At 65.3% G+C, this 56,761-nt stretch carries 51 protein-coding genes and 1 tRNA gene (1 of these 52 cut by a window edge); 16 read left to right on the top strand and 36 right to left on the bottom strand.

All coding sequences use genetic code 11. The annotated features are described in order from the left end of the window. The 6 genes from FDW81_RS15065 to dinB form a co-directional block, all read right to left on the bottom strand. Nucleotides 1-1,342: the 5' portion of a penicillin-binding protein 2 gene (locus tag FDW81_RS15065; protein ID WP_138135034.1), read on the bottom strand. It extends 455 nt beyond the left edge of the window; 1,342 of the gene's 1,797 nt are visible here — the first part of the coding sequence; it begins with the start codon at nt 1,340-1,342; the stop codon falls past the left edge of the window. Nucleotides 1,343-1,389: 47 nt separating this feature from the next. After that, nucleotides 1,390-2,124, bottom strand: coding sequence for a hypothetical protein (locus FDW81_RS15060; RefSeq protein ID WP_138135033.1), 735 nt, complete (start codon nt 2,122-2,124; stop codon nt 1,390-1,392). Then, nucleotides 2,121-3,113 (bottom strand): 16S rRNA (cytosine(1402)-N(4))-methyltransferase RsmH, encoded by a 993-nt coding sequence (gene rsmH, locus FDW81_RS15055; protein ID WP_138135032.1) that lies wholly within the window; start codon nt 3,111-3,113, stop codon nt 2,121-2,123. The genes FDW81_RS15060 and rsmH overlap by 4 nt, the downstream gene beginning before the upstream one ends. A gap of 167 nt (nt 3,114-3,280) precedes the next feature. Next, nucleotides 3,281-3,709 (bottom strand): division/cell wall cluster transcriptional repressor MraZ, encoded by a 429-nt coding sequence (gene mraZ, locus FDW81_RS15050; protein ID WP_009358613.1) that lies wholly within the window; start codon nt 3,707-3,709, stop codon nt 3,281-3,283. Nucleotides 3,710-4,097: 388 nt separating this feature from the next. Further along, the gene (locus FDW81_RS15045; RefSeq protein WP_138135031.1) at nt 4,098-4,472 is read right to left on the bottom strand and encodes a DUF3040 domain-containing protein; all 375 of its coding nucleotides are present in this window, start codon (nt 4,470-4,472) and stop codon (nt 4,098-4,100) included. A gap of 275 nt (nt 4,473-4,747) precedes the next feature. Further along, nucleotides 4,748-5,908: a DNA polymerase IV gene (gene dinB, locus FDW81_RS15040; RefSeq protein WP_138135069.1), complete on the bottom strand. Its 1,161-nt coding sequence runs from the start codon at nt 5,906-5,908 to the stop codon at nt 4,748-4,750. Nucleotides 5,909-6,048: 140 nt separating this feature from the next. On the opposite strand from dinB, the gene FDW81_RS15035 reads away from it, so the two are divergent. Both FDW81_RS15035 and FDW81_RS15030 read left to right on the top strand, forming a co-directional pair. Then, nucleotides 6,049-6,582: a hypothetical protein gene (locus FDW81_RS15035; protein WP_138135030.1), complete on the top strand. Its 534-nt coding sequence runs from the start codon at nt 6,049-6,051 to the stop codon at nt 6,580-6,582. Continuing rightward, nucleotides 6,579-7,673, top strand: a complete 1,095-nt coding sequence (locus FDW81_RS15030; RefSeq protein WP_138135029.1) for a polyprenyl synthetase family protein — start codon at nt 6,579-6,581, stop codon at nt 7,671-7,673. Before FDW81_RS15035 ends, FDW81_RS15030 begins: the two co-directional genes overlap by 4 nt. Nucleotides 7,674-7,725: 52 nt before the next feature. Here FDW81_RS15030 and FDW81_RS15025 read toward each other — a convergent pair whose 3' ends face one another. Beyond that, nucleotides 7,726-8,079 carry an Rv2175c family DNA-binding protein gene (locus FDW81_RS15025; protein ID WP_171027235.1) on the bottom strand — a complete coding sequence of 118 codons (354 nt, stop codon included), beginning with the start codon at nt 8,077-8,079 and terminating at the stop codon, nt 7,726-7,728. 242 nt (nt 8,080-8,321) lie between these two features. Here FDW81_RS15025 and FDW81_RS15020 point away from each other — a divergent pair, with 242 nt between their 5' ends. Next, a complete protein-coding gene (locus tag FDW81_RS15020; protein ID WP_138135028.1) occupies nt 8,322-9,692 on the top strand; it encodes a lytic transglycosylase domain-containing protein in 1,371 nt (456 codons plus the stop codon). 91 nt (nt 9,693-9,783) lie between these two features. Then, nucleotides 9,784-11,970 carry a Stk1 family PASTA domain-containing Ser/Thr kinase gene (locus FDW81_RS15015; protein WP_138135027.1) on the top strand — a complete coding sequence of 729 codons (2,187 nt, stop codon included), beginning with the start codon at nt 9,784-9,786 and terminating at the stop codon, nt 11,968-11,970. A 48-nt stretch (nt 11,971-12,018) separates the two neighbouring features. Here the strand turns inward: FDW81_RS15015 and FDW81_RS15010 are convergent, their stop codons facing one another. Then, a complete protein-coding gene (locus FDW81_RS15010) occupies nt 12,019-13,413 on the bottom strand; it encodes a class II 3-deoxy-7-phosphoheptulonate synthase (RefSeq protein WP_138135026.1) in 1,395 nt (464 codons plus the stop codon). Nucleotides 13,414-13,502: 89 nt separating this feature from the next. Then, nucleotides 13,503-14,321 (bottom strand): 1-acyl-sn-glycerol-3-phosphate acyltransferase, encoded by an 819-nt coding sequence (locus tag FDW81_RS15005; RefSeq protein WP_138135025.1) that lies wholly within the window; start codon nt 14,319-14,321, stop codon nt 13,503-13,505. A gap of 111 nt (nt 14,322-14,432) precedes the next feature. On the opposite strand from FDW81_RS15005, the gene FDW81_RS15000 reads away from it, so the two are divergent. Genes FDW81_RS15000 through FDW81_RS14990 form a run of 3 tightly spaced genes read left to right on the top strand, consistent with a single transcriptional unit; the run spans nt 14,433 to nt 16,589 of the window. After that, nucleotides 14,433-15,221 (top strand): carboxylesterase, encoded by a 789-nt coding sequence (locus FDW81_RS15000; RefSeq protein ID WP_138135024.1) that lies wholly within the window; start codon nt 14,433-14,435, stop codon nt 15,219-15,221. Next, entirely contained in the window at nt 15,218-16,039 is an 822-nt protein-coding gene (locus tag FDW81_RS14995; RefSeq protein ID WP_138135023.1) for a carboxylesterase, read from the top strand. Before FDW81_RS15000 ends, FDW81_RS14995 begins: the two co-directional genes overlap by 4 nt. Beyond that, nucleotides 16,026-16,589, top strand: a complete 564-nt coding sequence (locus tag FDW81_RS14990) for a hypothetical protein (RefSeq protein ID WP_138135022.1) — start codon at nt 16,026-16,028, stop codon at nt 16,587-16,589. Before FDW81_RS14995 ends, FDW81_RS14990 begins: the two co-directional genes overlap by 14 nt. Nucleotides 16,590-16,651: 62 nt before the next feature. On the opposite strand, the gene FDW81_RS14985 is transcribed toward FDW81_RS14990, so the two are convergent. Next, nucleotides 16,652-17,743: an ROK family glucokinase gene (locus FDW81_RS14985; protein WP_138135021.1), complete on the bottom strand. Its 1,092-nt coding sequence runs from the start codon at nt 17,741-17,743 to the stop codon at nt 16,652-16,654. A 188-nt stretch (nt 17,744-17,931) separates the two neighbouring features. On the opposite strand from FDW81_RS14985, the gene FDW81_RS14980 reads away from it, so the two are divergent. Then, nucleotides 17,932-19,740 carry a long-chain fatty acid--CoA ligase gene (locus tag FDW81_RS14980; protein WP_138135020.1) on the top strand — a complete coding sequence of 603 codons (1,809 nt, stop codon included), beginning with the start codon at nt 17,932-17,934 and terminating at the stop codon, nt 19,738-19,740. An 85-nt stretch (nt 19,741-19,825) separates the two neighbouring features. On the opposite strand, the gene FDW81_RS14975 is transcribed toward FDW81_RS14980, so the two are convergent. After that, the gene (locus FDW81_RS14975; protein ID WP_138135019.1) at nt 19,826-23,224 is read right to left on the bottom strand and encodes a pyruvate carboxylase; all 3,399 of its coding nucleotides are present in this window, start codon (nt 23,222-23,224) and stop codon (nt 19,826-19,828) included. A gap of 300 nt (nt 23,225-23,524) precedes the next feature. Between FDW81_RS14975 and FDW81_RS14970 the strand changes: the two genes are divergently transcribed. Further along, the gene (locus tag FDW81_RS14970) at nt 23,525-24,343 is read left to right on the top strand and encodes a ParA family protein (protein ID WP_138135018.1); all 819 of its coding nucleotides are present in this window, start codon (nt 23,525-23,527) and stop codon (nt 24,341-24,343) included. An 80-nt stretch (nt 24,344-24,423) separates the two neighbouring features. On the opposite strand, the gene FDW81_RS14965 is transcribed toward FDW81_RS14970, so the two are convergent. The 5 genes from FDW81_RS14965 to gcvH all read right to left on the bottom strand — a co-directional run bounded on the left by FDW81_RS14965 (nt 24,424) and on the right by gcvH (nt 27,512). After that, nucleotides 24,424-25,017 carry a MerR family transcriptional regulator gene (locus tag FDW81_RS14965; RefSeq protein WP_138135017.1) on the bottom strand — a complete coding sequence of 198 codons (594 nt, stop codon included), beginning with the start codon at nt 25,015-25,017 and terminating at the stop codon, nt 24,424-24,426. Nucleotides 25,018-25,249: 232 nt separating this feature from the next. Then, nucleotides 25,250-25,753 (bottom strand): bifunctional nuclease family protein, encoded by a 504-nt coding sequence (locus tag FDW81_RS14960; protein WP_138135016.1) that lies wholly within the window; start codon nt 25,751-25,753, stop codon nt 25,250-25,252. Beyond that, a complete protein-coding gene (locus FDW81_RS14955) occupies nt 25,753-26,469 on the bottom strand; it encodes a MerR family transcriptional regulator (protein ID WP_138135015.1) in 717 nt (238 codons plus the stop codon). The genes FDW81_RS14960 and FDW81_RS14955 overlap by 1 nt, the downstream gene beginning before the upstream one ends. 23 nt (nt 26,470-26,492) lie before the next feature. After that, nucleotides 26,493-26,969: an FHA domain-containing protein gene (locus FDW81_RS14950; RefSeq protein ID WP_138135014.1), complete on the bottom strand. Its 477-nt coding sequence runs from the start codon at nt 26,967-26,969 to the stop codon at nt 26,493-26,495. Between the two features lie 156 nt (nt 26,970-27,125). Next, nucleotides 27,126-27,512 (bottom strand): glycine cleavage system protein GcvH, encoded by a 387-nt coding sequence (gene gcvH / locus FDW81_RS14945; RefSeq protein ID WP_138135013.1) that lies wholly within the window; start codon nt 27,510-27,512, stop codon nt 27,126-27,128. Nucleotides 27,513-27,677: 165 nt separating this feature from the next. Between gcvH and FDW81_RS14940 the strand changes: the two genes are divergently transcribed. Then, complete coding sequence (locus FDW81_RS14940; protein ID WP_138135012.1) at nt 27,678-28,547, top strand: Fpg/Nei family DNA glycosylase; 870 nt, start codon at nt 27,678-27,680, stop codon at nt 28,545-28,547. Between the two features lie 87 nt (nt 28,548-28,634). Here the strand turns inward: FDW81_RS14940 and FDW81_RS14935 are convergent. The 10 genes from FDW81_RS14935 to FDW81_RS14890 all read right to left on the bottom strand — a co-directional run bounded on the left by FDW81_RS14935 (nt 28,635) and on the right by FDW81_RS14890 (nt 38,216). Further along, nucleotides 28,635-28,711: transfer RNA gene (locus tag FDW81_RS14935), tRNA-Pro, on the bottom strand. Between the two features lie 145 nt (nt 28,712-28,856). Next, complete coding sequence (der, locus tag FDW81_RS14930; protein ID WP_138135011.1) at nt 28,857-30,407, bottom strand: ribosome biogenesis GTPase Der; 1,551 nt, start codon at nt 30,405-30,407, stop codon at nt 28,857-28,859. 10 nt (nt 30,408-30,417) lie between these two features. Further along, nucleotides 30,418-31,071: a lysophospholipid acyltransferase family protein gene (locus tag FDW81_RS14925; RefSeq protein ID WP_370279092.1), complete on the bottom strand. Its 654-nt coding sequence runs from the start codon at nt 31,069-31,071 to the stop codon at nt 30,418-30,420. Nucleotides 31,072-31,129: 58 nt separating this feature from the next. Then, nucleotides 31,130-31,843, bottom strand: coding sequence for a (d)CMP kinase (cmk, locus tag FDW81_RS14920; RefSeq protein ID WP_138135010.1), 714 nt, complete (start codon nt 31,841-31,843; stop codon nt 31,130-31,132). Beyond that, complete coding sequence (locus FDW81_RS14915) at nt 31,843-32,952, bottom strand: prephenate dehydrogenase (protein ID WP_138135009.1); 1,110 nt, start codon at nt 32,950-32,952, stop codon at nt 31,843-31,845. The genes cmk and FDW81_RS14915 overlap by 1 nt, the downstream gene beginning before the upstream one ends. 3 nt (nt 32,953-32,955) lie before the next feature. Then, nucleotides 32,956-34,131, bottom strand: coding sequence for a pseudouridine synthase (locus FDW81_RS14910; RefSeq protein WP_138135008.1), 1,176 nt, complete (start codon nt 34,129-34,131; stop codon nt 32,956-32,958). 112 nt (nt 34,132-34,243) lie between these two features. Next, nucleotides 34,244-34,918, bottom strand: coding sequence for an SMC-Scp complex subunit ScpB (locus tag FDW81_RS14905; RefSeq protein WP_138135066.1), 675 nt, complete (start codon nt 34,916-34,918; stop codon nt 34,244-34,246). Further along, the gene (locus FDW81_RS14900; RefSeq protein WP_138135007.1) at nt 34,918-35,730 is read right to left on the bottom strand and encodes a ScpA family protein; all 813 of its coding nucleotides are present in this window, start codon (nt 35,728-35,730) and stop codon (nt 34,918-34,920) included. Before FDW81_RS14900 ends, FDW81_RS14905 begins: the two co-directional genes overlap by 1 nt. A gap of 7 nt (nt 35,731-35,737) precedes the next feature. After that, nucleotides 35,738-36,637, bottom strand: a complete 900-nt coding sequence (locus tag FDW81_RS14895; RefSeq protein WP_138135006.1) for a ParA family protein — start codon at nt 36,635-36,637, stop codon at nt 35,738-35,740. Between the two features lie 232 nt (nt 36,638-36,869). Further along, nucleotides 36,870-38,216, bottom strand: coding sequence for a cation:dicarboxylate symporter family transporter (locus FDW81_RS14890; RefSeq protein ID WP_138135005.1), 1,347 nt, complete (start codon nt 38,214-38,216; stop codon nt 36,870-36,872). Nucleotides 38,217-38,385: 169 nt separating this feature from the next. On the opposite strand from FDW81_RS14890, the gene FDW81_RS14885 reads away from it, so the two are divergent. The 6 genes from FDW81_RS14885 (at nt 38,386) to FDW81_RS14855 (ending at nt 45,578) form a co-directional block, all read left to right on the top strand. Then, nucleotides 38,386-40,026: an ATP-binding protein gene (locus tag FDW81_RS14885; protein ID WP_138135004.1), complete on the top strand. Its 1,641-nt coding sequence runs from the start codon at nt 38,386-38,388 to the stop codon at nt 40,024-40,026. Continuing rightward, nucleotides 40,023-40,736, top strand: coding sequence for a response regulator (locus FDW81_RS14880; protein ID WP_138135003.1), 714 nt, complete (start codon nt 40,023-40,025; stop codon nt 40,734-40,736). The genes FDW81_RS14885 and FDW81_RS14880 overlap by 4 nt, the downstream gene beginning before the upstream one ends. 564 nt (nt 40,737-41,300) lie before the next feature. Further along, nucleotides 41,301-41,960 carry a GntR family transcriptional regulator gene (locus FDW81_RS14870; protein WP_138135002.1) on the top strand — a complete coding sequence of 220 codons (660 nt, stop codon included), beginning with the start codon at nt 41,301-41,303 and terminating at the stop codon, nt 41,958-41,960. Beyond that, entirely contained in the window at nt 41,953-43,473 is a 1,521-nt protein-coding gene (locus FDW81_RS14865; RefSeq protein ID WP_138135001.1) for an MmgE/PrpD family protein, read from the top strand. Before FDW81_RS14870 ends, FDW81_RS14865 begins: the two co-directional genes overlap by 8 nt. After that, entirely contained in the window at nt 43,473-44,378 is a 906-nt protein-coding gene (gene prpB, locus FDW81_RS14860; protein ID WP_138135000.1) for a methylisocitrate lyase, read from the top strand. The genes FDW81_RS14865 and prpB overlap by 1 nt, the downstream gene beginning before the upstream one ends. Before the next feature lie 60 nt (nt 44,379-44,438). After that, nucleotides 44,439-45,578: a bifunctional 2-methylcitrate synthase/citrate synthase gene (locus tag FDW81_RS14855; protein WP_138134999.1), complete on the top strand. Its 1,140-nt coding sequence runs from the start codon at nt 44,439-44,441 to the stop codon at nt 45,576-45,578. A gap of 73 nt (nt 45,579-45,651) precedes the next feature. Here FDW81_RS14855 and FDW81_RS14850 read toward each other — a convergent pair whose 3' ends face one another. The 10 genes from FDW81_RS14850 to FDW81_RS14805 form a co-directional block, all read right to left on the bottom strand. Beyond that, complete coding sequence (locus FDW81_RS14850; protein WP_138134998.1) at nt 45,652-46,134, bottom strand: 8-oxo-dGTP diphosphatase; 483 nt, start codon at nt 46,132-46,134, stop codon at nt 45,652-45,654. Between the two features lie 2 nt (nt 46,135-46,136). After that, a complete protein-coding gene (xerD, locus tag FDW81_RS14845; RefSeq protein WP_171027234.1) occupies nt 46,137-47,159 on the bottom strand; it encodes a site-specific tyrosine recombinase XerD in 1,023 nt (340 codons plus the stop codon). After that, entirely contained in the window at nt 47,159-47,818 is a 660-nt protein-coding gene (locus FDW81_RS14840) for an NUDIX hydrolase (RefSeq protein WP_138134997.1), read from the bottom strand. Before FDW81_RS14840 ends, xerD begins: the two co-directional genes overlap by 1 nt. Before the next feature lie 29 nt (nt 47,819-47,847). Continuing rightward, complete coding sequence (locus FDW81_RS14835) at nt 47,848-49,608, bottom strand: CTP synthase (RefSeq protein WP_138134996.1); 1,761 nt, start codon at nt 49,606-49,608, stop codon at nt 47,848-47,850. Nucleotides 49,609-49,720: 112 nt separating this feature from the next. Further along, the gene (gene recN / locus FDW81_RS14830) at nt 49,721-51,460 is read right to left on the bottom strand and encodes a DNA repair protein RecN (RefSeq protein ID WP_138134995.1); all 1,740 of its coding nucleotides are present in this window, start codon (nt 51,458-51,460) and stop codon (nt 49,721-49,723) included. A 4-nt stretch (nt 51,461-51,464) separates the two neighbouring features. Next, nucleotides 51,465-52,490 (bottom strand): NAD kinase, encoded by a 1,026-nt coding sequence (locus FDW81_RS14825; protein ID WP_138134994.1) that lies wholly within the window; start codon nt 52,488-52,490, stop codon nt 51,465-51,467. A gap of 13 nt (nt 52,491-52,503) precedes the next feature. After that, complete coding sequence (locus tag FDW81_RS14820) at nt 52,504-53,319, bottom strand: TlyA family RNA methyltransferase (RefSeq protein ID WP_138134993.1); 816 nt, start codon at nt 53,317-53,319, stop codon at nt 52,504-52,506. Continuing rightward, the gene (locus FDW81_RS14815; protein ID WP_205754625.1) at nt 53,319-53,600 is read right to left on the bottom strand and encodes a hypothetical protein; all 282 of its coding nucleotides are present in this window, start codon (nt 53,598-53,600) and stop codon (nt 53,319-53,321) included. The genes FDW81_RS14820 and FDW81_RS14815 overlap by 1 nt, the downstream gene beginning before the upstream one ends. A 9-nt stretch (nt 53,601-53,609) precedes the next feature. Further along, nucleotides 53,610-54,599: an HAD-IIA family hydrolase gene (locus FDW81_RS14810; protein WP_138134992.1), complete on the bottom strand. Its 990-nt coding sequence runs from the start codon at nt 54,597-54,599 to the stop codon at nt 53,610-53,612. Between the two features lie 3 nt (nt 54,600-54,602). Beyond that, nucleotides 54,603-56,447, bottom strand: coding sequence for a tetratricopeptide repeat protein (locus FDW81_RS14805; RefSeq protein ID WP_138134991.1), 1,845 nt, complete (start codon nt 56,445-56,447; stop codon nt 54,603-54,605). Between the last annotated feature and the right edge of the window lie 314 nt (nt 56,448-56,761).

Raw genomic sequence — 56,761 nt, 5'->3', positions numbered from 1 at the left:
CGATGGACTGGAACGCCCGCACGGTCTGCAGGGTGGATTGCGACACACCCTGGCCGAACAGGACGGTGTATTCCTGCCGCCCGTCCCACTGCTGCCAGGGCGTCAGGATGCCTGAGGCCGTGGCAGGCAGGCCAATGTCCGGGGCTTCGCCGATACCGAACTTCTTCAGCCAGTCGTAGCGCTGTTCCTTGCTCAGGCGCTGCCCTGCCATCACGGTTCCGGTGTTCATCGAGTAGCCCAGGATGCCGGCGAGTGTCCGGTTCTCAGTGCCGTGCGCGAAGGAGTCACTGAAGGTCTGCCCATTAACCGTGTAGGTCGGGTCCAGGGTGAACTCATCCAGCGGGCTTGCCTTGCCCTCCTCGATGAGCGCGGCAACCGTCATCATTTTTTGCACCGAGCCCGGCTCATAAGCCGCGGTAACGGAACGGACGCCGCGGTCTTTCGCGGCAACACGGCCCGGATCATTCGGGTCCGGGGAGTTGGTGTCCGCCATCGCCACCAGGTTGCCGGTCTTGGCATCCATCACGATGATGACGCCCCATTCCGCGCCGAGCTTGTCCGACTGGCTCTGGATGGCCTGCTGGGCGAAATATTGAAGGTCGGAGTTGATGGTGAGCTTGACGTCCTTGCCGTCCTCCGGCGGTGTCAGTTCATCCACGCCCACGGGAATTCGCAGGCCGTCCGCGCCGATCTCGAAGAGCCGCTTGCCGTCCTTGCCCTTCAGGAGCTCATCCTGCGTCTGCTCGATGCCTGCCTGGCCGGTGGCGCCGTCCTGCAGGAAGCCGATGATTCCGCCGGCCACTGAACCGTTGGGGTAGACGCGCTTGCTCACGCCTTCGGTCACAATGCCCGGAATCTGGAGTTGCGAGATCCGGTCCTCGACGTCCGGTTTCACGTCCTTGGCAACGATGTAGTAGGGCTGCTCCCCGGTGACTGCCTCGCGGATGGCGTCCGTTTCCATGCCGAGTGCGGCGGCCAGTTCCCTGAGCCCCTGCTCGCGGCTGACATCCACCAGCTTCTCCTTGGATTCGTCCAGCCGCTTGAACGTCTCCGTTTTCGTGTTGACCCTTTGGTCCACCACCACGTTGTAGCGGATCACACTGTTGGCCAGCACTGTTCCGCTCGAGTCCAGGATGCTACCCCGCTCTGCCGGCAGGACTGTCTGCTTCATCCGGCTGTTAAGGGCGGCTTCCGCCATGCCGCCCACGTCAAGCCCCTGCACCAGGAAGAGTTTGCCGCCCACCACGAGCAGGAGCGTCAGCATGATGCCCAGTCCCAGGCGCAAGCGCTTGGTGGCGTTGGGCACCTTGCCGTTTTCTGCCTTGCCGGTCCTCTGCACCACCGTGATATCCCTTGCTGCTCGACCCTGCCTGTCCAGACCTGCTGTGTTTACTGCCCGGGGACTTTCTGTTCGGGTGCGGGAACGGATCCGCCGTGGAGCTCCACGGCGGGAGCAGCGGGAGTTGCCGGCGCGGCAGGAGCACCGGCGGCAGGCGCGGACGGAGCTGCAGGCCGGGCTGCATCCGGCGAAAGCGCCTCCGGGGCGGCTGCTTTCGAGGCCGCTGCGTCAGCCGCGGCAGATTCCGCTTCTGCGGGTTTCCGGCTCTGCAGCGGTTCACCCTTGCTGGCCGGCGGAACCACGATCAGCTGACCGGCAACTGCGGGCGCAGGAATAACCGCCCCCTGCGCACCACCCTTAACTGCCGGCGTCGCTTTGCCTGTCACGGAAAGGGTGGACAGGTCGATCTGGCCTTTGACGGTGGAAGCCACCATCCCCAGCTCGGAGGCCTTCGCCGCCAGGTTCTGGGGTGCTTGGAAGTTCTGTACCTGCTGGGTGAGGTCCTGGTTTTGCTTGGTGAGCGTGCTCTGCCTTGCCCGCAGCTCCACCAACTGGTACTGGGCAGTGGAGACTGAGATGTTCAGCACCAGCACGGCGACCAGCGCCACGGCCAGCATGGCGAAGCACAGCACCACAAAAGGTGCCCGCCGTTTGCGGGGTGCGGTGCGCACTACCGACAGCGGGGTGCGGCCCTTCCGCCCGTCGCCCGGAGCGCGTGCGGGCAGAGCAGTACCCGCCGCCGAACTGCCGGAAACGGGAAAGTTCTTGACGGCAGCGGTGCTCATGCGGCTCTCCTGGCTCTGATTCTTTCCGCCGCGCGCAGTCTTGCTGACGCAGCGCGGGGGTTCTCGGCGATTTCGACGGCGGTGGGCACCTCAGTGCCTTTAGTGAGGACTTTCAGTTCTGGCTTGTGTTCTTCGAGCTCCACCGGGAAGCCGAGCGGAGCGGATGACCTGGAACGCGCCTGCAGGACGCCCTTGACGATCTTGTCCTCCAGTGAGTGGTAGGACATCACCACGATCCGGCCGCCCAGGGCCAGGGAGCCAACGGCGGCAGGTACAGCGCGCTCAAGAACGTCGAGTTCCTCATTGACCTCGATCCGCAATGCCTGGAAAGTGCGCTTGGCAGGATGCCCGCCGGATTTGGCCGCTGAGGCCGGAACCACTGAGCGGATCTGTTCCACGAGTTCCCCCGTGGTGCTGAAGGGCTTGCTGGCCCTGGCGGCTACAATCCTGTTGGCAATGCGCCCGGCGAACTTTTCCTCGCCCCACTTCCGGATGATCCTGACGAGGTCCTCTTCGCTGTAGTTGTTGACCACGTCCGCAGCGGTCTGGCCACGGCTGGTGTCCATCCGCATGTCCAGCGGCGCGTCGAAGGAGTAGGCGAAGCCACGGTCGCGTTCGTCCAGCTGAAGGGATGACACGCCGAGATCCATCAGGATCCCGTGAACCTCGGAAACCCCGAGGTCCTCAAGGACGTCTTCAATCTCGTCATAGACGGCGTGTACCAGGTCTGTCCGCGCTGCAAAGGGAGCCAGCCGCTCACCGGCCAGAGCAAGGGCTTCCTCATCCCGGTCAATGCCGATGAGGTGCAGGTCCGGAAAGCGCTGCAGCATGGCTTCGGAGTGACCGCCCATGCCCAGGGTCGCGTCCACTGCCACCGGCGTTTCACCCCTGAGCCTGGCAGCTTCGAATCCGGGGGCCAACAAATTAATGCACCGTTCCCGCAGGACCGGCACATGGCGTTCGGACGTGGGCTTCGGGTGTTCGTTCATGCCTCGTCCTTTCTCGCCGTCGCTGTCACCTTGATGTTTCTTGGGTCAGATCCCCATCCGCGCCTATCGCCTGCCGGCCTGGCTCCGGGGAAGTTGAGCCAGGATGGCCGGCCGATGGGCGGCTGGAGATCTCATCCAAGAAACTGCCTGCTGTCCCTGCCCGGAATTCAAAGAATGCCCGGGATGGGGTCATCAGTTTCAGAGAAGGCTGTTTCCTTCTCTGCAAGGTATTCATTCCAAGCCTGGGCGTCCCAGATCTCGGCGCGGGATCCGGCGCCTATCACGGCAAGTTCCCTGCCGAGGCCTGCATATTCCCGGAGCGCCGGTGGAATGGTCACGCGCCCCTGCTTGTCAGGTACCTCGTCCGAGGCTCCAGAGAGAAAGACGCGAATGTAGTCCCGAGCCTGTTTTGAGGAGATTGGCGCCTCCCGCATTTGCTCATGGACCCGTGCAAATTCCTTCTCGCTGAAGACGTAGATGCAACGTTCCTGGCCCCTTGTGAGCACCAGTCCGCTGGCAAGTTCCTCGCGGAACTTGGCGGGGAGAATGATCCGCCCCTTTTCATCCAGACGCGGCGAGTGAGTGCCCAGAAACACTGGCCCACCGCCTGTCCGCTGTCAGGAACTGCACATCCCCTATGTTGCAACCACCCTCTTATGCCCTCCACATTACTCCACTTTCCCCCACAGTCAATGCAAATGCGGCCTGTGGAGACCCCTTTGTGGGAAAAGCGGCCCGAAAAGACGCGGATATCGGCTGGTGGTGGAAAGTGGAGCCTTTTTCGCTATCCCGGCCCACTGCCGACCTCCCGGGGCGGAATAGGACAAAGGAAAGGGCTGGATTTAGCTCCCGCCCCTGGCAGCGGATAAACGGAACAGCCTTAAAAGCGAAAAGACCCGCCAATGGCGGGTCTTTTCGCATGACCTTCTTTCGAAGGGGAGCGAAGTGGAGGTACGTGAATCAGCAGGAAAAGCCTGCGGAGCGCTAGGGCTCGCCCCTCCGCCGTTCATCCCATCGTTCTTCAAGGCTGCTCATGAAGGAGCTTCTCTGCTTGCCCGGCTTCCGGTTGGCCTTCGCTCCTGTCTTCGCGGCTGCAACACTGCTTCGCATGGTGGCGAAGTAGACACCGCCTCCCATCACCACGAAGCCAAGTACTCCTACAAAGATGTTTTGGAGAGTGACACCCACGAGCAACAGGAAGACGCCAGCCAGGGCACAGAGGACGCCAATCACCACGTGCCTCGTGGACCATGAGCGCCCCGGGTCTGAACCCATGGAATTCGCGAACTTCGGGTCGTCCTCGTGAAGCTGCTTCTCCAGCTGCTCAAGCAGCTTCTGTTCGTGCTCCGACAGCGGCATCACGACCTCCTTTTGTAGGCCAACGTCCGGGCTGTTCCCAGCCACAACTTCTGCTCCGTTAACGGCTGCTGTGCCTAAGAGGTTCCCGCTCCGCCTACAGTGGCGGAAGTCGGTGGCCCCGGCATGCCGTCGCGGGAGCGGGAGCATGTCCAAGAGGGTCCGGCAGTAAGTCCAGTCACTCGAAAACTATGTATATCTAAGGATAGTTTGTTGGGGGCTGTTCTGAAAGACGGCAATGACTTTCCCGGATGCCTTCAGCCCACCCTCGGGCGCCCCTATTCATGGGTGTTTCCTGGCCCCATAAGGCGGGCGGGCAGGACCGACTTGTTGCCGAACTTTCGGGTGACTTTATCCAGCGCCTGCTCAGCGGCGCGCCAGTTCTCGTCCCGGCGGTCGATGCTGAGCTGCAGCGATGTCCGGGCTGATTCTTCAAGCTGCTCAGCCCGTACGCCTACGAGCCGCACGGTCATTGCCCGCTCCCCCACGGCGTCCAGCAACTGCAGCACCACCGCGTAGATCAGCTGCGCACTGTCCACGGGTGTCTGGAGGGTCCGGCTGCGGGTGATGGTGGAGAAATCCGCAAAACGGAGCTTGATGGCCACAGTTCGGGCAACCATTCCTGACGAGCGCAGGCGTGCGGCAGTCCGGTGGGACAGGCGCAGGAGTTCACGGTGCAGCAAGGCGTCATCAGCGGTGTCCACGGCAAAGGTTTCCTCCGCTCCAATGCTCTTCTCCAGCCGGACGGGAGTGACAGGGCGTGGATCTATCCCCCAGGAGAGCTGATGGACGTGTTCCCCTGTGGCGCCCAGCATCTTTTTCAGCGCGGACAGCGGTGTTGCTGCCACGTCCGCAACAGTCCTGATGCCCATCCTTGCCAGCACGTCCGCGGTTTTTGCGCCTACCCCCCAAAGGGCGCCGACGGGAAGGCTATGGAGATAGGGCACAGTCTCATCCGGGCCGATGAGGAGCAGCCCGTCCGGCTTGCAGCGGGTGGAAGCAATTTTCGCCACGAACTTCGTTTCCGCAACCCCCACCGAGGCGGTAATGCCCAGCTCCGAGGCGACCTGCCGCCGGATCATCTCTGCAATGCCCCGTGGCGGCCCGAGCCGGCGTATGGCCCCGGTGACGTCAAGGAATGCTTCGTCGACGCTGAGGGGTTCCACGAGTTCGGTGACGGATTCGAAGATCCCCATCAATTGCGCTGAAACCTCGTAGTACAGCTTGTGGCGCGGTTCGATGATGACGGCCTGGGGACAAATGCGGGCAGCAACCGCCATGGGCATTGCTGATTTCACTCCGAATGCCCGGGCTTCGTACGAGGCAGAGAGAACCACGGAACGCTCCGCCGGGAAGCCGACAATCACAGGCCTGCCGTGGAGTTCAGGACGCGTCCTGAGTTCAACCGACACGAAGAAGGCGTCCATATCCACGTGCATGATGCACTTGCGCCTGCGTCCCGGAAGGCGCACTCCGGGTGGCTCGTTCTTCCCTTCAGGCCCCACGGCTGCAATCCTATCGGTTTCGTAATGTCTAGACTGGAGGCTGAATCCGGCATCACTACCAGGAGGAAATCCCTGTGACGGTATTTGGAAACCCCAGGCCAGCAACTTTGGCAGTTCTCGCTGCCGGTGCGGCTCTGGCCCTTGCAGCCTGCAATCCAACACCGTCGGGAACCACTGGCACTTCAGCTTCGGCTTCCGCTTCCATTCCGGCAACTGCAGGATCCAGCATCACCGCGTCCCCCAGCCCCTCGGCATCTCCCAATACTTGGGCTACCGTCGGCGCTCTGGTCGAGGGCTTTCCGCAGCAGCTTCTTCCCCTTATGCCGGGGGCCACCGTTGTGTCCAGCAGTTTTGATAAGGCCTCCGCTCCGGCCACGGCCGCCCTCGTAGCCAGCATCACCGCCCCCACTGCGTCAGTCATCGACTTTTATACGAAAGCGCTGGAGGGCCAGGGCTTCAAGGCGGTGCCTGGTGAAGCCGTGGGAGCAGTGGCTTCCAAGGATTTCGTCCGGGGGGACAGTGAGACTGTAAATCTTTCGGTGGTTGAAGCAGCAGGAGTTGCCACCTTCACCATCGGCGCCAACGTGGCAGCTGAGTCAGCCAAGTGACCAGAGCAGAACAACTGAGGGACGAGCAGGCAGACTTCGTCGCAGCGGTTGCCGGCGAACTGACCGGGTTCCTCGCTTCGCGGCAGTCGACCATGTCCACGATCTCCCCGGACATCGAGCCGATCATGGGTTCCATCTCCAACCTGGTGACGGGCGGCAAGCGTCTCAGGGCCCTGATGTGCTACTGGGGCTGGCGGGGCGCAGGTGGAGAGACCGCCGCGCAGGAGGTGGTCACTGCCGGGGCAGCCCTGGAGCTGTTCCAGGCCGCTGCCCTGATCCACGACGACATCATCGACCGCTCGGACACCCGGCGGGGCGGACCAAGTGTCCACCGCCGCTTCAGCCAGTTGCACAGCTCGCGGGGCTGGGCGCTGGACAGCGAACGGTTCGGCCAGGCGGCGGCCATCCTGGCGGGGGACCTCTGCCTGTCCTTCAGTGAGGAAGCCTTCACTGAAATAGGCGAGCGGGCGGCGGCGGGCAGCACGGCAAGGCTGATCTTCAACCTCATGCGGGCTGAAGTCATGGCCGGCCAGTACCTGGACATCCTCGAAGAAGTCGCCGGCCCCGTCAGGGACCGTGCCGGCGCCGTTTCCCGGGCCCAGTCCATCATCCGTTTCAAGTCCGCCAAATACTCCACGGAGCATCCGCTGGCTCTGGGCGGAGCCCTCGCGGGAGCCCCGGACGAGCTGCTGCGGGGCTACTCCGCCTTCGCCCTTCCTTTGGGCGAAGCTTTCCAGCTCCGCGACGACGTCCTGGGCGTCTTCGGCGACCCGGACACCACCGGCAAGCCCGCAGGGGATGATTTGCGGGAAGGGAAACGCACAGTCCTGGTTGCCCTGGCCCTGGACCATGCATCGGCAGCTGAAGCGGCGTTTATCGACACCAGGCTCGGCAGCCCCGATCTTTCCGCTGGCGATATCCAGGAGCTCCGGCGGATCATAGAGGAATCCGGGGCATTGGCTGCAACAGAGGTGCTTATCAACGAATTCGGCGCCGCTGCCTTCGACGCCCTTGAGGCGCTCCCACTGGACGAATTGCCGAAAACCGCTTTGCGGAGGCTGGCTGAAGCTGCCGTCAGCCGAGCCTCCTAGCCGGATGTGATTGGACGTGAAGTAAGGGAGCGGCGGAATTCCAGCCGTGCAATTACCAGGCCAGAGTTTGCGCCCTGCGCCTGATTTCCGTTTTCCGGCCTTCCCGCAAAGCATCAATAGGACGGCCACGCAATGACTCGTCGGGTGTAAAAAGCCACACCACCAAGTCCTCATCGGAATAGCCCGCATCCGCAAGGACAACGATGGTTCCCTTGAGGCTGTCAACTACCTGGCCGTCCTGGATAAAGTCAGCGGGCACCGAGCGGATATTCCGTTCGCCCACCCGCAGTGCCACCAGGGCGCGTTCATCAATCAGGCTGTGCACCTTGGTGATGGACACATTCAATAAATCCGCGACGTCGGGCAAGGGCAACCATTCGGCCACCAGGTTTTCTACGTTACTCACGCATCAAGGTTGCCACGCTGCGCGTCCCGCCGCCTAGTCGGACCCTTTATGGGGATCAGCGGCCTGCCGGACACTCCCAAAATTCTTCCTTGCGGCCATTACAGGAATTCTTGTGCTATTTCGCAATCCGTGAGAGATTCTCATTGACCACTTTTGTAACAGCAATAACAGTAGTAACAGTAGTATCAGTGATGACAGCGGCATCCCCGCCCGCGCCCGCAGTTGAGAAGAGGATTCTTTCCATGTCGATGTCCCGCTCGCACAAGCAGCCCCCCAAGCCGAGCCTGCCCATGCTCGCCGCCACCACGGCAGCATTGCCAGCGGTCGTCCTGTCATCACTGGCCCTGGCCCAGCCGGCTGCCGCTGAGCAGCCCGCCCGCGCCATTCCCGGAACACTTGCCGCAGCCATGAAGGCGCAGGCCGCAAAGGCCACCGGCGGGGTGATCCCCGCCTCCTCGGTGTCCACGTCCATCCCCACGTCCTTGCGGCCGGCAAAGCCTCAGGTACCGGCGGAATACACCATCGCCCGTGGCGACACCATCAGCGCCGTCGCAGGAAAGTTCGGGCTGAACACTGCCGAGGTCCTCAAACTGAACAACCTCCAGCCGAACACCATCATCTACCCCGGCCAGAAGATCAAGCTGCCGGGTACGGCTGCTGCTGCACCTGCAGCCCCGTCCGCAGCCCCGGCGCCGGCTGCACCCGTGCCGGCAGGCGCAGCCACCTACACGGTGAAGCCAGGTGACACGCTGGGCGCCATCGCATCCCGCCACAACGTAGGCCTGTCAGAGGTGTTCGCCTGGAACAACCTCAACATGCGCTCCATCATCTACCCCGGCCAGAAGATCAAGGTCGGCGGGGGAAGCGCTGCTCCGGCTCCAGGGGGCCTGGCCTCCACATCCGCACCGACTGCGCCGGTACCGGCCAGTCCGGCGCCTGCTTCCGGTTCCTACACCGTCAAGGCCGGAGACACTCTCTCTGCCATCGCTTCCCGGCACGGGGTCAAGCTTTCTGAGCTGCTGACCGCAAACCGCCTGAGCATGACCAGTACCATCTACCCGGGCAACAAGCTGACCATCCCCGGAACCTCGGGTGCAGCGCCGCAGCCCGCCGCATCAGTGACTCCTTTGGTCCCCAGTTCCTTCCTCGGGTTCAGCTATCCGGCTGCTGTGGTCAGCTCCGCCAACCAAAACAAGGCACTTCTAAACGCTTCCCCTGTGCCTTCCCGGGCCGAAATGCGAAACATCGTGGCGGACACTGCCCGCAGGATGGGCGTGGAGCCCTCACTCGCCCTCGCCTTCGCCCACCAGGAATCCGGGTTCGACCAGCGCGCGGTATCCCCTGCCAATGCCATCGGAACCATGCAGGTCATCCCCAGCTCAGGCCAATGGGCATCGGACCTGGTCGGACGGAAGCTGAACCTCTTGGATCCCTACGACAACGCAACGGCCGGAGTGGCGATCATCCGTCAGCTCCTCGCCACCAGCAAGGACAGGGATACAGCCATCGCAGGCTACTACCAGGGCCAGTACTCGGTGAGCAAGTACGGCATGTACAACGACACCAAGGCCTACGTCGCAGCCATCAAGGCTCACCAGAAGAACTTCGGCTAGGCCTCCCGCGCGCAGGCGCCCAGCACCATGGACACGGGTCCGGACCGGTATCGGTTCGGACCCGTTTCATTGCAAGGATTAGGATCGTAGGGTGCAGGAACACGTGTCAGATCCCCTTGTAGGAACGCTGGTGGACAACCGGTACGCCGTCAGGTCCAGGCTGGCCCGGGGCGGCATGTCCACTGTCTACCTGGCCACTGACCAGCGGCTGGACCGGGATGTGGCATTGAAGGTACTGCACCCGCACCTGTCCGCAGATGAAAACTTCCTGGGCAGGCTGGGCAGGGAAGCGAAGGCAGCAGCGAGGTTGTCGCACCCGCACGTGGTGGGCGTCCTTGACCAGGGGAACGACGGCCACACCGCCTACCTGGTCATGGAGTACATCAAGGGCCACACGCTGCGTGACCTCATCAACGAAAAGGGCGCACTCCCGCCCCGTTTGGCCCTGGCGCTGATAGATCCAGTGGTTGAAGGACTGGGCGCTGCACACGCTGCGGGCTTCATCCACCGTGACGTCAAACCGGAAAACGTGCTGATTTCCCACGACGGCCGGATCAAGGTCGGCGACTTCGGACTCGCGCGTGCGGTCACCACTTCCACCAGCACCGGTGCATTGATAGGTACGGTTGCCTACCTCTCGCCGGAACTCGTCCTGGGACAACCGGCCGACGCCCGCAGCGACATCTACTCCGTGGGCATCATGCTTTACGAGATGCTCACCGGCCAGCAGCCCTTCAAAGGCGAGGTACCCATCCAGGTGGCTTACCAGCACGTCAATGGAACAGTCGGCCCGCCTTCCGCCCTGGTCCCGGGGCTGGCCGCCGAGGTGGATGAGCTGGTGCAGTGGTGCACCGCCAATGATCCGGAGAACCGGCCGGTGGACGGACACGCACTGCTGCAGGAACTGCGGCACATCCGGACCAACCTCACTGACGCGGAGCTCGACCTGCATCCGCCGGCCGCTGCTGCCGGGGATGCGGGTGCTGCAGGCTCCTGGCATCCGGCCCAGCGCGAGCCACAGCCGCCGCGGCAGTCCCAGGACACAGTGCCTGTCCAGGGTCCCGCCAGCCAAAGCCCTGCCGCCCAGAGTCCCACGGAGGTCATCGGAAGGACCAACAACCCCACCACCGTCCTGCCTTTCGGCAAGCCGGCCGCACCCCCGTACCGGCCATCGCCTGGGCAGTCCCCTTCCGGGGACGGACCACCGGGGCACCTTCCCGGTGCTTCGCGGCACGCGCTCACGCCGCCGGAGGACGATACAGAAGTGCCCTGGGCTCCCCCGCCTCCTGCCCGGCCGGGCAAACGGGCACAGCGCAAGGCCGACAAGGAAGAGGAACGGGCCCGGGCCCGTGCTGCGGCAACGCCCGTAAGAACCCTCAGGGACGGCAGCCCGCGCCGAAGGGGGGTCCTGTGGGTGGCAGTCCTCATTATTGCCGCCCTGTTGGCGACCGGTGCCGGGTGGTTCTTTGGAATGGGGCCAGGCTCCGCCGCCACCGTCCCCCCGGTGGTGAACAAGACGGTGGCACAGGCACAGCAGCTTCTCAGCGATGCCGGATTCCGGTCCACCACCAGCGACGTCTTCGACGACGACGTGCCGTCCGGGCTGGTGGTGGGCAGCGAGCCGGAACCAGGCACGGAAATCCGCAAATTCCAGCCGGTATCCCTCTTCGTGTCCAAAGGTCCCCAACTGTTCCCCCTGCCGGAACTGTCCGGCGGCACCCTGGAGGAAGCCAAGAACGGCCTCAACGCGGCGGAAATGGCCCTCGGAACAGTAACGGAGCATTTTAACGAGGAGGTGCCCGCGGGCATAGTCCTGTCGCAGGAGCCGGCCGCAGGCACGGCTGTCCGCCATGGTACGCCCGTCAGCCTGGTGGTTTCCAAAGGCCCCGAGCCCATACCTGTGCCCTCCGTGGTGGGCCAGGACGAGGACGATGCCGTCGACGCCATCGAGGCGGCCGGACTCCAGGCGGAGGTGGCACGGGAAGAAGTGTTCAGCAGGGATATCCCTGAGGGTGCGGTGGTCAGCCAGGCTCCGGCCACCGGAACTCTCACGCGGGGCGGCACCGTGACACTGACCATCTCAAAGGGACCACGGATGGTGGAGGTCCCCAGTTACATCGGCAAACAGGCCGCCGAGGCCAGGAGGGCGCTGGAGAACCTGGGGTTCCAGGTCCGCGTGAACAATATCCTGGGCGGCTTTTTCGGAACTGTCCGTGACCAGGATCCGGTGGACACGGAAGTGCCGGAAGGTTCAGTCATTACCCTGACGGTGGTGTAGGCGGCAGGCCGCCTGCACCACCGTCAGGGCGCATGAAGAAGCGCGGTATCAGTGCCGGGCGAGGGCGCCTGCCACCAGGAAGGCCATTTCCAGCGACTGCATGTGGTTCAGCCGCGGATCGCAGACCGACTCATAGCGGTCCAGGAAGGCGTCCTGGTCGATCGGGTCGGCGCCGCCGAGGCACTCCGCCACGTCGTCGCCCGTCATCTCCACGTGCAGGCCGCCCGGAACCGTGCCCAGGGCGTGGTGTACTTCGAAGAAGCCGCGCACTTCGTCTATGACATCGTCAAAGTTGCGGGTCTTGTAGCCGTTCGGGGATGTGACGGTATTTCCGTGCATGGGGTCGGTGACCCACAGCACCTGCGCGCCCGATGCAGTGACTTTTTCGACGACGGCGGGAAGCTTTTCGCGGATGTTTCCTGCACCCATGCGGGTGATGAAGGTCAACCGGCCCGGCTCACGCTCGGGGTCCAGCTTGTCAATCAGGCGAAGGGCGTCGTCACCGGTAGTTGACGGACCCAGCTTAACGCCAATGGGGTTCCGCACCCGGGACAAGAAATCGACGTGGGCGTGGTCCAGCTCCCTGGTCCGCTCCCCGATCCAGAGGAAGTGCGCCGACGTGTCGTACGGGAGCCCGGTGCGGGAGTCGATCCGGGTCAGGGCCCGCTCGTAATCCAGCAGCAGGGCCTCGTGGCTGGCAAAGAACTCAACGCGCTTTAGCGCCTCGAAGTCCGCGCCGCAGGAATCCATGAACTTGATGGCCCGGTCGATGTCGCGGGCCAGTGATTCGTAGCGGGCATGTGCAGGGTTCTCGGTGAAGCCCTTGTTCCACTGGTGCACGGAGCGAAGGTCAGCAAAGCCGCCCTGGGTGAAGGCCCGGATCAGGTTCAGTGTCGCAGCGGAGGTGTGGTACGCACGGAGCATGCGGGCGGCGTCGTGGCCGCGGGACTCCGGAGTGAATTCGTACCCGTTGACGATGTCCCCCCGGTACGCGGGGAGCGTGACCCCGTTGCGGGTCTCATCGTTGGACGAGCGGGGCTTGGCGAACTGCCCGGCCATCCTGCCCATCTTGATGACGGGCATCGCCGCACCATAGGTGAGCACCACCGCCATCTGGAGGATTGTTTTGACGCGGGCGCTGATCTTGTCCGCGGTCGCGGCCTCGAACGTCTCGGCGCAGTCCCCGCCCTGCAGCAGGAATGCCTTGCCCTGGGCAGCAGCGGCAAGCCGCTCGCGGAGGATATCAACCTCACCGGCAAACACCAGCGGAGGAAGGATGGAGAGTTCCTTCACGGAGGCGTCAAAAACTGCCCTGTCCTGCCAGCTGGGCTGCTGCGAAATGGGAAGGTCCCGCCAGTGGTCAAGTCCGGGATAGTCGGCTGCTCCGCTCTGGGCGGTGCTGGACAGCGAAAAGACGGGTTTTGCGGATAGCTCAGTCACCATCTAAGACTAACGGTCGCACAGGTCCCCGTGACACCGCACCGTCACGCTGCAGGCCGACGCCGTCACAACAGCAGGTGCGGGCGGCCGCACTATCCTGCGGCGGCAGCCCCGCCGTCGTCCTTGTAGCCCTGCCCGGCAGCGGGGCCGTCCTGCCCTCCACTGGCCGCTGCGCCCTCCGCAGGCGCGGGCGAAGCGAGCGGTTCAGCTGCCGCTGCCGGTTCCACCGGCGTGCCCGCAAGCCTCAGCTTCACCACGGCCGCATACTCATCCACGTATTCCTGCCCGGAGAGCCGCATCAGTTCGAACATGATCTGGTCCGTTACTTTCCTCTGGACGTCGCGGTCCTCCGCCTGGTCCCGGTAGCCGCTGAAGTCCAGCGGTTCGCCGAAGATCATACCGATCCTGCGGATGTTGGGCAGCCGCTTCCCGATTGGCTGCACCTTGTCCGTGCCGATCATGGCCACTGGTATCACCGGCACGCCAGCCTGCAGGGCAAGCCTGGCAACCCCTACTTTGCCGCGGTACAGCCTGCCGTCCGGGCTCCGGGTGCCTTCGGGGTAGATGCCCAGCAGCCCGCCGTGGTTGAGCACCTCCATGCCCGCACTCAACGAGGCGGCCGAGGCGGCGCCTCCGGACCTGTCCATCGGCAACTGGTTGGTCAGCCGGAAGAACGCCGCTGTGAGCCGGCCTTTGATGCCTGTCCCGGTGAAATACTCCGACTTCGCCAGGAAAACCACGGGCCTGTGGACCATCAGCGGCATGAAGATGGAATCGGAAAACGACAGATGGTTGGAGGCGATGATCGCCGCGCCCTCCGCCGGGATATTGTCCAGGCCCTTGACCCAGGGACGGAAGAGAAGCTTTAGCACAGGACCCAGGAAGATCCTCTTCATGACCCAATAGAACACGTAAGAACCCTCTCCGGAAGACGGCCCCCGGTCCCAGCGTCGGGCCTGGCCAGCAGTTCAATGCAACCCTACTCTAGTGAGATTTGTCCGGAAGAGTGACACGATGGAGGCATGAGCGAAAGCAGCAACCCGTCCCCTCCTGCCGCTTTCAGCTACCCGGGCCACGGACCTAATGCAAAGGTTGGCGTGGCAATTTGCCACGGCTTCACGGGAAGCCCTCTCAGCGTCCTGCCGTGGGCCGAACACCTCGCCTCGCAGGGTTACGCCGTGACCGTTCCCCTGCTGCCCGGCCACGGAACCGACTGGCGCCAGCTGGCCAGGACCCGCTGGAGCGACTGGTACCGCAGTTTCGAGGCCGCTTACCTGGAACTTGAGGGCAGGACGGAAACGTGCTTCCTGGCAGGGCTGTCGATGGGCGGCGCCATCACGCTGCTGGCTGCCTCCCGGCATGACGTCGCCGGCGTGTCCGTGGTCAACCCGGGCCTGAGCTTCTACGACCGGCGCGTCCGGGCCGTTGGCCTGCTCAAGTACTTCCAGCGCACCACGCTGCCCATCCAGGAAGAGCAGCCGGCGGCGGCAGCGACCAATGACGGCGACTATTCCCGTACCCCCCTGGCAGCAGTGCACGAGCTGAGGAAGCTCTTCGCTGCCGCGACCCGAGCACTTCCCGGCATCACCGCTCCGGTCCAGGTTTTCAAGTCCCGCACGGATGCAGTGGTTCCGCCTACATCCCTGGCGTTGCTCCGAAAAGGGCTCGGGGGGCGTCTCGCTGAAGTGGTGGACCTTCACAGCAGCGGCCATGTGGCTACGCTGGACGTGGACGCGCCGGAGATCTTCGCGAAATCCAGCGCCTTTTTCCACACCCTCTCCCGCCAGAAGACAGCATCGGAGACTCCGTGACCTCCATCCTGAACCACAGCCCGTTCAGCAGTACTTGCACTGGCGGGGAACCCCGCGTCGGGGTGGTCCTCTCGCACGGCTTCACGGGAAGCCCGCACGGGCTGCGTGACTGGGCCCAGGCGTTGGCCGCAGCAGGTTTCGCCGTCCGCATGCCGTTGCTTCCCGGCCATGGAACCAGCTGGCAGGAACTCGCACGCACAAGGTGGCAACAGTGGCACGGCGCCCTTGACGACGCTTACCTTGAGCTGGATGCGGACTGCGACTACGTCGTCTCAGCCGGCCTCAGCATGGGCGGTGCCCTGGCGCTGCGGATTGCAGCCAGCCGCCCCGTGGCAGGAGTCGTCCTGGTGAACCCGGCCCTGGTGATCGATGACCCGCGGGCGCCCCTCGCCGGAATCCTGAAGCTGGTCATGAAAAGTACGCCGGCCATTGCCAACGACATCCTCAAGGAAGGCATGGACGAGGGCGCTTATCCACGGACCCCGGTTGCCGCGGCGCATGAACTGAACAAGATGTTCCGGGATACCCTGCGGCTCCTCCCCCGGGTCACTGCTCCAGTCCTGGCCTACCGCTCCACGGTGGACCACGTGGTGTCCGACTCGAGCCTGGTGGCCCTGCAGCGTGGACTCACACACGCCCCCCTGGAGCTGGTCCGGCTCGAAAACAGCTACCACGTTGCCACCCTGGACCACGATGCCGGCCAAATTTTCCAGGGCTCGGTTGAATTCATCCGTCAAATCGTCTCCGGCGCAAACCCCCATCAAGCAGCTGCAAGTGCGGCACCGGACCTGGAGGTCACATCCCATGAACAGGCCTGACCCCGGCTCCCCGGACCAGGGCGCCAACCAGGACGACGCTGTATGGCTGGACCTCGTTGCGCGGCTGGAATCTGATTCATCTGCGCCAACCCCGGGCGCCGAAGCCGGCCCCGATGAAGGCCCGTTCCAGGACGCCCAAGCGCCCGGGAACCGGCCTGCTGCTTTCCGGGATTTCGACCCCCTGGGCCTGGCCGGAGCGGCGCCTGCGGAAATGTCCGCGGCGGAGCGGCAGGCGTCAGCGGACAGCGCCGGCTCCGAAGCAGCAGGAGGCGCCCCTGCCGGCCCACGTGACTACGAAGTGGACGAGGAAGAGGACACCTTCGTCCCCGAGGAACCGCCCAGCCTGGCCGGCACGGAACCGCTGACCATGCTCGCCTGGCTCGCCGCCGTGGGCGGCCCCGTGGCGCTTCTGCTGTCAGCCATGTTTTGGCGGTCGGCACCGCTGCTTGCCATTGTGGGCATTGTTGCAGTCTTCGTGCTCGGGACCGTTTACCTGATCATGAAGCTGCCGCAGGAAAAGGACGAGAACGACGACGGGGCCCGGGTCTAGCGGCTTGGCTTCCCCAGGTAATCCACCAGGCAGCGCGGCGGCGCATACGCGCGTCCGCCAGGTCAGCGCCACGTCCGGCTGCTGACCCTGGACAGGTCGGCAGCACCGATCAGCCCGGCATTCGGGCCCAGTGCCGCCATCTGGATCCCGGCGGCGGGGCGGAACCCCCGGCCCGTCAGGTTGCGGGCGAAAGCCTTGCGGGCCGGCTCCACCAGCAGGTCCCCCGCCGAGCACAGGCCGCCGCCGATGACGAAGAGCCCGGGATCCAGCGCCGCAGCCAGGTTGGCGAGCCCAAGCCCCAGCCACTCCCCCACTTCCTCCACCAGCTCGCGGGAGGCTGCGTCACCTGCCAAAGCCAGCTCCGTCACGATGGCACCGGTAATCGCTTCAGCCCGGCCCTCCACTGCGGCAAGCAGGTCCTGGGCCACCGGGGAGTTGGCACGCGCCAGGATCCTGGCTTCACGCCCCAGTGCATTCCCTGACGCATACTGCTCCCAGCAGCCCCGGTTTCCGCACTCGCAGCGGTGCCCGCCGGGCACGATGATCTGGTGTCCGAACTCGCCGGCCACACCGAACCGGCCGCGCTCCACCCTGCCGTCCATCACCATGGCACCGCCGATGCCGGTACCCAGCGTGATGCAGACCAGCCGATCCTCCCCCTGACCGGCTCCAAAGCGCCATTCAGCCCATGCCGCCGCGTCGGCGTCGTTCGCCAGGAGCACAGGCCGGCGGAGGAGCTGCTGCAGGTTTGCCCTCAGCGGCTCGTTGCGCCAGGCCAGGTGCGGGCTGAAAAGCACCGTGCCGCCGTCGAGGTCCATCCACCCGGCGGCGCCTATGCCGACCGACCAGATACGGTGCCTCCTGCCGAGTTCTTCGACCAGCTCCACGATGACCTGCTCCACGGCCCGGGGATCGCGGCCGGGCGTGGAGCGCCGCGCCTCGCTGAGGATCCTGCCGTCGGCATCCACGACGCCCGCGGCCACCTTGGTGCCGCCGATGTCGATTCCGATAGCCAGGCCCTTGCGGCCGAGGCGCAGGTGCTGGCGGAAGCCCTCGCCTCGCTGAGTGCGTGCCCGGCGGGCGGCGGGCCGCCTCCGCCACGAGGCGGGTCTTGTCTGTGGCCCGGCCTGCTCGCCGGGAGGCGGTGCGTACATAGTTCCCCATTCTAGGTGGGCAGGTTTCCCCGGGGCGTGCTGGCTGCCCGGGGATGACGCCCACATGCCGCAGCACCGTTGAGGGCAAAGTTACCCGTAAGTAACTGCAGATCCTGCACGGCTCCGCACGGGCGTACTACTCTTTAGGCATACCCCTGTGCGGGACCTCGGATATCAAAGGAGCTATAGTGCGCGAATTCAGTGTTCCGCCTCTTGTTGTTGTCCCACCGGAAACCAACATCACCGATTTGGTGCTGCGGCAGTCAACCAAGGCAAGCAACCCGGCGCTGTTTTCACGGCTGAATGCCTCCGGGTCCTGGGAGGACATTTCCGCCACGGATTTCCTTGCCGACGTCAGGGCACTGGCAAAGGGGCTGATGGCCAGTGGTGTTGGTGCCGGCGACCGCGTGGGCATCATGTCGCGCACCCGCTATGAATGGTCCCTGGTGGACTTTGCCATCTGGTTCGCCGGCGCCGTTTCGGTCCCCATCTATGAAACGTCCTCACCGTCCCAGGTTGCATGGAACCTCGGTGATTCCGGCGCGGTAGCCGCTTTTGGCGAGGCAGCACATCATGAGGACGTCATCCGGCAGGCAGTGACAGCGGAAGCCCTGACCTCGCTGGAGCACATCTGGCAGTTGGAAGGCAAGGGACTGGACGCCCTCCGCGAAGCCGGCCGCGGGGTCAGCGATGACGATCTCGAAGCCCGCAGGAAGGCCGCCGGCCTCAGCGATACGGCCACCATCATCTACACCTCCGGCACCACCGGCCGTCCCAAAGGCTGCGAGCTCACCCACGGGAACTTCGTAGAGCTTGCGGACAACGCCCTGGCCATCATCGGCGAGATCGTTCACGAGAACGCAAAGACGATCATGTTCCTACCGCTGGCACACGTCTTTGCGCGCTTCATCTCAGTCCTCGCCATGGCGGCCGGCACCACCGTGGCGCACACGCCGGACATCAAGAACCTCCTCAGCGACCTGCAAAGCTACGAACCGACGTTCATCCTGGCCGTGCCCCGTGTCTTCGAGAAGGTCTACAATTCTGCCCTCACGAAAGCGGAGGATGGCGGAAAGGGAGCCATCTTCCACAAGGCAGCCGATACCGCGATCGCGTTTTCCAAGGCCCGCCAGGAGGGCCGCGTCGGGCTCGGCCTGAAGCTGCGACACGCCCTGTTCGACAAACTGGTCTACAGTAAGCTGCGTGCGGCCATGGGCGGTCATGTGGCCCATGCAGTGTCCGGCGGCGGCCCGCTGGGTGAGCGGCTGGGCCATTTCTTCCAGGGCATCGGCCTGCAGGTCCTTGAAGGCTATGGCCTGACCGAAACCACTGCTCCCATCTCCGTCAACACACCGTCCCGGATCAAGATCGGATCCGTGGGCAAGCCCCTGCCCGGCAATGCGGTCCGGATCGCCGACGACGGGGAAATCCTCGCCAAGGGCGTGTGCGTCATGCGCGGCTACTACAAGAGGCCTGACCTCACCGCTGAGACGTTCGACGACGGGTGGTTCCGCACCGGGGACATCGGCCGGCTCGATGACGACGGCTTCGTATGGATCACCGGGCGTAAGAAGGAAATCATTGTCACCGCGGGCGGCAAGAACGTGATTCCTGCCCTGCTGGAGGACCAGATCCGGGCTGACGCCCTGGTGTCACAGGTGCTGGTGGTCGGCGACAACCGGCCGTTCATCGGCGCGCTGGTCACCCTGGACCAGGAGGCGCTGCCCGGCTGGCTGCAGCGGCACGGCCTCGCCGCGGACACCTCCCTCGCAGAAGCTGCGGACCACCCGGTGGTCAAGGCGGCGGTCCAGGACCTCATTACGGCCGCCAACGCCTCGGTGTCCCAGGCTGAAGCCATCAAGTCCTTCCGGATTGTGCCTGCCGAATTCACCGAAGCTTCCGGCCACCTGACGCCGTCCATGAAAGTGAAGCGGGCGCAGGTGATGAAGGACTTCGAAACCAGCATTGAGGAGATGTACGCCGCACCCCGCTCGTAGCAGGCATCACCACCCAGCCCGAGCAACAAGGAAGGGTCCTCCCGCACCGGGAGGACCCTTCCGTTGTCTTACTTAGCGGCCGGGGTTACTGCTCCACAACCAGCAGCAGGTCGCCGCCTTCCACCTGCTCCACGGCGGAGATGGCAAGCCGGGAGACTTTGCCGGCTACCGGCGTCGTAATGGATGCCTCCATCTTCATGGCCTCGATCGTGGCCACGGTGTCACCCGCCTTGACCTCGTCACCGGTCTTGACCGTCATCGTGACAGCGCCGGCAAACGGCGCCGCGACATGGCCCGGCTGGGCCGGGTCTGCCTTCTCGGCGGCCTTGACGTTACTGACCACTGAACGGTCCCGCACCACTACGGGACGGGACTGGCCGTTGAGCGTGCACATGACGGTGCGCATGCCCTTCTCGTCCGGTTCGGACACCGCTTCAAGGGAAGCGATCAGCCGTACGCCCTTCTCCAGCTGGATCTCATGTTCCTTGCCCCGCTGCAGGCCGTAAAGGTAGTCGCGGGTATCCAGGACGGAGATGTTGCCGTAGGTTTCCACGCTCTTCAGGTAGTCCTTGGTGGGCCCGTCGAAGAGCAGCCTGTTCAGGGTGTGCTGGCGGGTCCTGGAATCGGCCTTCAAGGCTGCGCTGTCCTCGGCGCTGAGTTCCACATCCCGGACCTTCACGCTCCGGCCCTGCAGCGCCTTGGTGCGGAAGGGCTCCGGCCAGCCGCCCGGGGGGTCGCCCAGTTCGCCGGAGAGGAATCCGATGACCGAGTCCGGGATGTCGTACTTCTGCGGGTTCTCTTCGAAGTCCGCGGGATCCGCGTTCAGGCCTACCAGGTGCAGGGCTAGGTCGCCCACCACCTTGGACGACGGCGTCACCTTGACCAGGTGGCCCAGGATCCGGTCCGCAGCGGTGTACATGTCCTCGATCGCTTCGAACCGCTCCCCCAAGCCAAGGGCCATGGCCTGCTGGCGGAGATTGGACAGCTGGCCGCCGGGGATCTCGTGCTTGTAGACGCGGCCAGTGGGACCGGGCAGTCCCGACTCGAACGGTGCGTAGACGCGGCGGACCGCCTCCCAGTAGGGCTCAAGGGAGCTGACGGCATCCAGGCTCAGGCCAGTGTCCCGTGGAGTGTGTGCCAGGGCTGCAACCAACGCCGACGCCGATACCTGGCTGGTGGTTCCGGCCAGGGATGCGGAGGCCACATCCACGGCATCGACGCCTGCGTCGACGGCAGCCAGGAGGGTTGCCAGCTGGCCTCCCGCGGTGTCGTGGGTGTGCAGGTGGACCGGCAGGTCGAAGCGTTCCCGGAGGGCTGCCACAAGTTTGGCGGCAGCGGCGGGACGCAGCAGGCCTGCCATGTCCTTAATCGCCAGGATGTGCGCGCCGGCGTCGACGATCTTCTGCGCCAGCCCCAGGTAGTAGTCCAGCGTGTACAGCGTTTCCTTGGGATCCAGCATGTCGCCCGTGTAGCACAGTGCCACTTCGGCGACGGCGGTGCCGGTGGCCCGGACGGCGCGGATGGCAGGTGCCATCTGGCTCACGTCGTTAAGGGCGTCGAAGATGCGGAAAATGTCGATGCCGGTTGCCGCGGCCTCGTTGACGAACGCTTCGGTGACCTCCTCCGGGTAGGGCGTGTAACCCACCGTGTTGCGGCCGCGCAGCAGCATCTGGATGCAGACGTTCGGCATCGCCTCACGCAGCGCTGCAAGGCGGTCCCAGGGGTCTTCGCCCAGGAAGCGCAGGGCCACGTCATACGTGGCGCCGCCCCAGGCCTCGACAGACAACAGCTCCGGCATCAGCGCGGTCACCGCGGGTCCGGCCGCCACCAGGTCCCGGGTCCGGACGCGCGTGGCCAGGAGCGACTGGTGCGCGTCCCGGAACGTGGTGTCCGTGACCGCCACCGCGTTCTGTTCCCGCAGTGCCCTGGCAAAGCCCTCCGGCCCAAGCTCAAGGAGCCTCTGCCGGGAGCCCGGCCTGGTCTCCCTGTCCTTGACGGACGGGAGCTTACTGGCCGGGTTCGAGTGCAAGGTGAGTTCACCGTTGGGCTTGTTGACCGTAACGTCGGCCAGCCAGGTGAGAAGCTTGGTGCCGCGGTCCGCGGAAACCCTGGCCTTCAGCAGCTGGGGACGTTCGTCGATGAAGTTGGTGGCGACGTCGCCGGCGATGAAGTCGGAGTCGTCCAGCACCGCCTGCAGGAAGGAGATGTTGGTGGAAACACCGCGGATGCGGAACTCGGCGAGGGCCCGGCGGGCCCGAGCCACTGCTGCCGGGTAATCCCTGCCGCGGCAGGTGAGCTTGACCAGCATGGAGTCAAAGTGCGGGCTGATTTCGGCACCCGAGTAAACGGTGCCGCCGTCGAGCCGCACTCCCGCGCCGCCGGCGGAGCGGTAGCCGGTGATCTTGCCAACGTCGGGCCGGAAGCCGTTCGCCGGATCTTCGGTGGTGATGCGGCTCTGCAGTGCCGCGCCCCTCAGGCGTACGGTGTCCTGCGAGAGGCCCAGATCAGCGAGGGTCTCACCTGAGGCGATGCGCATCTGCGCCTGCACCAGGTCAACATCGGTGACTTCTTCCGTGACCGTGTGCTCCACCTGGATGCGCGGGTTCATCTCAATGAAAACGTGCTGGCCGGCCCGTTCACCGACGGTGTCGACGAGGAATTCCACGGTGCCGGCATTGACGTAGTTCAGGGCCTTGGCGAACTTGACGGCGTCCCGGTACAGCGCCTGCCGGATGCCTTCATCAAGGTTTGGGGCAGGGGCGATCTCGATGACCTTCTGGTGGCGCCGCTGGATGGAGCAATCCCGCTCGAAGAGGTGCATCACGTTACCCTCAGCATCGGCCAGGATCTGCACCTCGATGTGCCGCGGCCGCAGGACTGCCTGCTCAAGGAACATGGTGGGGTCGCCAAAAGCGGCATCCGCCTCACGCATCGCGGCCTGAAGCGCCTCCGGCAGCGCTTCGCGCGTGTCCACCCGGCGCATACCGCGGCCGCCGCCCCCGGCCACGGCCTTGGCGAAGATGGGGAATCCAATTTCGTCGGCTGCCGCCAGGAGTTCGTCCAGATCCTTGGAGGGTGCGCTGGACTTCAGGACAGGCACACCGGCGTCACGGGCGGCCTTGAGCGCTGCCACCTTGTTGCCGGCGAGTTCCAGCACTTCAGCCGGCGGGCCGACGAAGGTGATGCCGGCGGCCTTGGCTGCGCGGGCCAGGTCCGGATTCTCGGAAAGGAACCCGTAGCCGGGGTAAATGGCGTCCGCGCCGGACTCCTTTGCCACCCGCACTACTTCCTCAACATCCAGGTAGGCCCGGACGGGGTGGCCTTCTTCGCCAATCAGGTATGCCTCGTCGGCTTTCTGGCGGTGAATCGAGTTTCTGTCCTCATGGGGAAAAACGGCAACGGTCTTGGCACCAAGCTCGTAGCCGGCGCGGAAGGCCCTGATCGCGATTTCGCCGCGGTTGGCCACCAAAACTTTGGAAAACATACTTCTCCTGCATCATTGCGGGTGGATCGGTGAGTGGTCACAGTGTCTAGGACCTACAAGGACAAACACAAATCTTTGTGGCCACCGTCACAGATTTTCCCGTCATGTCCGAACCCTTCTGCCGGCCCGGCCGGAAACCGCCCTCCGCAGCACGTCGGTGCCGTGCCGACGCCCGATAAAGCAGGATTCGCCGACGCATCAACATATGATGAGTGGGGCGGCAGGACCGTCCGGCTTCGGCACTGCCGGAGCAAACATTACCCCCAACACGGCATCCGGCGTTAGGTTTTGGTCTCTCAAGTGCAAGTAGTCAGCATCAGCAGCCTTAAGGGTGGAGTCGGCAAGACTTCCGTCACCACAGGATTGGCGTCTGCGGCGCTGGCCGCAGGCATCAGCACGCTGGTGGTGGACCTTGATCCCCACGCAGATGCCACCACTGCCCTGGGTGTGCAGCCCGGCGATCAGCTGGACATTGGCAGGATGCTGAAGAGCCCGCGGCGGGCGAAACTGGCCGAAAACGTGGTGGGCAGCAGCTGGACAGCCAGGGCACAGACCAACGGTTTCGGCGCCGCCGTCCTGGACGTCGCGGTCGGCTCCGCCTACACCGGCATCTATGACCGGCCGGACCTTGGCCGCCGCGACCTGCGCAGGCTGTCCGCAGTCCTGGCCACCGGGGACGACTACCAGCTTGTCCTGGTCGACTGCCCGCCGTCCCTTAACGGCCTGACCCGGATGGCATGGTCTGCCAGCGACAAAGTGGCTCTCGTTGCGGAACCTGGATTGTTCTCCGTGGCCGGTACGGAGCGCACCATGCGGGCCATCCAGCTTTTCCGCCAGGAGTTCGCCCCCAACCTCTCACCCGCCGGCATTGTGGCCAACCGGGTGCGGACCGGCTCTTCCGAACACACGTACCGCCTCGCCGAAATGGAGTCCATGTTCGGGGACCTGCTCCTGAACCCGCGGATTCCCGAGCAGGCGAACTGGCAACAGATCCAGGGCGCTGCGCACCCGGTGCACCACTGGCCGGGGGATTCAGCGAAATCGGCTGCGGCCCTGTTTGATGAGCTGCTGGCCAACCTGATGGCGGCGGGAAACGGGCTGCGAAGCCGCGCCAGGTAAAAGGACTCGAAGACTTAACAGCAGGAGCCGCCCTCCGTGCGGAGGGCGGCTCCTGTTGTTAAGGTTTCAGTCCCGAGGGCTCAGCCGGTCTTGCGCGCTGCCCGGCGCTTGCTCAGTTCGTCGTCCGGAAAGGACTGTTCGGCTGCATGTTCGCTGGGCAGGGAAGCCAGGCTGCCTTCCACTTCCCGCCACACGCGTCCGACCGCGATGCCGAAGACGCCCTGTCCGCCCTGCACCAGGTCGATCACCTCGTCGGCGGAGGTGCACTCGTAGACGCTCGCGCCGTCGCTCATCAGGGTGATCTGGGCAAGGTCCTCCACGCCGCGTTCGCGCAGGTGCTCCACTGCGGTCCGGATCTGCTGCAGCGACACTCCGGTGTCCAGCAACCGCTTGACCACCTTGAGGACAAGGATGTCGCGGAAACCGTACAGGCGCTGGGATCCGGACCCGGCGGCACCGCGGACTGCGGGTTCCACCAGGCCGGTGCGGGCCCAGTAGTCCAGCTGGCGATAGGTGATTCCCGCCGCCTTGCATGCCGTGGGGCCGCGATAGCCCGCGTCCTCGTCCAGCACGGGGAGGTCCTCGGTAAACAGGAGGCCCTGGGCACCGCTCGCGGGCACAGCAACACCAGCCGTGGGCTGCTTCAGCCCGCCTGCTTCGCCTTTGGGACTCACCTGGATCCTCCTTGGTCATACGCTCCCGGGGAATTACTGCAGCAGCAGTGCATGAAGGCCATGCATGTAATTTTCGCGGGGCGCACTTTCCAGTGTGACTTGCGCGGCTGCCGTAAGCAATGGGAACTTGATACTTCGACGTTAGGCCTGGCAGGCAGCAAGGTCAAAGACCCTGCGTCGTTTCATCGGGCGTGTCGAAACATTCAGCCTTAACTTTAACCTTAACGTGACCTTAGCCGTCGAAATCCTCGGGTTCCACATCGTCCAGGAACTCCCGGAAACGCCGCAGTTCACGCTCTTCGTCCACGGTGGGGCCCGGCTCGGTGTCCTCCCCCTCATCATGCTCAGTGATGCGCACTCCCGCCTCATCCATGACGGAGTCCGCGCACCAGATCCGGCATTTTGCGCGCAGGGCCACGGCCAGCGCGTCCGATGCCCGGGAACTCACGGTGGTGCCGTTTTCGAACTGGAGCTGCCCGTAGAAGATGTTGTCCTCCACCGCCACGATGTTCACGCTGACAACCGAATGCCCGAGGGACTCCACCACGTCCACCAGGAGGTCATGCGTCATGGGGCGGGGCGGGACCACGCCCTGCTGGGCCAGGGCGATGGCGCTGGCTTCAGGTGTCCCGATCCAGATGGGAACGTGCCGCTCCCCATGCATTTCCCGGAGCAGGACCAGGGGCTGGTTGGAAGGCAGTTCGATGCGAACGCCTACAATCTCGACTTCAATCATCAGATGTCCATGCGTGAGATGTGGTCCTGCACCAAGGCCCGGTGCAGGGTGAGGCAAAGGTCGCTTATTTCACGGGCGGCCTCAGCTGCCCGTGCCTGTGATGCCGAGTCCTTGCGTGACGCCAACGGTGCGACCGCACGTTCCACCAGGCCGAACTCACGTTCTGCAGCCGCCTGGAAGGGGCGTAGGTGGCGCGGTTCCAGCCCATGGCTTTCCAGTTGGACGCAGGCTCGGGCCACCTGGAGGGCGTGCTCGTCGAACTGGCCGTTGCTGTGGCTGATCAGGCCGAAGCTCAAAAGCGACTGCAGCAGCGGCACGCTGGCCCCGGATTCGGTCCGGAGCTGTTCCTCGGTGAGCTTGCGCCCACGGTTCTGCAGCTCGGCAGCCAGTTCATCGGAAACGATGCGGGGGGAAACAACGACGCCGGGCGGCAGGTTCTCCGGCCTCTCGCCCCTGTCGATGGCATCAAGGTAATCCTTGATGACTTTCAGGGGAAGGTACTGGTCCCGCTGCAGGGCAAGGACGAAGCGCAGCCGCTCGACGTCGCTCTCTGAATACTGGCGGTATCCTGCCGGGGTCCGACGGGGATTGATCAGCCCTTTTTCCTCAAGGAACCGGATCTTGGATGCGGTCATGCCGGGGAAGTCCCCGCTGAGCTGGGCGAGGACTTCCCCGATGTTAAGGACTTGGGGTCCCCGGCGTTCCGGTTGTGCCATTGCCACAGGCAGTGGTCCCGGGTTCAGCCGCGGCCTGCAGCGCCGGCAGGGCTGAGGTAGAAAGTGAGGCGGAACTTGCCGATCTGGACCTCGCTGCCGGACTTGAGCTCCACCCTGTCCACGCGGTCATGGTTGACGTACGTGCCATTCAGGCTGTTCATGTCCACTACTTCGAAGCTCCGCGCCGTGCGCCGGAACTCCACGTGGCGGCGGGAGACAGTGACGTCGTCAAGGAAGATATCAGCGTCCGGGTGGCGTCCCGCCGTGGTGACGTCGGAGTCCAGCAGGAACCTGGCGCCTGCGTTGGGGCCGCTATGCGCAACCAGCAGTGCTGATCCCGCCGGGAGCGCCTCAACCGAGTTGCGCTCTTCGGACGAGAGCTTGGGGGCGATCGTAGGCTCATCCCTCACCGGGGTGAGATGGATCGAGGTGGTCTCCGACGCCCTGGCCGCACCCGAGCCGTATTCCCCGTCGGCAGGGTTCTGTGTGTGGCCAGCCATGGACTCCTCCTCTTCCCGCTGCCGCCCGCAGGCGTGCAACCAACGTATGCCCTCCGGACCCGCAATGCGGGCCCGGCACCGGCCACCGATCCGGCCGCTGACGTGCGAAGACATCCTGCCTGCGCGGCGGTGCCGGACCGGAATTACCGGTTAGCTTTAGCCTACCTGCTGTTCGTACTCCGATGCACTGAGCAATGACTCAACAGCGTCAGCTTCGGCCAGTTTGACCTCGATAAGCCAGCCGTCGCCGTAGGGATCCGAGTTGATGAGCGCCGAATCGGTGTCGAGGGACTCGTTCCGGGCCACCACTTCCCCCGTGACAGGTGCGTAGATGTCACTGACGCTCTTGGTGGACTCCACCTCGCCCACCACTTCGTTCGCGGTGATTTTGGTGCCAACCTCCGGCATCTGGGCGTAGACAACATCCCCCAGTGCGTCCTGGGCAAAATCGGTGATGCCCACCCGTACCACGCCGTCGGCATTGGGGGCGGAGACCCACTCGTGTTCGGCGGTGTAGGACAGGTCTTCGGGAATGTTGCTCATCAGGGGCCTTTCATCGGGTCGAACACCAATGTCAACGCGGCCCGGGAAACGGGCCGCGTTGAAAGTATAGGCACAACTGCCGGAGCCGACGCCTGCGTTTCTGACAAGATGGGACGCATGAGCGAATGTGCGGTTGGCGGGCACGGAAGACACGGCAGGTAGCGGATGCCTGAGCTGCCCGAAGTAGCCGGCCTGGCCGGGTTCCTTGCCGGCCACCTGCAGGGAACCGTGGTGTCAAAGGTGCAGATCGTTTCCTTCGCCGTGCTGAAGACAGCCGATCCTCCGTTCACAGCCCTTGAGGGCCGTACGGTCACGGGCGTGAGGCGTTTCGGTAAGTTCATCAGCATCGACAGCGGCGGGGTTTCCTTCGTGTTCCATCTTGCCAAGGCAGGCTGGATCCGCTTCACGGACTCCCCCACGGACGGCCAGCTCAAGATGGGCAAAGGCCATATCGCTGCGCGCCTTGCCTTCACCGGCCCTGGCGGCCCGCGAGGTTTCGACCTCACCGAAGCCGGCACCAAGAAGAGCCTGGCCGTCTACGTGGTGCGCGATCCGCAGGAAGTGCCGGGCATTGCCACCCTGGGCCCGGACCCGTTCGCCGAGGCGTTCGACGCCGACATGCTGGCTGAAATCCTCGCCGGGAGTTCCCAGCAGATCAAGGGGCTCCTGAGGAACCAGGGCGTCATCGCGGGGATCGGCAACGCCTACAGCGACGAGATCCTGCATGCGGCGAAGATCTCCCCCTTTGCCACCGCCAGATCCCTGGACCGGGATACGGTGCAGGTGCTGTACGACGCCATCCACAGCGTTCTGGGCGCGGCGCTGACTGAGGCAAAGGGCAAGCCGCCCAAGGACCTGAAGGACGTCAAGCGGAGCCACATGCGGGTACACGCCCGGACCGGGCAGCCGTGTCCCGTTTGCGGGGACACCGTGCGGGAAGTCTCCTTTGCCGATACCGCCCTGCAGTACTGCCCCACCTGCCAGACGAAAGGAAAGATCCTGGCGGACCGCAGGACCTCCAGGTTCCTGAAGTAGGCGGGCATCCGGGCTGCCCCCGAATGACTAACGACAGAAGACACTAAAGCGGAAGCGCCGGAGTAAGTCTCCGGCGCTTCCGCTCTTTGGTCGGGCTGACAGGATTTGAACCTGCGACCCCTTGACCCCCAGTCAAGTGCGCTACCAAGCTGCGCTACAGCCCGCTGGTCCGCCGTTCTCCGCTGTGCTTGATCCACGAATCGCCCCGGGATTTCCACCAGCAGTCCGGCCGAACCACCTAGAAGAGCTTACACGATCCCGGAGGGTGCCTGTGACACTTTCCGGGATTCGGGCCCTGGTGTGTCGGAATTAACGCTGCCTGCCGCGCTTTTCCCGGACACGCATGCTGACCTCAATGGGAGTGCCTTCGAAGCCGAACGTTTCCCGGAGCCGGCGGGTGATGAAGCGCCTGTAACCGGGGTCCAGGAACCCGGTGGTGAACAGCACGAACTTCGGCGGCCGGGAGGAAGCCTGGGTGCCGAAGAGGATGCGCGGCTGCTTGCCGCCGCGGACCGGGTGCGGGTGGGCGGCCACGAGCTCCCCAAGGAAAGCATTGAGCCGCCCGGTGGCGATGCGCTTGTCCCAGTTCTCCAGGGCAAGGTCCAGGGCGGGAACCAGCCGGTCCTTGTGCCAGCCTGTCTTGGCCGAAATGTTGACCCGGGGCGCCCAGTTCACGTGGGCGAGGTCCTGCTCAATTTCGCGCTCGAGGTAGCGCCGGCGTTCGTCGTCGAGCAGGTCCCATTTGTTGAACGCCAGCACCAGGGCCCGACCTGACTCGATGGCGAGCTGCAGGATCCGGACGTCCTGCTCGCTGAGGACTTCATCCACGGCAAGGAGTACGACGGCGACCTCCGCCTTCTCGAGCGCGGCCTGCGTCCGCAGGGAAGCGTAGAAGTCTGCACCCTGGGCCATGTGCTGGCGGCGGCGGATGCCTGCGGTGTCCACGAACCGCCAGGTTCGCCCGCCGAGCTCAATGAATTCGTCCACGGGATCACGGGTGGTGCCGGCAGTGTTGTCCACCACCACGCGCTCCGTACCGGCCAGCTTGTTCAGCAGCGAGGACTTGCCCACGTTGGGGCGGCCGATCAGTGCGACGCGGCGGGGGCCGCCGGAACGCTCCACACCCTCGATGGTGGAAAATTCCGGGAGCACATCCATCACGTGGTCGAGGAGATCAGCAACGCCTCGGCCGTGCAGTGCCGATACCGGGTAGGGCTCGCCAAAGCCAAGGCCCCACAGCACAGCTGAATCAGCTTCCTGGGCAAAGTCGTCAACTTTGTTGGCCACCATGATGACTGGCTTCCTGCTGCGGCGCAGCATCTTCATCACGCCTTCATCGGTGGCAGTGGCGCCCACAGCCGAGTCGACAACGAAGAGGACCGCGTCCGCGAGCTCCACCGCCATCTCGGCCTGTTCCGCCACCCGGGCGTGGATGCCGCGGGCGTCGTGCTCCCACCCGCCGGTGTCCACCAGGGTGAAGTTCCTGCCGTTCCAGTTGGCCGAGTACATCACGCGGTCGCGGGTAACACCCGGGGTGTCCTCCACCACGGCTTCGCGGCGGCCCAGGATGCGGTTCACCAGCGTGGATTTACCGACATTCGGGCGTCCGATGATGGCCAGGACGGGGTCGAGCCTGACGGGTCCCTCAAAGTCCTCGTCGCCGTACCCGCCGCTGAGCAGGGCGGCGTCGTCCTCGTCGAGGTCGTAGTCCTCCAGGCCTGCCCGGAGGGACGCCGCGCGGAGTTCCGCTTCCTCGTCGTCAATAGCCGCCAGCCGCTCGGCCACCTGGTCCGTGCCCGTGGGCGTGTAGTCGTCTTCGCCGGCGCCGGAGTGGCCGGGAGTTTGAGTCGTATCGCTCATTGCACTGTCCTTAGTGGTCATCTGCCGGCGTCCCGGCTACTGCTGTTAAATCTTTGGGGGCTTCTGCGTACGGCAGTGGCTGCCCGGTGAGTTGAATGGAGTCCTGGACGTGGCCCGCCAGCGCTGCGCGGATTTCCAGCGCCGCCCTGTCCATTGAAGCACGGCCACTTTCCCCTGCCCGGCGGGTGAGGGTGAGGGCGTTTCCGAAGCTGACATGGAAGCGCCGGCCCGGCGGTGGCACCGAGTCCAGATGCTCGTTGCCGCGGCGGGTGCCCAGAATGGCAACGGGCGCCACCGGGGCACCGGTGGTGAGCGCCAGCCAGGCAACACCTCCGTTGATGTCCGCCGCTTCCCCGCTCCCCCGCGTCCCTTCCGGAAGAATCCCGACGCAACGGCCGGCGTCGAGCACTTGCTTACAGCGCTGCAGCGCTGCGCGGTCACCGGAACGGTCCACCGGCAGCTGGCCGGAGGCGGTCAGCACCCCGCCCAGGAACCCCTTGAACATCTCCTGCTTGACCAGGATGTGCATGGGCCGGGGCGCGGCACCGAACATGACGGGCCCGTCCAGGAAGCTGATGTGGTTTCCGGCGAAGATCACCGGCCCGCCGGTGGGAACGTTCTCGCTGCCAGTGACGGTGGTGCGGTAAACCACGTGGTCGAGCATCCAGCCCACCGGCCTGCTCCACACCGTGGTCCAGCCGGACGGGATGTCCGCCTGGCGGTCAGTCACGGTTGAGGACCTTCGTCACGATCACCAGCGCTGCGGCAACGGTCTGTTCAAAATCGAGGTCCGACGAGTCCAGCGTGACCACTCCGGAGGCTGCCTTCGTGAAATTCACCACCGCTGAGTCCTTGGCGTCGCGGTGGGTCACCTGCGCCGCGAGTTGCTCCGCGTCCTGGGTGCCGCCGAGCTGGATGCCGCGGCGGCGCAGCCTGGCTTCCTCGCTGGCCGTCAGCAGCATGCGCACCTCGGCCCCGGGCGCGACGACGGTGGTGATGTCCCTGCCTTCCACCACCATGCGGCGGTGGTGCTTTTCGATCAGTTCCCGCTGCCGGCGGATGAGCTCCGTCCTGGCTCCCAGCGTGGTGGCCACCGCGCTGACGGCGGAGGAAATGGCAGGCTCACGGATGGCGTCAGCGACGTCGACGCCGTCCACCCGGACGTACTCCTCCTGCGGACTGGTGCTCAGTTCCAGAACCAGGTCCCTGGACGCCTGTTCCACGGAGGCGGCGTCCTCGAGGTCTATGCCCTTTTGGATGCAGTACCAGGTCAACGCACGGTACATGGCTCCGGTGTCCAGGTAGGCCAGACGGAGCCGGCGGGCAACTTCCTTGCTGACGCTGGATTTGCCGGACCCTGACGGGCCGTCGATGGCAACCACCAGGGGCCGGCCGAGGCGCAGCGCGGGCATGGTATCGAGAAGTTCCTGTGTCATTACTGAAGTACCCGCCATCCGCGGTCGTTTAATGCTTCGATCAGGTGGTCGTGCTTGTTGGGCAATACAGACAATTCCACCATGCCAACGTTCTGTCCGGACGAATGGTCCAGCCGCAGGTCTTCAACGTTTACGCCGATTTCACCAATCTCGGTGAGGAGCCGGGCAATCTGCCCCGGCTTGTCATCCACCAGGACCGTCAGCCAGGAATACGCCTGCGGCGGACCGCCGTGCTTGCCGGGAATCCGCGCCTGCCCGGCGTTGCCCTCACTCATGAGCTGCGCCAGATCCAGCCTGGCACCCGGAGCAGTGGGCTGTTCCAGCGTCCCAATGAGCCGGTTGAGGTCTTCCCGCACTCCATAGAGGATCTCAACAACTTTGGCAGCGTTGCCGCCGAGGATCTGCACCCAAAGTGTAGGGTCGCTCGCGGCGATCCGCGTGACATCCCTGAGTCCGTTGCCCGCGAGGGACAGCGCGTGCAGCGGTGTCCCCTGCAGCCGGCTGGCCAGCAGCGACGACATCACCTGCGGCAGGTGGGACACCAGGGCCACTGCCTCGTCATGTTCGTCCGGCGTGAACTGCGAAACCACTGCCCCCAGGTCCGAGGCAAGTGACCGGGCTGCCTGGAGGGCTGCACCCGAGGTCTCCTCGGATGGGCACAGCACCCACGGCATCGACGTGAACAGCTCGCCGCGCGCCGCAACCGGCCCTGACTTCTCCCGTCCGGCCATGGGATGGGTGCCCACGTACCGGGAGAGGTCCGCCCCGCTGGCACGCAGCCGGGCGAGGATCTCCGCCTTGACGCTCGCAATGTCCACCACCACGGAGTCCGGGTAGTCGGACAGGGCCCCTGCAACCACGTCAGCGGTCACGTCCGGAGGAGCGGCGACCACTACCAGCTGGGGGCTCCTGCCGCCCAGCTCCCCGAGCGGCCGGCCGGCCCCGATGTCCACGGCCACTGCCTGGTTGGTGGGCGAGGGGTCGGACAGGTAAACCGGCACCCCCCGCCCCCGCAGGCCCAGTCCGATGCTTGTACCGAGCAGGCCGGTGCCTATGACCACCACCGGACCGTCCAGGTGCCCGCGGCCCTGGCTTTTGAAGGCGGACATGCCTCAGAGTCCTACGGATGCCAGCAGATGGCCGACTTCCTGCTTGCCGAGGTTGCGGATGCTGCCCTGGCGCTGGTCCCCCAGGCCGATGGGACCCACCTTGACGCGGACAAGCCGCTGTACCGGGAATCCGACGGCGTCGAACAGGCGGCGGACAATGCGGTTCTTGCCCGAGTGCAGCACTACCTCGATCAGGACGTGGCCAGGGGTTGAATCGACCAGCCGGAAAGAGTCGACAGAGGCAAAACCGTCCTCCAACTCCACACCTTCCTTGAGCTGGGCACCGATGCCGTGCGGGAACGGGCCACGGACCTGCACCAGGTAAGTCTTGGGCACTTCATAGGAGGGGTGCGTGAGGCGGTTGGCGAGCTCGCCGTCGTTGGTCAGCAGCAGCAGGCCTTCGGTGGCGACGTCGAGGCGGCCCACGTGGAAGAGCCGCTCGCCCTTGTTCTTGGTGTTTTTGAGGTAGTCGCTGATGCAGGGGCGCCCTTCGGGGTCCTCCATGGTGGAAACGACGCCCTTGGGCTTGTTGAAGACCATGTAGACGAGGTTCTCGTCCAGCTGGATCCGGAGTCCGTCAACGTGGATGACGGCAGTCTTTGGATCCACGCGGACACCGAGTTCGGTGACCACCTGGCCGTCAACCTCCACCCGGCCCTCCGCAATCATCTCTTCGCAGACACGCCGTGAGGCAACACCAGCCGAGGCCATGACCTTTTGCAGGCGGACGCCGTCGGCATCATGGAGCTCCGACTGGGGGACGTCGCCGCGCTGCCCCTTTTTGCGGGACGGCTTCCGCAGCGGGCCCAGGTTCTGGCCGAACCGTTCGCTCCCGAAGGCCCGCGAGGCAGCGGTGCCGGGCGCCCCGGCGCGTGGCTTGGATTTGGGCGCTCCCGGCGTTCCCGGGGCCTTCTTTGCGCCTGGCTTTCGTGCGGCCGACTTGCGCGGGGAACCCTTCGCGGACCTTTCAGCGGCAGGACGCCCCGGCTGGGTTCCTGCCTGGTCCGGGTCGATAAAGCGTTCCTCCCGCGGCTTGGGCGCGCGGTGCGGACGCTCGCCGCCGAACGCGCCGCCCTTGGCCGCGCCGCCACGCGAACCGCCGCCCGGAATGTTTTTGCGTCCGGAGCTGTTACGTCCGGAATTGCTACGTGGTGAACCCTGGCGTCCCGCCTGTGTCATGACCCGTCCTTCGACATATTGACCGGAAAGTGTCCAAGGACAACCTTAACCAGCCGTGCAGAAATAATCTGCCCTGATAAATACTCTTGCGTGCAGCCAGGGCGGGCCCTGGCTACAATCCTTCGGCATCGTAGAACTCGGCAATGCCGTCCAGTCCCGGAAGATGTGGAGACAATTGCGGCAACTCGGCCACCGAGCCGATCCCCATCCGTTCCAGGAAATATGATGTGGTCCGGTAGAGGATGGCGCCGGACTCGGGGTCGGTTCCCGAGTCCTCGATCAGCCCGCGCTGGGCGAGTGTCCGTACGACGGAGTCGACATTGACTCCCCGAATTGCGGATACCCTTGCCCTGGAAACGGGTTGGCGGTATGCGATCACAGCCAGCGTTTCCAAGGCGGCCTGGGTCAGTCTGGCCGTCTGGCCCTCCAAGACATATTTCCCCACAATGTCCGCGTAGTCGGCCCGCGAGTAGATCCGCCAGCCGCCCGCGATGTTCCGCAATTCAAAACCCCGGGGGCTGGAGCCGAAACCAGCAGGGCTGGCCTGATCCATATCCGGGGCTTTAACAGTATAGCCGTTATACTCGCGCTGGAGTTCGGCCAGCAGCGAGCCGACGGTTTCAACGGTGAGGTCCAGGCCGGCAGCAAGTTCCTCTTCTGTGGCGGGTTCGTCGATGACCATGAGCACAGCTTCAAGGGCCGCCTTGGCCGTGCCGGGATGGCTGAGGGGGTCAGGCCCACCGGAAGCCGTCTCTCCGGCCCGCCCGTCCCCTGCGGCATCCTGCATCACAGCTGCTCCTCAAATTCATCGCTCAGGTTTTCGGCCGACCAAACCCGCCGTCCGGCGGTCCAATGGACGGCAAGATCGGCGAGCGGCGTCAGCTGGTCAAAGGACACCGCTTTTTCCCGGAACAGCTCCAGCAGCGCCAGGAACCGTGCAACCACCACCAGGGTGGATTCGGCGTCGGAGATGATGGCCCGGAAGGTCAGCGGTGATTCCCGCTGAAGGCGCAGCCCCACGATTTCCGCCTGCTCCTTGACGCTGACGTTGCCGCCATGGAGATGGTTAAGCCCGACTTCCGTGGGTCTTGGCGCTTTCGGCTGGAGGGCCGCCCCGGCCAACGCCGCAAACTGTTCCGGAGTGTGTTTCCACACGAGCTCGGGAAGCATGGCAGCGAAGTGTTCCTCGAGGGCAACCTGGCGGGGGAAGCGCTGCGCTTCCTGGTGGAGGGTTTCGCCCAGGAGGCCGGCCACATGCTTGAAGGCCTTGTACTGGAGGAGCCGGGCGAACAGCAGGTCCCGGGCTTCCAGCAGCGCGATGTCCTCGTCGTTCTCCACTTCCCCCGCGGGGAGGAGCCGCGCAGCTTTCAGGTCCAGCAGCGTTGCAGCTATCACCAGGAATTCGCTGGCCTCATCCAGGGTCCACTCCCCGCCCAGTTCCTGCAGCTTCCGGATGTATTTGATGAATTCGTCCGTCACGGTGGCGATGGCCACTTCGGTGATGTCCATCTGGTGCTTGGCGATCAGCCCCAGCAGGAGGTCGAAGGGCCCCGTAAAGTTGGCCAGCCGCACCTCGAAGCCGGGCTTGGATTCGGCCACGGCCTTGCTAGGGTGCGCCGCCGCGCGAGATCAGCTCTTTGGCCAGGCGGCGGTAGGCATCGGCGCCGACGTGGTTGCCGGCGTAGCTGGTTATCGGCTCGGCGGCCACCGTGGCGTCTGCGAACTTGATGGAGCGCTTGATGACGGTTTCGAAGACCTTGTCCCCGAAGGCTTCCACCAGGCGGGTGATGACCTCGCGGCTGTGAAGTGTCCGGGCGTCGTACATGGTGGCCAGCACGCCGTCCACCTGCAAACGGGGGTTAAGCCGGTCCTGGACCTTGTCGATGGTTTCCACCAGCAGCGCCACGGCTCGGAGGGCGAAAAACTCGCAGATCAGCGGAATGATGACGCCGTGCGCGGCGGTCAGGGCGTTGACGGTCAGGAGTCCGAGGGATGGCTGGCAGTCGATGAGGACGACGTCGTAATCGTCTTCCACTTTCTTCAGGGCGCGGTCCAGGACCTGTTCGCGCGCCACCTCGTTCACAAGCTGGACTTCCGCAGCGGAGAGGTCGATGTTGGCCGGCAACAGGTCGACGTTGTCGACGCCGGTCTGGTGGATCGCCTCACGGATGTCCACCTTCCGGTCCATGAGCACGTTGTAGACCGTGAGGTCCAGTTCATGGGGATTCACGCCAAGGCCTGCGGACAGGGCGCCCTGGGGATCGAAATCCACCAGGAGCACGCGGCGGCCGTACTCGGCCAGTGCCGCGGCGAGGTTGATGGTGGAGGTTGTCTTTCCGACGCCGCCCTTTTGGTTCACCATGGCGATGACGCGGGCCGGACCGTGGGAGGACAGCGGCGCGGGTTCCGGGAACTCCCGGTACGGGCGCCCGGTGGGGCCCATCACCGCGTTGTCCAGGTCAAATTCCGTGCCCTCCAGAGTTGCTGAACCCTGTTCGCTGCTCACGTATCTATCCACACTTTCGATGACGGTGATTTCCTGCCGCTGGATGCCAGCGCCGTTCCTTCTTCTTCCCAAGGTTACAGGGGCCGACACGGTATTCGAGGGAACTTGACTTTGCACGGATGTTGAGCCTTGACCCTCTAGCTGAGGTCGAAGGTTGGAACTTTTCCGGGCACGCGACAGCCCCCGCAGCAGGGACTGCGGGGGCTGTTGCGGCCGTGGCCGTGCGGTAAGGCTAGGCGTTGGCCGGGACCGGCCGTGCCTCGGTTTCTGCCGGCACGGGCTCTGCGTGGCCGGCAATCATGGTCTGCTCGTCGAAGGGCAGTTCACCGGAGAGCACCTGGTTCACCTGGCCGCCGTCGATTTCCTTGACCCAGGTGCCGATCAGGACGGTGGCTACGGCGTTGCCGGTGAAGTTGGTCAGGGCACGGGCCTCCGACATGAACCGGTCAATGCCCACGATCATGCCCACACCGCCCAGCAGCTCCGGCTTGTGGGCTTGCAGGCCGGCAGCGAGCGTGGCAAGGCCGGCGCCGGTGACACCGGCTGCACCCTTGGAGGCAATGATCATGAAGATCAGCAGGGAGATCTGCGCGCCCAGGTCCAGTGGCGTGCCCATGGCGTTGGCAACGAAGAGGGAGGCCATCGTCAGGTAGATGGCGGTGCCGTCGAGGTTAAAGGAGTAGCCGGTGGGCACCGTGACGCCGACAACGGGCTTGGAGACACCGAGGTGTTCCATCTTGGCAATCAGGCGGGGCAGGGCAGCTTCGGAGGAGGACGTGGAGAAGATGAGGAGGTATTCGCGGCCCAGGTACTTCATCAGCTTGAAGATGTTGACGCCGGTGACCACCTTGAGCAGTCCGCCAAGGATGATCACGATGAACAGTGCGCAGGTGATGTAGAAGGCGGCCATCAGGGTGAACATGCTGACGATGGCCTGGACGCCGGTGGCTCCCACGACGGCGGCGATGGCACCGAAGGCACCCGCGGGGGCAAGCCACATGATCATGATCAGGATCCGGAATACGAGCACCTGGCCGTGGCCGATGGCCTTGAGGATCGGAGCGCCCTGCGGGCCCATCTTCTGCAGAGCGAAACCGACGAGGATGGCAGCAAAGAGGGTGGGGAGGACAGGAATATCTCCTGGAATAATGCCAAGGAGGAAGGCAACGGTGCTGTCTACTTCCGCCTTCTTGGACGGATCATACGGAGCAAGCTTCAGGCCGCCACCGGGGTGGATGAGGTTGCCCACCACCAGGCCGATGGCGAGCGCAAACGTGGACATGAGTACGAAGTAGCCCAGCGCCAGGCCGCCCACCTTGCCCACTGTCGCTGCCTTGGCAATGGAACCGATGCCCAGGACGATGGTGCAGAAGATAACCGGCGCGATCATCATCTTGATGAGCTTGATGAATCCGTCGCCGAGTGGCTTGAGGGACTTGCCAACCTCGGGGAACATCAGGCCGACAACCGCACCGAGGATGACGGCAGCGATGACGGCGATGTAGAGGTAGTGCGATTTGTCGATGCCCTTGCGCCGCGCTTTCGCGGTGTCAAGCGACTCTCCTCGTTGAGAAGCCATGATGTGTCTCCTTATATGGATAATCTGATAGACGCTGCGGCACAGTCTCTGGGCTCAGCACGTCCTGCGGTGTGATATCCATCATTGGTCACCCCGTGACACAGCTCACCGTTGCGTTCATATTGGTCGCGGCACGTATTTGGCTGCTGAAGGTGCGTGGGAGGTACCCGTGATCCACCCCTGGAGTATCGCCCGCCGGCTCTTCGTGGCAAACCTGCTGATTGTGGTGGTCTTCATCGCCATTGTCGGCAGTGCCACCTATGTCGATGCGCGCGACCGTACCTATGATGAAGCGGGCCGGCGGATGGCGGGGGTGGCTGCGTCCATTGCGGCCAGCCCGCTGGTGGTGGAGGCGGCAGCTGCGCCGGATCCCACCGCGGTCCTGCAGCCCTATGCCAGGGACGTCATGGCGGCCGCCGGCGTCGACTTTGTCACCATCATGGCCCCGGACAGGACCCGCTGGACGCACCCGCGCGAGGAGGAGATCGGCCGGCCCTACATCGGTTCTGTGGACGAGGCGCTTAGGGGCGGGCAGTTAACGGAAGTGACGGCTGGGACCTTGGGCCCATCCGTACGCACTATCGTTCCGGCCAAGGATTCAGCGGGCCAGGTCAAGGCACTGGTGGCGGTGGGGGTGACAGTCCGTACGGTGGACGTGGCCTTCGCGGGCCGCCTGCCTGCCCTGCTGGCGGTGGGTCTTGCCCTGCTGGTGGGAGGATCGCTGGCTTCCTGGTTCCTGGGCAGGTATCTGCGCAGGGTCACCCGGGGCTGGGGGCCGGAGCAGCTCTCGCAGCTGTTCGCCTATTACGAGTCCGTCCTGCACTCCGTGCGCGAAGGGCTGATCCTCATTGATACGAAGGGCCGTGTGGTGATGTACAACGACCAGGCCGCCGAACTGCTGGGCCTCGAAGGTGCCGGCAGCAAGGATCCCACCCGGCCGCCGTCACTGGCGGAACTGCCCCTGGAGGAGGAGCTCCGGGACCTGTTCGAGTCCGGGCGGCCGGCTAAGGACGAGATCGTCCTCACCGGTGCCCGGGTCCTGGTGGTCAATCAGGGACCGGCCAAAGGCCCGGAGTCCTCCGGCAGCCGCGGCAGGACGGCGGCGCCGGTCTACGGCACAGTGGCTACGCTTCGTGACCGGACGGAGATAGAGGCGCTGGGCACCGAGCTGGAGACCATGCGCACCCTGTCCGGGGCGCTGCGGGCCCAGACGCATGAGCATGCCAACAGGCTGCACACCATGGTGTCCCTGCTGGAGCTGGGCCGGACCCGGGAAGCTTTGGACTTTGCGACCCGGGACCTTCAACTGAGCCAGCAGCTGACCGATGAGATGGTCAGCTCGGTCAATGAGCCGGTCCTGGGGGCGCTGGTGGTGGGGAAAGTGGCCGAAGCACACGAACGCGGCGTCCAGCTTGATGTTGCCACCCAGGGTTCCGGTACCGTGGCAGGAGTAGCCGTGCAGGATCTGGTGACGATTCTGGGAAACCTGTTGGACAACGCCATTGACGCTGCCGCCGAAGCGGCTCCACCCGGGAGGGTGGGACTGAGTGTCGAGTCGGATGAGGAAGGGCTGGACATCGCCGTCCATGATTCCGGGGCTCCAATCGACGCCGGGGCTGCGGAAAACATCTTCCGTCACGGCTTTAGCACCAAGCCCTCCGGCCCCGGCGGTCGGGGCATCGGGCTGGCGCTGGTCCGGCAGGCCGTGCAGCGGCTCGGGGGTACATTGACCATTAACGGACGGCGCGGAGCGAAGTTTGAAGTGTTTCTTCCCGCAGCGGTGTCCCCGCAGAAGGAGCAAACACCGTGAGCAACATCCGCGTCCTCGTCGTGGAGGACGAAGCGGTCGCGTCGGCAGCACACGCCGCCTATATCGGGCGCCTGCCGGGCTTTGAGCTGGCCGGAAGCGCGCCGGACGGCCAGTCGGCACTTCGCCTGCTGGGAGAATTTTCGGCCGCAGGCAACCCGGTGGAGCTTGTCCTCCTGGACATGAACCTTCCGGATCTCCACGGCCTGGACATCGCACGCCGGATGCGGGCTACCGGCATCCTGGCTGACATCATCGCCATCACTGCAGTCCGGGAGCTGGCGATTGTCCGGAGTGCAGTGGCCATCGGCGTGGTCCAGTACCTGATCAAGCCGTTTACGTTCGCAACCTTCGCGGACAAGCTGGAAAGCTACCGGCAGTTCCGGCAGCAGCTCGCGGGCCCGGACGCGGGAGCCGGAAAGACCGGGGCGTCCCAAAGCGATGTGGACCAGGCCTTCGCCAGCCTGCGGGCGCCCTCGGAACTCCCCCTGCCCAAGGGCCTCTCGGTCTCCACACTGGGCTCGGTGCAGGACTTCCTCAGGCAGCAGCGTGATGCCGTTTCCGCCACGGAAGTCACGGACGCCCTGGGCATGTCCCGGGTCACGGCCCGCCGCTACCTGGAGTACCTGGCTGATGCCGGGACGGTTTCCAGGACCGCCCGCTACGGAACGCCCGGCAGGCCCGAGAACGAATACCGCTGGAGCGGGCGATGACCCCCCTGACGGGCGCTGGCTTCGGCAGCCTCACCCACCAGTGCCGGGGCGGAGGGCGCCGATCAGCTGCTCGAGCACCCCGGCATCTTCGTTGATCGGGGGCACCGTCTACTCCTCGCCGTCGGCGGTCTGCCGCATGGTTTTGCGGTGGATCTTGCCCGAACGGGTCTTGGGCAGGGCCAAGGGCGAGGGCTTCAGCGACGGCGCGGGAATCATCGGCATGTAGATGACCCCGCGTCCCCGGAGGCGCCAGCAAAGCGCGCTGCAAGTCCGGGAGGTTCCGAGTAACTGAACCGCCGCCGGGTCCAGGAAAGTCGCGCGGCGCGTCGAGCCAACACTCCCCCGGGGTTGGCCGAGGCTGTGCTCACAGCTGTCCCGATAGCTGTTGGTACCCATGAAAGTGCATCCCGTCCACGACATTGTGATGCCGCGATGCCAGTCCGAAGCCCTAGCCGGAACGAGAGATGTATACAAAAGTGGGAAATAAGTGCCACTTTTCCTTCCTTGCTGGTCAAAGCGACGCCGATTGTATACAGTGGGAGCAATTACTCAAAGGAGGCAACGATGCGCGCCAGCGACAGGGCCTACGCCGCTTTGCGCGACGACATCACGGAGTGGCGCCTCCTGCCGGGCACTGTGCTGGGGGAAGTGGAGCAGTCCGAACGCCTTGGCGTCTCGCGCACTCCGCTGCGGGAGGCACTGGGCCGGCTGACCGCGGAAGGACTGACGACGACGGCAGGCGGCCGCGGCGTCGTCGTCACCGATGTGTCGCTTGAGGACATCGACGAACTCTTCGAACTTCGCGAAACCCTGGAGTGCAGGGCCGCAGCGCTGGCAGCGGAACGCGGCGATTCCGCCGTCTTCCTCCAGCTCCAAAAGGAGCTCCTCGAGGCGCCCGCCCTCATCGATGGCACAGACACCGGGCGGCATGCCTACTACGACCTCGCGGGTCGCCTCGACGCAGCCATCGATGCCGCAGCATCCAACTCCTACCTCGCCCAGGCCATGCGCGGCCTGCGCGTGCACCTCGTCCGGGTGCGCAGGCTCGCTGCCGACGACGCCCGGCGCCTCGCTGCCGCAGCGGCCGAGCATGCCGCCATCGCGGAAGCCATCGCCGCGCGCAACCCCCGGCTCGCCGAAGCGGCCACCAGCCTGCACCTGCACCGCAGCCTTTCCCACGTCAAGAACACCCACACGCCCCACGACAAGGAGCACCATGGTTAAGGAACACCACGTCCGCGTATACAAGAGCGAGGAAAGCCTGCCCCGCGAGGAGCAGCTCGCGTACAAGATCGCCAAGGTGGCCACTGATCCGGTCGCCGTCACCCCGGAGGTCACGGATATGGTGATCAACCGGGTGATCGACAACGCCTCGGTGGCCATCGCTTCCCTGAACCGCAGCCCCATTGTCTCCGCCCGGGCCCAGGCCCTTGCGCACGGCCCCAGCACCGGCGGCCAGGGCGCCAAGGTCTTTGGCATCGGCGAGCGAGTCTCGCCCGAGTGGGCGGCATGGGCGAACGGGGTTGCCGTGCGGGAACTGGACTACCACGACACCTTTTTGGCCGCCGACTACTCCCACCCGGGCGACAACATCCCGCCGATCCTTGCCGTAGCCCAGCACACTGGTGCAAACGGTGCCGACCTGGTGCGGGCCACCGCCACCGGATACGAGATCCAGGTGAACCTGGTTAAGGCGATCTGCCTGCACAAGCACAAGATCGACCATGTGGCGCACCTTGGCCCCTCGGCAGCCGCCGGCATCGGCACCCTGCTGGGGCTCGACGTCGAGACCATCTTCCAGTCCGTGGGCCAGGCTCTGCACACCACCACCGCAACCCGGCAGTCCCGTAAGGGTGAGATCTCAACGTGGAAAGCGCATGCGCCCGCATTCGCAGGCAAGATGGCGGTGGAGGCCACGGACCGCGCCATGCGCGGCCAGACGTCGCCCGTACCCATCTATGAGGGCGAGGACGGTGTGATCGCCTGGCTGCTGGACGGCCCGGACGCCTCCTATCTGGTCCCGCTGCCCGAGGCCGGGGAAGCGAAGCGCGCCATCCTGGACACCTATACCAAGGAACACTCGGCCGAGTACCAGGCGCAGGCCTGGATAGACCTCGCCCGGAAGCTGAACCGCGAGCACCCCGAGGCCACGGATCCGGCCAACGTGAAATCCGTCCTGATCAGGACCAGCCACCACACGCACTATGTCATCGGCTCGGGCGCGAATGACCCGCAGAAGTACGATCCCACGGCCAGCCGCGAGACACTGGACCATTCCATCCCGTACATCTTCACCGTGGCGCTGCAGGACGGATCCTGGCACCACGTGGACTCCTACTCCCCCGCACGCGCCGGCAGGCCGGATACGGTGGACCTGTGGCAGAAGGTCAGCACCGAGGAAGACCCTGAGTGGACAAGGCGCTACCACTCTCTGGACATCTCGGAGAAGGCCTTCGGCGGGTCAGTGGAAATCACCCTCACGGACGGCACCGTCATCAGGGACGAAATCGCCGTGGCGGATGCCCATCCGCTGGGCGCCCGGCCCTTCGGGCGGGCACAGTACATCAACAAGTTCCGCACCCTGGCCGCCGGCCTGGTGGAGGAAGCCGAAATGGAGAGGTTCCTGGCCGCCGTCGAACGCCTCCCGGAACTCGCGGCAGGGGAACTGGACCAGCTGAACATCACCGCCGCCCCCGGCGTCATCGACCTCGGCGCTGCCCCCAAGGGACTGTTCTGATGCTGTACTCCGCCGTTACACCCGAACAGAAGCGAATCCGGTTCCGGGAACTCCTGGCCTCCGGCACCATCCAGCAGTTCCCCGGCGCCTTCAATCCGCTCTCGGCCCGGCTCATCGAGGAGAAGGGATTCGCCGGCGTCTATATCTCCGGTGCGGTGTTGGCCAACGACCTTGGCCTGCCGGACATCGGGCTGACCACCCTCACCGAGGTGGCCACCCGAGCCGGGCAGATCGCGCGCATGACGGACCTGCCAGCGATCGTTGATGCGGACACCGGTTTCGGCGAGCCGATGAACGTTGCCCGCACTGTCCAGGAGATCGAAAACGCGGGCCTTGCCGGGCTGCACATTGAGGACCAGTTCAACCCCAAACGCTGCGGACACCTGGACGGCAAGAACGTGGTGGACCTGGAGACCGCCACCAAGCGGATCAGGGCTGCGGCGGACGCGCGCCGGGACCCCAACTTCCTGATCATGGCACGGACGGACATCCGCGCCACGGACGGCCTGGCCGCAGCCCAGGACCGGGCAAAGGCCCTGGTGGAGGCGGGCGCGGATGCGGTTTTCCCGGAGGCGATGGCCTCGCTGGAAGAGTTCCAGGCAATCCGGGACGCCGTGGACGTGCCCATCCTGGCGAACATGACGGAGTTCGGAAAAAGCGCCCTCTTCACCGTTGGGCAACTGGCCGAGGTGGGCGTGAACATGGTCATTTATCCGGTCACACTGCTCCGTAGTGCCATGGGTGCTGCTGAGCGTACGCTGGACTCGATCAAGGCTGAGGGAACGCAGGAGGCACAGGTGGGCAGCATGCTGACCCGTGCGCGGCTGTATGAGCTCGTTGACTACGAGGCCTACAACCGCTTCGACACCGGGGTGTTCAATTTCCAGGTCCCCGGAAAGCACTAAAACGACCACCGCCGGCTCCGGCCGGTATTCGAAAGGCGACAGGAACAAGGGAGTTTCAGCATGGCTGAACAGGACATCAAAAAAGGTCTCGCCGGCGTCGTAGTGGATTACACATCCGTCTCCAAAGTGAACCCGGACACCAACTCGCTGCTGTACCGCGGCTATCCCGTCCAGGAGCTCGCCGCGCGGTGCAGTCTCGAGGAAGTGGCCTACCTGCTCTGGAACGGCGAACTGCCCACTGCAGACCAACTGGCGGAATTTACGGCGCGGGAACGGGCCGGGCGGGCGCTGGACCCCGTGGTCAAGCAGGTTATTGATGCCCTGCCCACCAGCGCGCACCCGATGGACGTGTGCCGGACAGCGGCCTCGGTGATGGGAGCCAGGCACCCGCTGACCGGTGACTCCTCACGCGAAGCCAACATGAAAAAGGCAGTCGACCTGTTCGCAGCGATGCCGGCAGTGGTAGCCTACGACCAGCGCCGCCGGCACGGGCAAACCGCTGTGGAGCCCCGTGAGGACCTGGGCTACTCGGCCAACTTCCTGTGGATGGCCTTCGGCGAGGAACAGGTGCCGGAAGTGGTTGAGGCCTTCAACGTCTCCATGATCCTTTACGCCGAGCACAGCTTCAACGCCTCCACCTTCACCGCGCGGGTGATCACGTCCACGCTCTCGGACCTGCACTCGGCGGTCACCGGGGCGATCGGGGCGCTGAAGGGCCCGCTCCATGGCGGAGCCAACGAGGCCGTCATGCATACCTTCGACGAGATCGGGATCCGGCCGGAGGAGTCGCTGGAGGAGGCAGCCGCCCGGGCGAAGGCCTGGATGGAGAATGCCCTCGCCCAGAAGAAGAAGGTCATGGGTTTCGGCCACCGCGTTTACAAGCACGGCGACTCGCGTGTGCCCACCATGAAGGCGGCCCTGGACAAGATGATTGCGCACTACGGCCGGCCGGAACTCCTGGGCCTGTACCAGGGCCTCGAGGCCGCCATGGATGAGGCCAAGGCCATCAAGCCCAATCTCGACTATCCCGCCGGGCCCACCTACCACCTGATGGGATTCGACACCGAGACGTTCACGCCCCTGTTCGTGGCCAGCCGCATCACGGGCTGGACGGCGCACATCATGGAGCAGCTGGACTCGAACTCACTGATCCGGCCGCTGAGTGAATACGTGGGCCCGGAAGAGCGCCATCTCCCCTAGGTGCCGCTCACTTAGAAAGTACGACGGCGGCCTGGCCGCCCCGGTGGGCCCCGCCGCCGTCGCTTTTCACGTGTTAGGAGAGGAGGCTTTCGGAGGAGGCAACAGCTTCGTTGTCGTCATCCATGGTGACCACGATGTTCACCCTGCCGCCTTCCAGGACCACCGGCAGCCAGTGGTCGGCGTCCTGCCACATCCGGTCCACCGGCAAGGTGGTGGTGTCGAACCAGGCGGGAGCGATCTCGGCGCTTTCGGCGGGTTCGCCCTCCCACTTCACGGCGGTGAACAGCCGGGTGTCCATGTTCCACTCCGGCCTGGCAGGAAAGACAAAGCGCACCGCGCCTGCGTCCCTGAGGTCCTCGTGCCGGATCCCGACACCGGCTTCCTCCCGCACCTCGCGGACCGCGGCTTCAGCATCGCTCTCCCCCGGTTCCACGTGGCCGCCGATGCCCACGATCTTGCCGCGCCCGAAGCCGGTCTTCTTCAGCCCGAGCAGGACCTGGGAGACCCCGTCCACCTCGCGGAGCAGGAAACACAGCGCCACTGCAGCGGCAGCCATGCTCAGCCCAGCGCCCGCGGATGGGCCGCCGCGTAGATCTCACGGAGGGTGTCGGCCGTGACCAGCGTATAGACCTGGGTGGTGGTCACCGAGGCATGCCCCAGCAGTTCCTGCACCGCCCGTACATCGGCTCCGCCTTCGAGCAGATGCGTGGCGAACGAATGCCGCAGGGTGTGCGGGGACACGTCCTTGGTGATGTTTGCCTTGTCTGCCGCTGCTTTCAGGATGGTCCAGGAACTCTGGCGGCTGATCCGGCCGCCGCGGGCGTTGAGGAACAACGCCGGGGTGCCTTTTCCCTTGGCGGCCAGCAGCGGCCGCCCCCGGACCAGGTACGCGTCGAGGGCCCTGGCACCATACGAGCCCAGGGGTACCAGCCGTTCCTTGGACCCCTTGCCGAAGAGACGCACGATGGCGGGTCCGGACTCGGCGGCGTCAAGGGAAATGTCATCCACGTCGAGGCCAACTGCCTCGCTGATGCGGGCTCCGGTGGAATACAGGAATTCCAGCAGGGCCCGGTCCCGCAAACCTGTGGCCGTGTCCGTTCCGGCTGCCTCAAGGATCCTGGTCACTTCATCCACGCTGATGGCCTTGGGCAGGCGCTTCCCCGGCATGGGCGGATGGACCTCGCTGGCGGGATCGGCAGGTGTGTATCCTTCCAGCGCCCAGAACTTGTGGAGTCCGCGCACCGCAACCACCGTCCTGGCCGCAGACCTGACGCCCAGGGCCGAGCCGCCGTCGGACCCGTCCGAAAGCGCCCGGACGTAACCCGTGACGTGACGGCGCGTAATCTCCTCGGGGCGCCCGCAGCCCGCCGCTGCAAGGTACCGGGAGTAGCGGGCGAGGTCCCGCCGGTAGGCCGCAAGGGTATTGGCTGCCAGTCCCCGCTCCACGCCCATGTGCTGGAGGTAGTCCGTGATGCCGCGCTCAATGGCAGAGGGAGCCGCAGAAGGGGCAGCACCGGCGGCCCCGGCCTCAGGAACTGCTTCAACCGGGGCTGCAGCTTCAGCGGACGGAGCCGGACCCATCAGCGCTGGCTGGGGTGCGCCGGCCAGGGTGCGTCCGCTGGACGGAGCGCGGCGTACCCAGTGCTGCGCGCGGCAGCGGCGGCAAGGATCCCGACGACGGCAGACGGGTTATGCAGGCGGCCCGCCAGCACCGACTCCACGGCGTCGTCCAGGCTGATCCAGTGGAACTCGATCTCGGCTTCCTCATCCGTCCGCTCGTGGCGTTCGTGGTGCGGTACCTCCACCAGGTCCCGCGCAAGGTAGATGCGGATGGCCTCGCTGGAGGACCCCGGCGAATTGAAGAAGTCGGCCAGGACGTTCCAGGTGCCGGCGGCCAGGTCCGCCTCTTCGGCAAGTTCGCGCGCCGCGCCCACCAGGAAGTCCTCGCCCTCGATGTCCAGCAGCCCGGCCGGGATTTCCCATAGGTCCATGCCCACGGGGTGCCGGTACTGCCTGAGCAGGAGGATCTCACCGTCGTTGTTCATGGGGAGGACCGCCACGGCACCGGGGTGCTCGATGTAGTCCCTGGTGAGGGCCTCGCCTGTCTCCTGCAGCTGGAAGCTGTCGCTGACCACATCCCAGATCCGGCCTTCGTACACCTTCTCGGTAGACAAAAGACGGCGCGGGCTCGGTGCATCCGAAACCTGGACTACATGGGTGGCTTCGTGGGTACCGGGCATCGCGCCGTCCTTTTTCTGTTGTGCAGGAACTACTTAGCCGCTACCGTACCCGACTCCTCCGCCTGCGCAGCAGCGGGGGCAGCCGTGTCGGCGCCCGCCTGGTGGTTGAGGGCTGCCTTGACCAGGCCGGCGAACAGCGGGTGCGGACGGGTGGGCCGCGAGCTCAGTTCGGGGTGCGCCTGGGTGGCCACGTAGTACGGGTGGACGTCGGCAGGCAGCTCAACGAACTCCACGAGCTTGCCGTCCGGCGACGTACCGGAGAAAACGAGGCCTTCGGCGGCAATCTGCTCGCGGTACTTGTTGTTGACCTCGTAGCGGTGGCGGTGCCGTTCGCTCACGGTGGTCTTGCCGTAGGTTCCGGCGATGACGGAACCGGCGTCAAGCTTGGCTTCGTAGAGGCCCAGGCGCATGGTGCCGCCCAGGTCGCCGCGGCCCTCGACGAATTCCAGCTGCTCTTCCATGGTGGCAATGACCGGGTACTTGGAATCCGGCTCGAACTCGCTGGAGGACGCCCCTTCCAGGCCCACCACGTTGCGGGCGTACTCGATCACCATGCACTGCAGGCCCAAGCACAGGCCCAGGACGGGCAGCTTGGTCTCGCGGGCGAACTTCAGCGCGCCCAGCTTGCCCTCAAGCCCGCGGATGCCGAAGCCCCCCGGCACGCAGATCGCGTTGACGCCGTCGAGCGCCTGGATGGCGCCGTCGCGGGTTTCGCATTCGTCCGACGGAACCCAGCGGATCTTGACCTTAGTGTCGTTGGCGAAGCCGCCGGCACGCAGGGCCTCGGTCACGGACAGGTAGGCGTCCGGCAGGTCGATGTACTTGCCCACCAGAGCGATTTCCACGTGGTGCTTGGGGTTGTGGACTGCCTCGAGCAGCCTGTCCCAGCTGGTCCAGTCCACATCCTTGAACGGAAGGTCCAGGGCGCGCACGATGTAGGAGTCCAGGCCCTGGGTGTGGAGGGTCTTGGGGATGTCATAGATGCTGGGAGCGTCGGCGGCGTTGACCACCGCGTCGATGTCGACGTCGCACATGCGGCCGATCTTTTCCCGCATGGCGTCCGGCACCTCGCGGTCGGAGCGGATCACGATCGCCTCGGGCTGGATGCCGATGGAGCGCAGCGCAGCGACGGAATGCTGGGTGGGCTTGGTTTTCAGCTCCTGTGACGGTCCGATGTACGGGACCAGCGAAACGTGGAGGAAGAAGACGTTGGTCCGGCCGATGTCCTGGCGGACCTGGCGGGCCGACTCCAGGAACGGCTGGGACTCGATGTCACCCACGGTGCCGCCGATTTCGGTGATGATGACGTCCGGGGCGTTTTTGCCTTCGGCGGGCAGGCGCATGCGGCGCTTGATCTCATCAGTAATGTGCGGGATCACCTGGACGGTGTCGCCAAGGTATTCGCCGCGGCGTTCCTTCGCGATGACGGTGGAGTACACCTGCCCCGTGGTCACGTTGGCGGAGCCTTCGAGGTTTTCGTCGAGGAAGCGCTCGTAGTGCCCGATGTCCAGGTCCGTTTCGGCGCCGTCGTCGGTGACGAAGACCTCACCGTGCTGAAAGGGGTTCATGGTGCCCGGATCCACGTTCAGGTAGGGATCGAGCTTCTGCATAGTTACAGACAGGCCACGCGCACGCAGCAGATGACCGAGGCTTGATGCCGTCAGTCCCTTACCGAGCGAGGACGCCACACCACCGGTCACGAAGATGTGTTTGGTCGTCTTGGATGAGCCCGGGAACCGGGAATTTACACGGGAATTTGATCGCTGCACCACGGAATTCGAGCTTATCATCAATTGGACCTTCCATGGGTCTGGAACTGTTCCCCCAAACGTTCCAGTGTGCTGGCAGGCCGGCCCGCCAGGCAAGGGGTCTCCCTCGCCCGGACCCGTGGCAGCCGGTCCCTCAGGCGCTCTGCGGCAGGAGTTTAGCGTCGTCCAGCAGTTCCTGGGCGTGGGCCTGCGCCGACTCCGAGTCCTCCTGGCCGGCCAGCATGCGGGCCAGTTCGCGGACCCGTTCCGGCCCGTCAAGGAGGCGCACATCACTGGAGGTGAATCCGGTGGCGGTGCCGCCGTCGGCGCCCCGGACCGATGTCTTGGTGACGGTGATGTGCTGGTCTGCGAAGGCCGCCACCTGCGGCAGGTGCGTGACCACCAGCACCTGGACGTGGCGTGCCAGCATGGCGAGCCGGCGGCCGATTTCGACGGCGGCGCGCCCGCCCACTCCGGCGTCCACCTCATCGAAAACGAACGTGGGGACGGGGTCCACTGCCGCAAGCACCACTTCGATGGCCAGCATGACGCGGGAGAGTTCGCCACCGGACGCGCCCTTGCCGAGCGGCCGGGCGGGCGCTCCGGAATGCGGCTGGAGCAGGAAGCTGATGTCGTCGGCGCCGTGGGGTGCCAGCTGGCCGGCGGACTCGATGTTGATCACCAGGGTGGCGTCCGCCATGGCCAGCGCCTTGAGTTCGGCGCTGACCCTTGCTGAGAGGTCCTTGGCCGCTTTGGCCCGGATTTTGCTGATGGCCGCTGCCTGCTTCTGCAGCTCCGCCTCTGCCTTGGCCACTTCGGCGTCCAGTGTCTCGATCCGGGTTGAATCGTCCTGCAGCTCGTCAAAGCGCACGCGGGCGTTCTCCGCCCAGACCAGGACTTCGTCAATGGTCGGGGCGTACTTGCGGACCAGCTTGGCCAGGGTGGCCCGCCGGTCCTCAATTTCCGCAAGCCGCTCCGGGCCTTCGGAATCGAGTCCGGCCTGGTAGCTCGCCAGCTCGGTGGCGATGTCGTTCAACAGGAAGCCGACCTCGGCCAGCCGGGCGGCGGCAGAACCCAGTTCGGCGTCGTGCTCTGCCACGTGTTCCAGCGTCCGTTTGGCGGCGTCCACCAGCGTGGTGGCGTCGCCCGCTTCCCCAAAATCCTCGGCGATGAGGGCCTGGTGGGCCGTGCTCGCGGCGATGCGGAGTTCCTCGACATTGGCCAGCTTGACGGCCTCGGCCTTAAGCAGCTCGTCCTCGCCCGGCTGCGGATCCACCTCATCGATCTCCGCCAGGGCCTGCTCCAGTGATTCCGCCTCCCGCAGCCGGTCCCGGGCGGCGCTGCGGAGCGTGTCGAGCTCGGCCTGGCTGGACTTCCAGTGGCTGTACAGGTCCTGGTAGGCGGCCAGCGGGCCAGCCAGCGTTTCGCCCGCAAACTTGTCCAGGGCACCGCGCTGGGCGGCTGCCCCCTTGAGCCGGATCTGGTCCGACTGGCCGTGTACCACCACCAGGGTCTCGCCGATTTCGGCAAGGACACCCACGGGGGCGGCCCTGCCGCCCAGGAAAGCACGGCTGCGCCCGTCCGCGCCCAGGCGGCGGGCAAGAATCAGCTCCGCGCCGCCGTCGAACTCTTCCGCCTCGGCACCTGCGTCCACTGCCCTGGTAACGGCGGGGTGCCCGGCGTCGAGCTTGAGCACTGCCTCGGCTGTGGCGCTTTTCGCGCCGCTGCGGACAGCGCCCGCGTCCGAGCGCGCGCCCAGCAGGAGTCCGACGGCGGTGACCACCATGGTCTTGCCGGCGCCGGTCTCGCCGGTCACCACGCTCAGGCCCGGTCCCAGCGGCAGTGTTGCGTCTGTGATGACGCCCAGATCGCGGATTCTCAGTTCTTCAAGCATGACTTCACTTTGCGGTTGAGGGATCGGAATCAACATCGGGCAGGCCAGCGTGCGGCACCTGGAGCGGGGGCATGGGCCGCGGCGTCCTGACAACAGGGATGGGGCCGGTGTGCACGGACTCAGCCTTGGGCACCGGGCCCCGCCAGCCGTGGATGGGCAGCTCGAACTTCCGTACCAGCCGCGCGGAGAAAGGAGTCTGATGGGTACGGGCGAGCCTAACCGGATTAGCGGATTTCGTCACTTCCACCCGCGCCCCGGGCGGCAGGTCCACCGAACGCCTGCCGTCACACCACAGCACGCCCTGCGCATCGGTCCGGCCCAGGACCTCTACCGCCAGCCGGGACCGCGGCGAAACCACCAGGGGTTTGGCGAAGAGGGCGTGGGCGCTGATGGGAACGATGACCAGGGCTTCCACCTCGGGCCAGACCACCGGGCCGCCGGCGGAAAATCCATAGGCCGTGGAGCCGGTGGGAGTGGCGAGCACAATGCCGTCGCAGCCAAAGGAGGTGAGTGGACGTTCGTCCACTTCGGTGACCACCTCGAGCATGCGTTCGCGGTTGGCCTTCTCGATGGCGGCCTCGTTCAGCGCCCATGTGTGCCAGATCTTTTGGCCGCGCACCCACACCTGGACGTCGATGGTCATCCGCTCTTCCACTGTGTACTCGCGGCTGGCGATCCATTCAACGGTCTGCGCCAGATCCGCCCGCTCGCTCTCGGCCAGGAAGCCCACGTGTCCCAGGTTGACGCCCAGCAGGGGTACGTCCACTTCCCGTACCAGTTCGGCCGCGCGGAGGATGGTGCCGTCACCGCCCAGGACCATGACCAGTTCAACGTCCGGAAGCTGGACATGGTCGTGGAGGACCTCGACGGGCTGGGCCAGGTGGCCAAAGAACCGCTCCATGTCCCCGAGTTCAGATTCCTGCATCACGGGAACGATGCCCGAGGCATGCAGGAGGGCGCACGCCTCCCAGGCGGCCTTCAGTGAATCCTCCCGGCCGGTATGCGCGAGGACCAGTACACGCCTGCTCATCAGGTTCCGCTCTCTAGTGGTTCGGCCAGATACGTCCGAGCAAGGCAGCGGCCGCTGCCTCCCGCTCTTCGATCTTAGGTAAGTCTTGGCTGATCCTGCGTTTTATCCACAGGAAGTATTCAACGTTTCCGTCCTGGCCCGGCAGCGGACTGACCGCCAGTCCGCACAGGTCCAGCCCGGCCTCGAGCGCTGCCTTGGCTACTTTCTGCACCGCCAGCCGGCGCTCCCGCTCCGACGTCACCACGCCGGTGCGTCCCAGCCGGTCCTTGCCGATCTCGAACTGGGGCTTGACCATCAGTACCAGGTCCCCGCCGGGTTCGGTGCACTGGGCCAGCGGCTGGACCACCAGGGTGAGGGAGATGAAGGACAGGTCGGCCACGGCGAGGGCTGCGGCTCCTCCTATGTCTTCGGGAGTCATGTAGCGTACGTTGAGTCCTTCGTGGACCTCTACGCGCGGATCTTCCCGCAGCTGGGGCACCAGTTGGCCGTGCCCGACATCGACCGCCACCACCTGCGCGGCGCCGCGCCTCAGGAGGACGTCGGTAAAGCCACCGGTGGAGGCACCGGCGTCCAGGCACCTTTTCCCTTGGGCAGAAATCCCGGGGAATGCGTCCAGCGCTCCGGCCAGTTTGTGTCCCGCCCGGCTGACGTAGGTGTCCTGTTCGTCAGCCCGGACGGCGAGGTCCCTGTCCGCGTCCACCTGGAGTGACGCCTTGGCCAGGACCTGCCCGGCCGATGTGACCTTCCCCTCCGCAATCAGGGCGGCTGCATGCGTACGCGACCGGGCCAGGCCGCGTGCCACCAATGCCTGGTCGAGGCGCACGGGCATCAGGCGCCGCCTTTCAAGCGGTCTCTGGATGCCAAATCGGTGTATGCGGGATCGCCGTCAACCGGGACGCTGTCTGCCGGATCGCTGTTGAGGGCTGCCAGCAGTTGGTCGTGAAGCTCGTTGTATGCACCTTCGTGCTCCGCCACGGGAACCTGCGGCAGGGACCCAAGCCGTGCCAATGCCTGTGCCACTGCCGAATCACCGACGTCTGACTCACTGATTTCGGGCCATTCTGGAGCGGGCTGGGCTGCTGCATTGCCCGGTTCGGTCAGCTCAGTCATTCCACCAGTCTAGTGATCAAGCCAAACGAGTTTGGGAGCGTGGAGTGCGGCGGCGTCGGGGGTGGCCGCCCACCACGCTGCACACGCTGCCCGCCAGGAGTTGAGGTTGTCCTGGCTGCCAATGATGCCTACCGCTCCGTTGGCTACGCGTGCCGTGGCGTCGCCGCACGCGTAGGTGCCGTCGTCGTAACTGACCTCCGGGTATGCGGTGTGCAGTTCCGCCAGTGAGCTGATGATGTAGTCCGGGCGCTCGGCGGCGCGGGCAGCCAGAATGGTTTGGCGGGTGTCGACGCCGGTCAGGACTGCCACTGTGGCGAAGCCTGCGTTGTTACCGCCCAGGATGTCGGTATCCAACCTGTCTCCAACCACCAGGGGCCGCTCTGCGCCCAGACGCTTGGCTGCGGAGTGGAAAAGCGGTGCTTCCGGTTTTCCTGCCACCCGCGGTGTCTGTCCTGTGGCAGCAGCGACTGCTGCCACCAGCGTGCCGTTTCCGGGGGCGATACCGCGTGCCTGCGGTATGGACATGTCGGTGTTAGTGGCAACCCAGAGAGCCCCTGCATTCACCACATACGTGGCTTCGGCCAGGTCCTTCCACCCGATCTCCGGGTTGAATCCCTGGACCACCGCTACCGGGTCCTCGCCTTGGCTGTAGACAGGCACCAGGCCGACGAGTTCGATCTCCGCGGCCAGTGCCGGGCTGCCTGTGATGAGGACCCTGGAGCCCGGAGCCAATTCGCCGGCAAGCAGCTCGGCGGCTGCCTGCGAGGAGCTGACCACCTGGTTGTTGTCGGCGGGGGCACCGAGTTCCCTAAGATGGGCAGCCACCTGGGCCGGAGACCGGGACGCGTTGTTGGTCACGTAACCCAGCCCGACACCAAGGCCTTCGAGCTGCTTCAGGGAGTCAACCGCACTGGGAATGGCGTGCGGCCCGGCGTAAACCACACCGTCCAGGTCCGCCAAGAGGGCATCGAACAGTGAAATCAGGGGAACGCCAGCCATGCGTCAGTCTTCCCGCCGGTTCTGCTGGTCTTCGTTGGCGTATTCCATACCCTCTTCCGGCTCCTGGCCGGTCTCACCATGGTTGGTGCTGCTCCCGGCGGGCTCCAGCTCGTCCGGCTCCACCGAGTCTTCGTCCGACTCTGCGTCGTCGGAGAGGAAATAGTCTGCCTCCTGGTCATCAATGCTTGCGTCCTGGGCTTCCGCGGACTTATCAGTCGAAGCCTCTTCACCCGCGTTGGTGCCTGCGGCTGCAACCGGGGCGGCGTGCGGGGTTCCGGATGCAGTGGACGCCCTGTCAAGCAGGCGGCGGCGCTCGGCTTCCTCCCTGGCCTCTTCCTCTTCGTCCCAGCCGAGGTCGATGATGTCGGGCTCTTCGTCGACGCCCTGGCCCAGTGCGTTTTCAGCCACCACAGCCTGCTTCCGCCATTTCTCGGCTTCGGCTTCGCGGCCCACGGCCGCTAGGGCATTAGCGTAGGCACGGAAGAGGCGGGGGCTGTAAGAGAACGCCCGGTTGATGTCCAGCTGCGGGATTTCCAGCTCGGCTACCGCGGCATCCAGCTGCCCGAGGTCACTCCTGGCGCCTGCCGCGACGATGGCGAGCTCGGCCTTGCCCGGGGCGTCCAGGTCCTGGGCTTCCTCAGAGCGTGCAACGTCCAGAGCGCGGTCGGGCCGGCCAAGTCCACGCTCGCAGTCAGCCATGACCGGAAGGTGGACGTTGGAACCGCTGATCCGGCGATAGGTCCGGAATTCGCGCAGTGCCTCGCCATAGTGGCCGGCCGCGTAGGCTGTCAGACCTACAGCTTCGCGGACTGCGGCAAGCCTCCCGCCGCGCCGGCTTGCAGCCAGGGCATGCTGGAAGGCCAACTCCGGTTCCTCATCGATCAGCCGGCCTGCCATGACCAAGTGGCGGGCAACCCACTCTGCGCTCTTCGATTCAAGGGTCTTGATCTGGTGCTGCGTTGCGCGGTCCAGTTCCTTGCCCGTGACGTCCTCGTCGATTTCCGGCGACCGCTCCCGATCTGGACGGTTCGCGCTTCTGAGGTCGCGTACATTCGGCACGCGGACCGGACGGTCTTCCTGGCGGTCCCGCCCGAAAGTGCGGGGCCCTGCATCGCTGCGGGCTGCGTCACCACGGCCTGGGCCACGGTCAAAACTCCGGGGTGCACGGTCCTGACGGTCGCCACGGCCGGACCGATCGCCCCGCTCGTTCCGGTCACCGAAGGGCTTGCGGTTTTCTCCCGCGCCGAAGCTCCGGCGGTCACCCTCGCCGTCACGGCGCGGACGGTCACCGTAGGGCTTATTTTCACGGTCACCAAACGGCCTACGGTCGCGATCCCCGAAAGGCTTACGGTCGCGGTCACCAAAGGACCTGCGCTCTCCCCCGCCGAAGCCCCGGCGGTCACCCTCACCGTCACGGCGCGGACGGTCGCCGAACGCACGCCGGTCACCCTCACCGTCACGGCGCGGACGGTTGCCGAACGCACGCCGGTCACCCTCACCGTCACGGCGTGGACGGTCGCCAGAAGACCTGTTTTCGCGGTCACCATAGGGTTTACGGTCACGATCCCCGAAGGACCTGCGTTCTCCGCCGCCGAACCCACGCCGGTCACCGTCGCCGTCGCGCCGCGGACGATCACCAAAAGACCTGTTTTCCCGGTCACCATAGGGTTTACGGTCACGATCCCCGAAAGGCTTACGTTCCCCGCCCGCCGACGAACCCCTGGACGTGTCATTGTTGTCCCGGTTGCTGCGGGAGCGGAATCCGCGGGGATCACCGCCGGAGTTGTTGTTTCCGCGGAACGCGCCGCGGTCGTTGCCGCCCCGGTTGCCCCCGTTGTGCTCAGCCATGTGGGTTCCTCCTGTTGTGAGCCGACCACTGGCGCAACTGCAGCCGCTCGTATCCGTGTTTCGTTTTCCTACGCAACCCGAAATCAAGCGCTTCGAAGTCCGTACATCTTCATCAATTCTAGTGGAGTCACCCCGACCAGCATGACGATGATAGCCCGGACCACAGCATCGTGGTCATCTTCACACCCGACGCTCTATCAGTTGGGGTGGGGTTTCGCCGGACGCTCTATCAGTCGATGTGGGGTTTCCTTCAACACTTTCTCAGTTGGGGGTGTTCGACGGCGGGTGCCCACCGCGGTGTCCGGGTGCGGATG

Source organism: Pseudarthrobacter sp. NamB4, assembly GCF_005796185.1.
In the GTDB taxonomy this organism is placed as follows: Bacteria; Actinomycetota; Actinomycetes; order Actinomycetales; family Micrococcaceae; genus Arthrobacter.
This window is presented reverse-complemented; position numbering and strand designations above follow the sequence as displayed.

Excerpts from the sequence above, each read along its gene's own strand:
- FDW81_RS15060 (WP_138135033.1), bottom strand. The coding sequence starts at position 2,124 with ATGAGCACCGCTGCCGTCAAGAACTTTCCCGTTTCCGGCAGTTCGGCG.
- rsmH (WP_138135032.1), bottom strand. The coding sequence starts at position 3,113 with ATGAACGAACACCCGAAGCCCACGTCCGAACGCCATGTGCCGGTCCTG.
- FDW81_RS15045 (WP_138135031.1), bottom strand. The coding sequence starts at position 4,472 with ATGCCGCTGTCGGAGCACGAACAGAAGCTGCTTGAGCAGCTGGAGAAG.
- dinB (WP_138135069.1), bottom strand. The coding sequence starts at position 5,908 with ATGCACGTGGATATGGACGCCTTCTTCGTGTCGGTTGAACTCAGGACG.
- FDW81_RS15020 (WP_138135028.1), top strand. The coding sequence starts at position 8,322 with ATGTCGATGTCCCGCTCGCACAAGCAGCCCCCCAAGCCGAGCCTGCCC.
- FDW81_RS15010 (WP_138135026.1), bottom strand. The coding sequence starts at position 13,413 with ATGGTGACTGAGCTATCCGCAAAACCCGTCTTTTCGCTGTCCAGCACC.
- FDW81_RS15000 (WP_138135024.1), top strand. The coding sequence starts at position 14,433 with ATGAGCGAAAGCAGCAACCCGTCCCCTCCTGCCGCTTTCAGCTACCCG.
- FDW81_RS14990 (WP_138135022.1), top strand. The coding sequence starts at position 16,026 with ATGAACAGGCCTGACCCCGGCTCCCCGGACCAGGGCGCCAACCAGGAC.
- FDW81_RS14985 (WP_138135021.1), bottom strand. The coding sequence starts at position 17,743 with ATGTACGCACCGCCTCCCGGCGAGCAGGCCGGGCCACAGACAAGACCC.
- FDW81_RS14975 (WP_138135019.1), bottom strand. The coding sequence starts at position 23,224 with ATGTTTTCCAAAGTTTTGGTGGCCAACCGCGGCGAAATCGCGATCAGG.
- FDW81_RS14960 (WP_138135016.1), bottom strand. The coding sequence starts at position 25,753 with ATGATTGAAGTCGAGATTGTAGGCGTTCGCATCGAACTGCCTTCCAAC.
- FDW81_RS14955 (WP_138135015.1), bottom strand. The coding sequence starts at position 26,469 with ATGGCACAACCGGAACGCCGGGGACCCCAAGTCCTTAACATCGGGGAA.
- FDW81_RS14950 (WP_138135014.1), bottom strand. The coding sequence starts at position 26,969 with ATGGCTGGCCACACACAGAACCCTGCCGACGGGGAATACGGCTCGGGT.
- gcvH (WP_138135013.1), bottom strand. The coding sequence starts at position 27,512 with ATGAGCAACATTCCCGAAGACCTGTCCTACACCGCCGAACACGAGTGG.
- FDW81_RS14940 (WP_138135012.1), top strand. The coding sequence starts at position 27,678 with ATGCCTGAGCTGCCCGAAGTAGCCGGCCTGGCCGGGTTCCTTGCCGGC.
- der (WP_138135011.1), bottom strand. The coding sequence starts at position 30,407 with ATGAGCGATACGACTCAAACTCCCGGCCACTCCGGCGCCGGCGAAGAC.
- FDW81_RS14925 (WP_370279092.1), bottom strand. The coding sequence starts at position 31,071 with ATGCTCGACCACGTGGTTTACCGCACCACCGTCACTGGCAGCGAGAAC.
- cmk (WP_138135010.1), bottom strand. The coding sequence starts at position 31,843 with ATGACACAGGAACTTCTCGATACCATGCCCGCGCTGCGCCTCGGCCGG.
- FDW81_RS14915 (WP_138135009.1), bottom strand. The coding sequence starts at position 32,952 with ATGTCCGCCTTCAAAAGCCAGGGCCGCGGGCACCTGGACGGTCCGGTG.
- FDW81_RS14910 (WP_138135008.1), bottom strand. The coding sequence starts at position 34,131 with ATGACACAGGCGGGACGCCAGGGTTCACCACGTAGCAATTCCGGACGT.
- FDW81_RS14905 (WP_138135066.1), bottom strand. The coding sequence starts at position 34,918 with ATGCAGGATGCCGCAGGGGACGGGCGGGCCGGAGAGACGGCTTCCGGT.
- FDW81_RS14890 (WP_138135005.1), bottom strand. The coding sequence starts at position 38,216 with ATGGCTTCTCAACGAGGAGAGTCGCTTGACACCGCGAAAGCGCGGCGC.
- FDW81_RS14870 (WP_138135002.1), top strand. The coding sequence starts at position 41,301 with ATGCGCGCCAGCGACAGGGCCTACGCCGCTTTGCGCGACGACATCACG.
- FDW81_RS14865 (WP_138135001.1), top strand. The coding sequence starts at position 41,953 with ATGGTTAAGGAACACCACGTCCGCGTATACAAGAGCGAGGAAAGCCTG.
- prpB (WP_138135000.1), top strand. The coding sequence starts at position 43,473 with ATGCTGTACTCCGCCGTTACACCCGAACAGAAGCGAATCCGGTTCCGG.
- FDW81_RS14855 (WP_138134999.1), top strand. The coding sequence starts at position 44,439 with ATGGCTGAACAGGACATCAAAAAAGGTCTCGCCGGCGTCGTAGTGGAT.
- FDW81_RS14850 (WP_138134998.1), bottom strand. The coding sequence starts at position 46,134 with ATGGCTGCCGCTGCAGTGGCGCTGTGTTTCCTGCTCCGCGAGGTGGAC.
- xerD (WP_171027234.1), bottom strand. The coding sequence starts at position 47,159 with ATGGGTCCGGCTCCGTCCGCTGAAGCTGCAGCCCCGGTTGAAGCAGTT.
- FDW81_RS14840 (WP_138134997.1), bottom strand. The coding sequence starts at position 47,818 with ATGCCCGGTACCCACGAAGCCACCCATGTAGTCCAGGTTTCGGATGCA.
- FDW81_RS14835 (WP_138134996.1), bottom strand. The coding sequence starts at position 49,608 with ATGATAAGCTCGAATTCCGTGGTGCAGCGATCAAATTCCCGTGTAAAT.
- recN (WP_138134995.1), bottom strand. The coding sequence starts at position 51,460 with ATGCTTGAAGAACTGAGAATCCGCGATCTGGGCGTCATCACAGACGCA.
- FDW81_RS14825 (WP_138134994.1), bottom strand. The coding sequence starts at position 52,490 with ATGAGCAGGCGTGTACTGGTCCTCGCGCATACCGGCCGGGAGGATTCA.
- FDW81_RS14820 (WP_138134993.1), bottom strand. The coding sequence starts at position 53,319 with ATGCCCGTGCGCCTCGACCAGGCATTGGTGGCACGCGGCCTGGCCCGG.
- FDW81_RS14815 (WP_205754625.1), bottom strand. The coding sequence starts at position 53,600 with ATGACTGAGCTGACCGAACCGGGCAATGCAGCAGCCCAGCCCGCTCCA.
- FDW81_RS14810 (WP_138134992.1), bottom strand. The coding sequence starts at position 54,599 with ATGGCTGGCGTTCCCCTGATTTCACTGTTCGATGCCCTCTTGGCGGAC.
- FDW81_RS14805 (WP_138134991.1), bottom strand. The coding sequence starts at position 56,447 with ATGGCTGAGCACAACGGGGGCAACCGGGGCGGCAACGACCGCGGCGCG.